Genomic DNA, 57,671 nt, shown 5'->3' with positions numbered 1-57,671 from the left:
GCGCAGCTTAAGGCTGCCTTAAGCTGCGTCGTCAGGATCGGCTGTCCAGGGAATCACTGAGAGGCCAGCCCATGCCGATACGCAAGATCGCCAAGGCGGGAGCAACGCTGCTCCTCGCATATGGAAGCCTCGCCCTCGCTTTCCAAGCCTGCGCCGCACCTCCGCGGGCCGCGGACCAGGTGTTCTCGCTGAAGGCCGAACGGGCGGATCCGCATATCCTCGGATTGACCTGGGACATCGCGCCTGGAAATTACCTTTATCGCGACGCGCTGAAGGCCACGCTCGATGGACAGCCTGTCGCGATGGAAACGCCCGCAGGGCACGAAAAGGACGATCCGAATTTCGGCACCGTCCAGATCTATCGTGGCCGCGTCGCCGCGACGGTGACCGGGGTGCCGGCGGAAGGCAGGCTGCAAGTCGTTTTCCAGGGCTGCGCCGACGAGGGGATCTGTTACCCGCCGGTGGTCGAGAACGTCGACCTCCGGACCTTGGATATAATCGAGGCGAAGTCCGGCCTGCCGGTCCGCAGCGCGGAGCCGGCGTCCTTTCCCGCGGATGGCGGTATGACGGCACAACCGGCCTCTTCCGGCGGTCTCGACGCCGCCACGGTGCTGCAGGGCAATGGTCTGGCCATGCTCGCCGCCTTCATGGGCTTCGGCTTCCTGTTGTCGCTGACGCCCTGCGTGCTGCCGATGATACCCGTGCTGGCGGCCATGCTCGCGGGCTCGGGCGCAAGACTGTCCGCCCGACGCGGCTTCGTCCTGTCGGGAACCTATGTGCTGGCCATGGCTGCCGCCTATGGATTGGTGGGGCTGGTTGCCGGCTGGACCGGCGCCAACCTGCAGGCCGCCCTCCAGACCCCCTGGGCGCTGGGCGCTGCTGCGATATTGTTCCTCGCCCTGGCACTGTCGATGCTCGGCGTTTTCGACATGGCCCTGCCGAGCGGCTTGGCCCGGAGGCTCTCGGCCAAGGGCCGGGCCGGTTCCGTACCCGGAGCGATGCTGCTGGGCTTCGGCTCCGCCCTGATCGTAGGTCCGTGCGTGACGCCTCCCCTTGCAGCCGCCATGTTGTATGCCGTGCAGACGGGCGAGGCGGCAAAGGGAGGAGCCGCCCTCTTCGCTCTCGGCCTCGGCATGGGACTGCCGCTCTTGGCAGCCGGGACGTTCGGTTCGAGAATCCTGCCGAAGGCCGGCCCTTGGCTGGAGCATGTGAAACCCGCGTTCGCCGTCGTGTTTCTGGCGGTTGCCGTCATGCTGGTGACGCGCATGGTGCCACCTGCCGCCGGTCTGGCGATCTGGGGTGCCTTTGCCATCGCCATGGGGGTGTTCGTCGGCGGCTTCGATCGCCTGGACCCGTCGAGCGGCTGGAATGCGCGGCTTTGCAAGGCCGCCGGCCTGACGGTTTGCATCTATGGCGCATCCCTACTGGTGGGCGCGGCCGCGGGCACCACGGACATGTGGCGTCCCCTGGCATTTCTGTCGGGGTCGTCCGCCGAAGCAAACGCACGGGAAGCCGAGGCACGCGTCAGCTCCCCCGTCGCTTTCGATCGGGCTCTCAGCCGATCCGAAGCGTGGGGAAAGCCGATACTGGTCTCCTTCACCGCGGACTGGTGCACCGTCTGCAGGTCCAATGAAGCCATCATGAACGAGCCGGCGCTGAGGCGCCGCCTCGAAGCCCTGCCCCGCATCGTCGCGGATGCGACGAGCTATGACGATGCCGTCCGGGACCTGCTGGCGCGCTTCGGCGTGGTCGGTCCGCCGACGCTCCTGCTGCTCGACGCCAACGGCCGCGAGATTGCCGGCACGCGCCTGGTCGGCCCCGTCACGGCCCAGGATATCGAACGGCGCCTGGCACAGGCCGGCGCCTGACTTCACACGAGGAAACGGACGATGAAACGAAGAGACCTGCTCACCCTGGCTGCTGCGACCGCCTTGATACCGGCCATGGCCATTCGCCTGTCGGGCCCGGCCTTTGCCCTGGACGTCGATGTCGAGGCCATCCTCCACGATCCCGAAGATCCGACGGGCGGTAATCCCAAAGGGGATGTCACCATCGTCGCCTTCACCGACTACAACTGCCCCTTCTGCAAGAAGTCGGCGCCCGACCTCGACCGCATCGTCAAGGACGATGGCAAGACCCGGCTCGTCTACAAGGACTGGCCCATCCTCACCAAAGCGTCCGTCTACGGTGCCCGGCTCGCTTTGGCCGCCAACTATCAGGGGGCATATCAGCTCGTCCATCGGGCGTTGATGCAGATTCCCGGGCGACAGATCCCCGAGGACAGGATGCTCCAGGCCGTCCAGGCCTCCGGCGTCGACATGGCACGCTTGCAGGCCGATCTGCAGGCCAGGGCGACGAGCATCATGGGGGTGCTCAAGCGCAATCTGGCGGAGGCCGATGCGCTGGGCCTGCAGGGCACGCCGACCTATCTCATCGGTCCTTTCCGGACATCGACGCTGGACTATCGCGGGTTCGTGGAGGCGCTTGCCGAAGCCCGCCGCCGGCAGGCAGCGGCCAAGTGAGGATCCGGCGCATGCATGTTCATCCGCGTCCGGCGCCAGCGGCCCGGTTCCTTGCCGCCCTGCTTCTCCCGGTGGGCCTTGCCGCCTGTGTTTCGACCGCCGGGACGGCGATGCAGCCCGCCGCCACGGACGCGGCCGCCCTGCCCGGAATCGACGCCCGGCATTACGGTCCCGTCACCGGCGAGCCCTTCGCGGTTCCGGCGGTGGCGCCCGGGGACCTGAAGCCGCGCTATATGCGTCAACTCGTCGACGACCCGACAGGCCGGGCTCCCGGCACCATCGTCGTCGATCCTCAAAACCGCTTCCTCTATCTGGTGCAGCAAGGAGGCAAGGCGCTGCGCTACGGCGTCGGCGTCGGCCGCCAGGGCATGGCCTGGTCGGGAACCGCCGAGGTTTCCTACAAGCGGGCTTGGCCCCGCTGGACACCGACCCGCGACATGGTCGCCCGCGAACCGGACAAATACCGCCGATGGGCCGACGGCATGGACGGAGGGGAAAGGAACCCGTTGGGCGCCCGGGCGCTCTACCTCTTCGAGGGCGGCAAGGATACGCTCTACCGCATCCATGGCACCAACGAGCCCTGGTCGATCGGGCATGCCATGTCGTCCGGCTGCATCCGGATGATGAATCAGGACGTGATCGATCTCTACCGGCGCGTCCCGGATGGCGCGAAGGTCGTGGTTCTGCCGGCGGGACAAGGATACGGCGCGTGACGCCCGGCGACGCGGGCACGCGACATCGGGTCGTCTGTCACGACAATGGCGTATCCTTTGCAGAGGACCCGCCTTGTTGCAGGCCGTTGCTGACCTGCCGGCGCAATCACGTGGCCGCCGGAGCTGGGAAGACCGCGATCGCCCGCCTCCGACTCACGGGCTTTGCCTATACCCCCCTGTAAGTCCGTCCGTTTCAGGCCGTCAGGCCGGCCATGCTCATGACGAGGCGGAATATCATGGCGACGAGCGCCAAGGCGGCCACGCTTGCCGTCCAGATGAGCACCAGCCAGCCGAGGCGGCGCAGCCAGATCCGCCGGGACGGGGACGTGTCCGCCGCCATCAATGATACCCCTCCCCCGGGCGGACCTTGCCGCGAAAGACGTAATAGGACCAGGCCGTATAGGCGAGTATGAAGGGGATGATGAACAGGGCGCCGACCAGCGCGAAGCCCATGCTCTGAACCGGGGCCGCCGCGTCCCAGATCGAGATCGCCGGCGGCACGATGTTCGGCCACAGGCTGATGGCCAGGCCGCTATAGCCGAGGAACAGCACGAAAAGCGCCAGGATGAAGGGCGGGGCATGGCTCTCGCGCCCGAGGGTACGCAAGAGCGCCCAGCCCGCCAGAAGCACGAGGACGGGCACCGGTGCGAAGAACAGCAGATTGGGCAAGGCGAACCAGCGGACAGCGACCGCCGGATGGGCATAGGGCGTCCAGAGGCTGACGACGGCGATCGCCGCCAGCAGCGCGACCGTGACCTGCCGTCCGAGCGCACGCATCCGGCCCTGAAGCCTTCCCTCCGTCTTCATGATCAGCCAGGTCGCGCCCAGCAGGCCGTAGGCCGCGAGGAGGCCGATGCCCGTGAACAGGCTGAAGGGTGTGAGCCAGTCGAGCAATCCGCCCGCATAGGCCCCGTCCGCCACCGTGAAACCGTTGATGAAGGCGCCGAGCGCCACGCCCTGGGAGAAGGTCGCGACATAGGAACCCCAGGCGAACGCTTTGTCCCAGAAAGGCTTGTGCGCTTCGTCGGCCTTGAAGCGGAACTCGAAGGCCACCCCGCGCCAGATCAGCCCCGCGAGCATCGCGACGATCGGCAGATAGAGCGCCGTGAGAATGATCGAATAGGCCAGGGGAAAGGCCGCAAGCAAGGCGGCGCCGCCGAGCACGAGCCAGGTCTCGTTGCCGTCCCAGACCGGCGCCACCGTATTCACCATCGTGTCCCGGTCCGAACGGTCGCGGACGAAGGGGAACAGCAGGCCGATGCCCAGATCGAAGCCGTCCATGATCACATACATCATCAGGCCGAAACCGATGACGACGGCCCATAACAGCGGAAGATCGATGCCCATGCGCGTTCCTCCCTCAGCCGACGGCCGGATCGATGTCGTCGGGCGCGGCCGACAGCGGGCGGGCCGGACGGGCCGCCTGGCCCGGACCGGCGGCCGAGCCGCCATCCGGCCCCTCCTCGGGCCCCTTGGCGACGAGCTTGAGCATATAGCTGATCCCCGTCCCGAAGACGGCGCAATACATCACGACGAAAAGGGTCAATGTCGACGACAGCGCGAGTGCGGAATGGTTGGAGACCGCATGCTCGGTCCGCATCAGGCCATAAACGACCCAGGGCTGGCGTCCGATCTCGGTCGTGAGCCAGCCGGCCAGGATGGCGATCAGGCCTGCCGGCCCCATCAGCGTGGCGAAGCGCAGGAACAGCGGCGAGCCGTAGAGGTTGCCCCGCCATCGCAGCCACCCGCCCCACAATCCCAGCAGCAGCATCAGGAAGCCGAGGCCGACCATGATGCGGAAGGTCCAGAACAGGACGGTCGAGTTGGGACGGTCCGCGGGCGGAAAATCGGAGAGCCCGGCAAACTGGCCCTCGAGGCTGTGGGTCAGGATGAGACTGCCGAGGCGCGGGATCTCGATCGCGTAGCGGGTGGTCTGCGCGGCCATGTCGGGCCAGCCGAACAGGATCAGGGGCACGCCCTCTCCCGGCTCGTTGCGCCAATGCCCCTCCATCGCCGCGATCTTGGCGGGCTGATATTCGAGCGTGTTGAGGCCATGGGCGTCGCCGACCGCGATCTGGATCGGCGCGACGATGAGCACCATCCAGAGCGCCATGGAGAACATGGTGCGTATCGGCGGCGTCGCGCGACCCCGCAGGAGCTGCCAGGCTCCCGACGCCCCCACGAACAGCGCCGTGGCCAGGTAGGCTGCGATCGTCATGTGGACGAGCCGGTAGGGGAAGGAGGGATTGAAGATGACCTTCAGCCAATCGACCGGCACCACCCGCCCGTTGACGACCTCGAAGCCTTGCGGCGTCTGCATCCAGCTGTTCGAGGCGAGAATCCAAGTGGCGGAGATCAGGGTCCCGATCGCCACCATCACCGTCGCGAAGAAGTGGAGCCCCGGGCCGACCTTGTTCCAGCCGAACAGCATGACGCCCAGGAAACCTGCCTCCAGGAAGAAGGCCGTCAGGACCTCATAGGCGAGCAGAGGACCGGTGATGCTTCCCGCGAATGCCGAGAAATAGCTCCAGTTCGTGCCGAACTGATAGGCCATCACCAATCCGGACACCACGCCCATCGCAAAGTTCACCGCGAAGACCTTCGACCAGAAATGATAGAGCTGGCGATAGGCGGCGTCCCGCTGCCAAAGCCAGAGGGCTTCGAGCACGGCGAGATAGCTGGCGAGCCCGATGGTGATCGCCGGGAAGATGATGTGAAACGAGACCGTGAAGCCGAATTGGATGCGCGCCAGTTCAAGCGCCGTCAGGCCGAACATGTTGCCTCCTGTATGGCCCGCCCGGACCATGGCCCGGGACGGCCCGAGGCCATGGTGCGAGCAACCACGCGGCTGAGCCGGGTGCCGTCAGGCGTCGCCCGATCCCGGATCGGCGCGATGCCCGAGCCGGGCAGGCGCGGAAAAGATCGCCATCGGCCGTATCGCCTCATCCGCCCAGTCTTCATCAACCCGACATTCCCTTGCGAACGCCATCCTTCCGAGACGACTAGGCGAGGAAGAGGGCGCTTTGACCTGGGCATTTTGCCCTGGGATATTTCGTCCGAGGACGGAATGTCCTGAACCTACGCGCTTGATCGGACGAATGCGAGTGACGAAAGCTTCTTGCGCGAAGCCGTGGCATGCGAGGGGCAGAACGCAAGTCGCGCACTCATGGCGTTTCTGTCCGCAGATCCTGGCTTCAACGCGCTTCATCAGCCGAGGAGTCGATGGGCTTGCGCGGAGAACGATCCAATATTCCGAGAATGGCGCGTGCGCGCGCTCTTACCGGCGCGTCGACCATCGCTCCGTCAACGACAGAAGCCCCGTCGGCATTGTCGAGCATCTTTCTCGCCCATTCGATTTCCGCGGCCGTGGGCGAAAAGCCGCTGAAGACGCCGGCGATCTGGACGGGATGGATGCAGAGCTTGCCTCCGAAGCCGAGTTCCCGGGCGTGACGAGCGTCGTCCTCCACCAGGGCGATATCGGTCAGGCTGGTCGTGACCCCGTCGAGCGGCGCCGGAAGACCGGCAAGGCGCGATGCCAGCACGATCTCGCTGCGCGCTGCGAGCAGAGCCTGCCTCGTATGCTGGCAGCCGACATCGGCGCAGAAGTCGATCGAACCGAAAGCGAGGCGCACGACGCCGGGCGTCGCGGCAATCTCCCTGGCCGTCGCCAGACCGCGCGCCGTCTCGATGAGGGCGATCACCGCCTGGCGACCGGCGACGCGCCGGAGAGCGGGCCCCGCCTCCGCCTTGGGCAGGACGAGGCCGGCCAGGGGAAGAGCGGCGATGGCCTCGATATCGGCGTCGTGCCAGACGGTGCCGTCGGCATTGACGCGGACATATACCGGCATGTCGGTGAAGCCGGCCTCCAGCCCCTCCCGGGCGGCGGTCTTGTCTCCCGCCGGCACCGCATCCTCCAGATCGATGAAGACGGCATCGGCTCCGGAGGCCGCCGCCTTGACGAAGCGCTCGCGGCGATTTGCCGGCACGAACAAGGGCGCGACGAAAGCGTGCCCCTCGGAGGCTCTGGTCATCCTGTGACTCTATCCTTGTCGAACGAACCGAACGGCTCGGCAGCCGGTTCCAACAGGAACTCCTGCCGGATCGACCTGCTATGCTCCCCGATCGCCGGTACGGCGCGCCGGCGCTCCCTTTGAGGCACCTTCCGAACCGGCGGTGCGGCTATCGAGGCCGGGCCGTTCGGCGTCTCCACGTCAATACGCCGCAGCGCCGGGTGAACCGCAAGGTCCGCGATGCCGTTGACATAGCCATAGGCGGTGCCGCCGGCCCGAAGCTTCGCGGCAGCCTCATCCCGGGAGAACTTCTTGAAGGCCTGCGCGACCAATCCGTCCACCACGCCGCGATTGGCGACCCGTTCGGTGTTGGAGCGGAATCCCTCACGGAGCGGCAGATCGGGCTGTTCCAGGAAATCGGTGCAGAAGGCAACCCACTCCCTCTCGTTCTGGATCGAGATCAGGATCAGGCAGTCGTCCAGCGTGCTAAAGGCGCCGTAGGGGCTTATCGAGGGATGATTGAGACCGACGCGCTCCGGCGCCTTGCCCGTGCCCTCGTAATGCAGGAGCGGCACGTTCATCCAATCGGCCATGCCGTCGAACAGGCTGACGGCCAGCCCCTTGCCCTTCCCGGTCCTGAACCGCTCGTAGAGGGCTTCCAGAATCCCCGCATGCGCCGCCATCCCGCAGGCGATGTCGCAGACCGACACGCCCACCCGGCCCGGCCCGGCCGGATGACCGGTGATCATGGCCAAGCCGCTCTCGGCCTGGACCAGCAGGTCATAGGCCTTCATGTTGATGTATTCGGGCGTATCGCCATATCCGGAAATATCGACGGTGATCAGGCGCGGATAGCGCTCCCGCAATTGGGCGGATCCGAAGCCGGCCCGCTCGGCCGCACCCGGCGCGAGGTTCTGGATGAAGACGTCGGCACGCTCCAGAATGGCGTGAAGCAGCGCCCGATCCTCCGCGTTCTTGATATCGGCGACAAGACTCTCCTTGCCGTGGTTGAGCCAAACGAAATAGCTCGATTGGCCGTTCACCACGCCATCATAGCCGCGGGCGAAATCCCCCTCCTCGCGTTCAATCTTGATGACACGAGCGCCTCCTTCAGCCAAGCGACAACTACAATAGGGAGCAGCAACCGCCTGTTCCAAAGAAAGAACGACTATGCCGTCAAGGGCGCCTTCCATATAGGCCTCCGACCTCAAAACTCTCAGGATTCTTCGAGAAACCAAACCGTATAAACGATGGCATCTCCACGTTATATTTCACATTTATACATACTGTGATCCTCAACAACACTTGCCGATTCGGCAAATCTATATTCTTGCAAAAACACAAGACACGATCGACACGGAATCTATTCGGCAGCATGGGGAATCTGCGATCGCCCCCTGATCATGTCGGACGCCTTCTCGGCAATCATCATGGTGGAGGCGTAGGTGTTGGCGGAGGGCATGCTGGGCATGATCGAGGCGTCGACCACCCGGATCCCCTGCAGGCCGCGAATGCGCAATTGCTCGTCGACGACGGAGGTCGGATCCGATTCCGGCCCCATGCGCGCGGTGCCGATCAGATGCCAGACGCTCGCCCCGAACTGGCGGGCCCAGGCCAGGATGTCGTCATAGGATTCGACGTCCTTGCCGGGCAGCGTCTCCCGGTCGACATAGCGCGCGAGTTCCGGCGTCTCCAGGAGCCGCCGCGCCAGCCGGATGCCGTTGACCATCGCCCGCTGGTCGACGGGATGCTTGAGGTAGTTGGGCTGGATCACCGGATCGACGAACGGATCGGCCGATGTCGCACGCACATAGCCGGTGCTTTCCGGCCGGTGCTGCCACACCCCGCAACTCATGCCTGGGAAATCGTCGAGCAGGCTGACGAAGCCCGCCTTGTAGCTCGCGGGGGTGAAGACGACCTGGAGGTCGGCGCCGCTCATCTCCGGTTCCGATTTCCAGAAGCAATGCACGAGGGAAGGGCTGAGGGCGAGCACGCTCGGCCGCCCCAGGGCCCAGCGGGCGACCTGGCCGAGCAAGGCCGGGCCACGCGTCAACTCGTTCATCGTCTTGCTGTTCTTGGCGCGGGCGACGACGCGCACCGAACAATGATCGCGGAAATTCTCGCCGACGCCGGGCAAATCGTGCAGGACGGGAACGCCGAGATCCCGAAGCAGGGCCCCCGGCCCGACGCCCGAGATCTGCAGCAGGCGCGGTGTGTTGAGGGTGCCGCCCGAGACGATCACTTCCCGCCGGGCCTTCACGACATGGCTTACCGAACGGTTCCTGTCATCGACGTAGCGCACGCCGACCGCGCGCCTGCCCTCGAAGAGGATGGCGGAGGCGCGGGCATTGGTGCGCAGATCGATACGGCCGGTCCGCTTCCTGGCCGGCAGCAGATACATGCGCGCGGCGCTGCGGCGCAGGCCCTTGTGGATGGCGCGCTGGAAATAGCCGACCCCGACCTGCTCGGCGCCGTTGTAGTCGGGATTGCGCGGGATGCCCATGCCGACGGCGCCGTCGATGAAGGCCTCGCAGATGGGATGGATCCAGTCGAGATCGGAGACGGGAATCGCCCCCTCCCGGCCGCGATAGGCATCGTTCCCGCCGGCAAGGCGGCGTTCGAAGCGCTTGAAGTAGGGCAGCACGTCGGCATAGCCCCAGCCGTGATTGCCGCGCTGCGCCCATGAGTCGAAATCGGCCGCCTGGCCGCGATTGATCACCATGCCGTTGATCGAGCTCGACCCGCCGACGGTGCGGCCGATCGGCATGGCGACCGAGCGGCCGTTCACCGTGTCGCTCGGCTCGGTCTTGAACTGCCATGTATAGGCCGGATTGAACATGATCTTGATGAAGCCGGCCGGCAGATGGATGTAGGGGTGGTGGTCCGGCGGTCCCGCTTCGAGCGCACAGACCGTCACGCCGGGATCTTCGGCCAGGCGGGCCGCGACGATGGAGCCGGCGGCTCCGGTTCCGATGACGACATAGTCGAACTCGTCGACGGTTTCGGCGGAGGGTCCGCGAGACATGGTCAATTCCTTTCGAGCGGAGACGCTGCGATCAACGGCTCCGGGCCGATGGTGGTGGCAGGAACTCGGGTATGGCGGTCAGGCGGCGCTGCGGGCGTCGACGGCGCTCTGTTGGCCATGGCCGAGGGTGATCTCGATCACGCGCAGGCCCTTGTCGCTCAACCGCGAGGGAAAGGTGTCCTTGAGGCGTTCCTCGTGCACGGGGATGACGCGGCGCGTTTCCCCGCCCACCCGGCCGATCATTTCATGCGTGGTCAAAAGCAGGTTGGTCTGGCTGCCATAGGCGAGGCCCACCGGCACATAGTGCGGATTCTGCGGATCCGGCCCCGACAGATTGTCGAACTGGTAGACGAGGTCGCCGGCCAGGATCCAGCCATCGCCGGTCTCCGGCTTGCCGTCGTTGCGCACCAGCACATATTGGCTGCCGGCCGTATGGGTGTCGTAGGCCGGGAACAGATCGATGCCGGGGATGACATTCTCGCGGACGCCGTCGATGGATACCAGCCGGCCCTGGCGGGCGAGGTCGACGGCGCGGATGATGTCGCCGGGATCGGTGGCGCCCATCAGCCACTGGAAGCGGCTGTCCAGCGACATGATCCAGACCCACTTGGCCAGTTCCTTCTCCTGCAGGTAGAACCTGGCGTTGGGAAACAGATCCGTGCCGCCCATATGGTCGAAATGGGCATGGGTGATGAAGACGTCCGTGACCTCTTCCGGCGTCACGCCGCATTCCCCGAGAACGTCGCGCGCCGTGTGCCAGTTCTCGACGCCGAAGCGGTCGTTGAGCTCCTTGGCATAGTCGATGTTGTTGTAGCCCACATCCACCATGGCCACCCTGCCCTTGCCCTTGATGAGCACATAGCAATAGGAGAGCTTGATATTTCCCTGGTTGTGGGCGCCGTAGACCACACCGCTCTTGGGGAAGTTGGAAGAATAGGCGTATTCGAGCACCCAGATGGAATAGTCGGCCATGGGAATTCCTCTCCTTGAATCGTAGCGCTTCAGCTTTTGATCTTGAGATCTATTTTTTCGGTGCGTGAACGGCGCAGCAGGCCTGGTCGAAATCCACGATCTCGAAGCCGGGCAGCGTGGCGGACGTCCACTGCAGTTCCTGCCAGGCGTCCTTCAACAGCGCCAGCGGCAGGCTGATATCCTCACGCCCGCTTCGGCCGGCATCGCGGGTAGCCGCGACGGCCTGGGTGACCTGCCGGACGGCACGCAGCAGGTGGCGATGATGGTGGCGCGCACGCGGCGGCGGCTGGCAGGAACGCACCTGGTCGCTCGCCTCCTCGACGGCGAGCGCCGCCAGTTCCAGCATCGGATGGCCGGGATCGGCCCCGCGGCCGCCTGCCGCCGCCAGCACCAGCATCGGATGGCCGGGATCGGCCCCGCGGCCGCCTGCCGCCGCCAGCACCAGCACGCCGGCCAGTTGCGCCGCAGCGCGGCGGACCGCACCGAAGGCCGGCCGTGTTTCGAGCACATAGCGTGTCGTACGGTCATCGAGCGTATCGGCGACAACGGCGATGTCGAAGCGCTCCTCGGGCGGAGCGTCGGCGACGAACTCGGCCCGGGGCGGCTCCCGGATAAGGGTGTTCAGCAGCATCGCGTTCCTCCCGCGCATGATGAGACGGAAGCGGTGGGGTCCGCTCCAGCCCCTTTTTTACGTTGCTCCATCCCGTTCCCACGACTGAAGCGGGATCAGCCGTGGTCGATGACGATCGTCTTGGTCGTGCAGAACTCGTGCACGGCGGCGAAGCCCTTCTCGCGCCCGTGGCCGCTCTTCTTCACGCCGCCGAACGGCAGTTCGACGCCGCCGCCCGCGCCGTAATTGTTGATGAAGACCTGGCCGCACTGCATGGCGCGCGCCACGCGCATCTGGCGGCCGCCGTCGCGCGTCCACACGCTGGCGATGAGGCCGAAATCCGTGCCGTTGGCGAGGCGGATGGCGTCGGCCTCGTCGTCAAAGGGAATGACGGACAGAACGGGGCCGAACACCTCGTCCCGAGCCAGGGAATTGGTGCGCGGCACCGGGCCGTAGAGGCGGGGAACGACGTAGTAGCCGTCCTTGGGCAGGTTCGGCGCGAGGCTGCCCTGCGCCAGGCAGGGCACGCCTTCGGCTTGCGCCCGGGCGATGAAGCCCTCGACCCTTGCGCGCTGGCCGGCGCTGATCAGGGCGCCGCAATCCAGGTCCATCTCGTGGCTGCCGACGCGGATCTTCGAGAAGGCTTCGGCGAGGTCCGAGGCGAACCTGTCGTAGACCGAGCTCTCGATCAGCACGCGGCTTCCCGCCGAGCAGGTCTGGCCGCCATTCTGGACGATCGCCTTGACGATGGTGGGCATCGCCTTGGCGAAATCGGCGTCGGAGAACAGGATCTGCGGCGATTTTCCGCCGAGTTCGAGCACGCAGCCGATATGGTTTTCGGCTGCGGCCTTCTGCACCAGCGTGCCGACCTCGGGCGAACCGGTGAAGGACAGGAAATTGATGCCGGGATGGGCCGCCAGCGCCGCGCCGGCCTCTTCGCCCCGGCCCGGCACGACATTGATCGCGCCGTCGGGAATGCCGACCTCCGCCGCGAGTTCGGTCAGGCGCAGGATGCTGAGGCAGGCTTCTTCCGCCGGCTTGAGCACGACGGTGTTGCCCGCCGCCAGCGAAGGCGCCAAGGAGCGGCCGAACATCTGCGCCGGATAATTCCAGGGCAGGATGTGGCCGGTGACGCCGTAGGGCTCCTTCACCACGGTGACGAAATAAGACGGGCTGTAGGGGATGACCTCGCCATGGACCTTGTCGGCCGCCGCGCCGTAGAACTCGAAATAGCGCGCCACGGCGGCGATATCGGCCCGAGCCTGGCTCATCGGCTTGCCGGTGTCCATGGCCTCGATGAGGGTGAGCTCGTCGGAAGCCTCCTCGATGCGCCGCCCCAGTCTCTGCAGCAGCCGGCCGCGATCGGCAGGCGCCATCCGTCCCCAGGCGCCCTCGAACGCCGCACGGGCGGCCTTCACCGCGCGGTCGATATCACCGGCGGTGCCGCAGGCGATCCGGGCGAAGGCCTCGCCGGTGCTCGGGGCGAAGACCGGCATGGTCTCGCCCGTCTCGCCCTTGGTGGGGCGCCCCCCGATGAAGAGCTCCGGAAAGGAATAGGTCATCATGATTTCTCCAGGAACAAACGGATTTCAAAAGCCGAGATAGGCGCGCTGGACGTGGCCGTTCATGGCGATGTCGCGGGAGGCCCCCTCCAGCACGATGCGTCCCTGCTCCATGACATAGGCCCGATCGGAGATCTGGAGTGCGGTCTTGGCGTTCTGCTCCACCATCAGCACCGTCAGGCCATTGTCGACGAGATGGCGGATGGTGGCGAAGACCTGCTGGACGATCTTCGGGGCGAGGCCGGAGGACGGCTCGTCGAACAGGCAGATCCTGGGCTTGGTCAGCAGCGCCTGCGCCATCGACAGCATCTGGCGCTCGCCGCCGCTGAGACGCCCTGCGCTCTGGCCGCGCTTGGCGGCGAGATTGGGGAAGAGCTCGAAGATCTCCGCGCCCGGCAGGCCCCCGCCGACGGCGAGGTTCTCGTCGACCGTCATGGTCTCGAAGATCGGATGGTTCTGCGGCGCCAGAGCCACGCCGGCCCTGACCGCGCGGTGGGGCGGCAAAGCGGTGATATCCCGCCCCTCCAGCAGCACCTTGCCCGACACCGGCGCGAACAATCCCGAGATGATGCCCAGAAGCGTGGTCTTGCCGGCGCCGTTGGCGCCGAGGATCGACACGAACTCGCCCTGCCTCACCTCGAGGGAGACTCCCGACAGCTTCAGGCCGCCGCCGAAACGGCTCGACACGTTCTGAACGGAAAGGATGGTGCTCATGATCCGAGATACGCCTGTATGACTTCAGGATTCCTGGAAACCGTCTCCGGGTCGCCTTCGGCGATGACCTGGCCGTGATCCAGCACGACGAGATGGGTGCAGAGCTCCATGACCACGCTCAATTTGTGCTCGATCAGCAGCAGCGTGCAGCCGAGCTGGCGGTGGATCTCGCGGATCTGTTCCTTCACCACCTGAGTCTCCGTGTCGTCGAGGCCGGCAAGGGGCTCGTCGAGCAGCAGGATCTGCGGACGGCTGGCGATGGCCATAGCGATGGTGAGCCGGCGCCGCTCGAAATGCGACAGGACCGAGGCCCGGACATGCAGCAGGTCGCGCAGCTGCGTGATGGCGAGCACCCAGTCGACATAAGCGGGGTCGGCCTTGCGGCCGCTCAGTTCGGCGGCCAGATGCACGCTCTCCTCCACGCTGCGGGACGACAGGACACGCGGAAGCTGGAACGTGCGGGCGATGCCGAGCCGGGCCATCCGGGCCGGTCTCGGCGTCACCGCCTGGCCGCTCACCTCGATCCGCCCCGACGTCAGCGGGGCGTTGCCGGTGATGACGTTGAACAGCGTCGTCTTGCCGGCGCCGTTCGGCCCGATCAGGCCGAGCAACTCGCCGCCGCGCACCGAAAAACCGACGCCGTGGAGGACCTGATTATCGCCGAAAGCACATTTGACGCCGTCGAGGGACAGGGTGCCGGCCCTGCCGTTGGCTGCGACCCGGGCCGGGAGCGCAACCGCGCCCTGGCGCGCCTCCGCCGCCGCCCCCTCAGCGAGGGCCGCACGCCCGGCCGGCAGGAACGCCCCCACCAGCATGCTCGCCGCCCGGCCCACCAGCGGCAGCAGACCCTGGCGGAACAGGAAGACATAGCCGAGCAGGAACAGGCCGTAGAGCACCATCGACCATTGCGCGCTCGCCCGGAGAAGTTCGGGGATCAGCGTCAGGATGACGGCGCCCAGCGTGGGGCCCAGCAAGGTCTGCGAGCCGCCCGCCATCACCATCACGAGCACGAAGACCGAAACGGAAGGCGCGATGTCGGAGGGCGAGATGCCGCCGATGAAATGGGCGTTCAGGCTGCCGGCGATGCCGGCGACGAAGCTCGATATCGCGAAGGCGGCCAGGCGATAGAGGGTGGCGGGAATGCCGAGCGAGCCGGCCACCACCTCGTCCTCCCCCAGCACGCTGAGGCCTCGGCCGAAGCGGGAGCCGATCGTGCACAGGTAATAGATCCCCAGCGCCAGGGCGAGAAAGACCAGCGCCGCATAATAGTAGAGCTGCGGATCGGAGAAATCATAGTCGCCGATGGTCGGCGTCGGCAGCCCGAACATCCCCGACAGGCCGCCGGTCACCCCGCGCCAGGCCGCCAGCACCACGATGGCGATCTGGCTGAAGGTGAAGGTGGCGATGGCGAAGTAGAAGCCCTGGAGGCGAAGGCTGGTGAGACCGAGCAGGACGCCGAAGCCCGCGGCGACGATGCCGGCGGCGCCGAGCGCCGGCCAATAGGCCCAGTCGTGCTGCATCATCAGGATGCCGGAGACATAGCCGCCTATGCCGCCGAAGGTAGCCTGGGCCAGAGGCAGGCGGCCCGAGCGCACGACGATGGCCAGGCCCGTCGCCAGGATCGCATTGATCGCCATCGTCACGAGGACGTTGAGATCGTAGATCGAGGAAAGCACCTGCGGCGCGCCCACGGCGCAGGCCAGCACGAGGACATAGCCGATCCAGCGCAGGACCCGCAGCGCGGCCCGGTTTTCCGGCGCCGGCATGGTCCTCGCCCGAGAAGCGGCTTCGGGAGAGGACGGGACGCCGCCGATCGCGGACGTCATGCTCAGATTGGATGACGGCATGTTCACGCCAGGCGCCCCTTCTTGCCGAACAGGCCCTGGGGCCGGAAGATCAATGTCAGGATCAGCACGAGCAGCGGGAAGATCGGCGCGATCGTGCTCACGGTGTAGCCGAAGGCCAGGGTGGTCACGACGCCGAGAATGGTTCCGGCCACCAGGCAGCCGCCGATGCTGCCGAGGCCGCCGAGGATGACCACGGCGAAGGCGGTGTAGAGGGCGCTGTCGTCGACGGCGGGGGAGAGGCTGAAGACCGGCACCAGGAAGACGCAGGCGACCGCCGATATGCCCGTGCCCAGGCCGAACACCACCCAGTAATAGGAGCGCGTGTTGATGCCGAGCAGGGCCGCCCGGCGCGCATTGTCCGACACCGCCCGCGCCGCCCTGCCCCACGCCGTCCGGGAGACCAGGAGATAGACGAGGCCGATGAGGACGAGGCTGGCGATGCCGGCCCACAGCCGCGCGGCGGGAATGATGAAGGACGCGATTTCGATGGAAGGCTGCACGTTGTCGCCGATGAAGCGCGTCTGCGAGCCCCAGGCCAGGACGGCGCCGCCGCGGATGACCAAGGCGAGGCCGAGGCCGAAGATGAGGGTGGCGTCCTCATTGTGGCGCAGGCGCTGGAAGCCGACGATCTCGACGAGCACGCCCGCTCCGAACATCACGACGAAGGCGATGGCGATCACGGCGACGAGCGGCGCATGGAGGAGCACCGAGGCCCAATAGGCCACGTAGCCACCGAGCATATACAGGGCGCCATAGGCAAAATTGGCGGTTTTCATGATGCCGAACACCATGCTGAGCCCGATCGACATCAGGGCGAACATGGCGCCGAGCAGCGCACCGTTTATCAATTGCTGGACGAGCAGATGCATCGCACACTCTCGCAATGATGGGGAGCCGACCGCCCGCCAGGCAAGGAGCCCGGGAGCGGCCGGTCGGGGATCCGGCGCCCGCCGACGCCTCGGCGGCGACAGGCGCCTGGTTCGGGAGAGGGGGTGGCCGCCGGCCTCAGAGCTCGACCGGCGTAACGGATTCCCCTGCTTCCTTGCGCATCTGGTTGACCTCATCCAGGGTCGGATTCCAGTTGACGCTGTCGTCCTTGGGATCGGCGGTGTAGCCGGCCCAGTTCTGCGGCATCCAGCCTGGATGGCCCCGATACATCGCCCCTTCGACCGGCACGAGGTTGCTTTCCTTCATCGGGTCGGCCTTGGCGTTGAAGCGCGACAGCCACAGCGGGATCTTGAGGAAGACGCCCTTGTCCTTGGTCATGATGGCGCCCTGCGGGCGGATCATCAGCTCGCTCGCCCGCTTGGTGGCGACCGTCGGAATGGCCTTCATCACCTCGCGGGGATCGAGCGAATTGGCTTCCTCCATCGCCCAGCACACGATCTTGGTGGGATCGTAGCCGTGCCAGAACCAGTTGTTCAGCCAGAGGCCGGTATCGGCGTGCAGCTTGTTGACGAGCTGGGTGTGCTTGTCGTCCCACATCACATAGGGGCGCGAGCCCTGATAGACGGTGCCGTCGACGTTCTGGGCGCCGCCGGCTTCCTGGAAGGTCTCGGGTCCCCAGGCTCCCTCGGCCATCAGGGGGATGCTCGGCAGGCCGCCATTGCGCGCCTGCAGCGCCACGGCCGAGGCCGGACCGTCGCCCATGATGATGTAGAGAAGCTCGGTCTGCGAGGCGACCATCTGGGAGATCTGCGCCGAGAAGTCGGTCTGCGAGGCCTCCAGATAGGCGCGGTGGACGATCTGTCCGCCCATCTGCTGGAAGGTCTTGGCGAAGGACAGATGGAAGTCCGTGCCCCAGGTGTTGGTGAGCTCGATGCTGGCGACCTTGCGGACCTTGAGCACGTCATAGGCGTAGTGGGCGAGATAGGGCGCCGTGGCCTGGGCGAGGGCGAATTCGAAGAAGCGCAGGGCGTTCCGGGTCAGGCACATGTCCTTGCCGGTGATGCCTTCGATCATCATGGCGTTGTTCCGGACATTGATGCCCTGCACCGCGGCCGGCGCCTCCACCGAGACATAGCCGGCGGTATAATGCACGCCGTCCGCCGCCATCTTCTTGAAGGCGGAGAGACCGCCGGCGGCCGAATACATCTCGTCGCCGACGACGTTGGTCACCTCATAGCTGGTGCCGCCGACCTTCACGCCGCCGGCGGCGTTGATCTCGTCGATGGCATATTGAATGGAATGGATCCAGGGCTGGCTGACCACCGTGAAGCCGCCCGACAGCGGCAGGATGGTGCCGATGGAGATCTTGCCGTCCTTGGCGAAGTTGCTGGTGTCGACGGCCGCGTGCGCCATCCGTCCTCCCAGCGCCGTGGACAGCAGCATGGTGCCCGCGGCTCCCGAAGCGCGGAACATCTCGCGCCTCGTCATTTGCTTGAAATTGATCGTCACGGTCGTTTCTCCTCCCAATAACGCCTTGCGAAGGCGGCTTTTTATGAACTTCAGTCCCGCCGGGCGGCGCGCCCGCCCAGCGGCGTCGCTGCGCGGGCTCTCAGGGCCGCCCGACGGGCGGCGACAGTCCCGGCGGCGCACCGGCTGCCAGGCATCGTGCGGCATCGAGCGCGGTGCGGACCCTGCCCCCGGCGCTGGCGCCGGTGATCCCAGCCGCATCGGATGCGATCGGCACGAACGCGGCCAGGTCGATTCCCGTCGCCACCTGCATGCGCTCGAACATCCAGACGAGGTCTTCGGTCGCCGTATTCCCCGTGGCGCCCGGCGCGAAGGGACATCCGCCCAGCCCGCCGAACGCGCCATCCACCACACGCACCCCGGCGACATAGGCCGCATAGCTGTTGGCGCAGCCCAGGCCATAGGTGTCGTGCCCATGGAAGGCCCAGCGGCTCACATCCGGGAAGCGGGTGGCGACCTCGGTGAACAGCTCCCGGACGCGGGCGGGATCGGCCCTCCCCGTGGTATCGCAGAGGCAGACCTCGACATCCTGCCGAACCGCCACGAGGGCCTGCAGCGTGCCGAGAACGGCGTCCCGCGCCACCTGCCCGGTGAAGGGACAGTCGAAAGCCGTGGCCAGATTGACGCGCAGGCCGATACCCCGATCGAGCCCGCTCGCGAAGGCGCTGTAGTCGTCGATCGATTCGGCCACGGTGCGGCGGACATTGCTGAGATTATGGGCCTGGGAAACCGACAGCACATAGGCGATCGCCGTCGCGCCGGCGGCGACCGCCTGCCGGCCGCGGCGAGCCGTGGGGACCAGCACCTGCGCGGTCAGGCCATCGATCTTCAAGGCCGCGGCCAGGACCTCGCCCGCATCGCGCAGCTGCGGTATCGCCGCTTCGCTCGCAAAAGAGGTGATCTCGATGCGACGCACCCCCGCGGCCGCAACGCGCTGCACGAAATCGATCTTGCGCTCCGTCGGGATCCACGGGCCGATCGGCTGAAAACCGTCGCGGGGCCCGACCTCGACGATCTCGACACCGCTGTCCGGAAGCCGGGGAGCGAAAGCTGCATGCGGGCCATCCATCAGAAAGCGCCCTCCCCGCGGAGTTGTGCGATATCGGCGGGCGCCATGCCCAGGAGTTCCGTCAGGACCTCGTCGGTGTGGTGTCCGACATCCGGGCCGGCCCAACGGATGGCCTGTTCCCGGCCCATGACGCGGGGCACGATGCCCGGATGCAGGACCGGCCCGATCAGCGGGTCGTCGATGTCGCGCACCATGCCGCGAAACAGGAACTGCTCGTCCCGCGCGCAATCCTCGATGGTGTAGGCCCGCGTCGCGGGAATGTCGGCCGCCGCCAGCAGCGTTTCGAGATCGGAAGCTTCGAGCGTCGCCGTCCACGCGGAAATGATGGCATCGAGTTCCACGACATGGGCGACCCGCGCCGGGTTGTCCGCGAACCGGGCGTCCTGCGGCAGTTCGCGCCGTCCCATCACGCCGCAAAGCTTCCTGAAGAGCGCATCGGAATTGGCGGCCACGATCATCCAGGATCCGTCGGCGGCCTGATAGGCATTGGTCGGCGCCGCGGTAGGGATGCGCCCGCCGCTCGGCTGGCGCACGATGCCGAGGGCGCCATATTCCGGCAGCGCCCCCTCCAGCATGCTGAAAACCGAATCGGCCAGGGCGATATCGAGGGAAGCCGGCCTGGCCCGGGGCGCCGCCGCCCGCTTCAGAAGGCCGGACACCACGCCGAAGGCGGCATAGAGGCCGGCGATGGAATCGCCGATGCTGACGCCGACCCGGACGGGAGGCTGGTCGGTCTCGCCGGCGGGATGGTTGGTGAGATAGCGCAGCCCCCCGACGGCCTCGCCGATCACGCCGAAAGCGGCCCTGTCCCTCTGCGGGCCGTCCTGGCCGTAGCCGGAAATATGCGCGATGACGAGATCGGGCCGGACGGAGCGCAGGGTCTCGTCGTCGAGGCCGAGACGCGCCAGATGGCCCGGACGAAAATTCTCGACGAGGGCATCGCACTCCCGCACGAGGTCGAGCACGATCTGCCGTGCCGCCGGATGCTTCAGGTTCAGGCCGATGCAGCGCTTGTTGCGGCCGTGGACGGACCACCACACCGAATGGCCGTCCTTGCCGGCTCCCCATTGGCGAACCGGATCCCCCTTGATCGGCGGCTCGATCTTGATGACATCGGCGCCGAGATCGGCAAGCAATCTGGAACAGAAAGGCGCGGCAACGAAATGGCCGATCTCGAGCACGCGTATTCCGGCCAGAAGATCCGCATCGCTATCCACGATGCCAGGCCGGCTATACATGTCCTGATCGATCTGCCCGGCAGCATCCGCTGACATTCTACGTTTCCCAACCACAAGCGCCGTGTTCTGCACCACGGCTTGCGGTCACGTTAGAACGAGAGTTTCGTTTGCCGCCAAACCTCATTTGGCAAGGCAGGTTTCACGATCTGGACGAAACCTCCTTTCGCAAGAGATGCGAGACCAGCAGCCGCCCGGCGCTCGAAAGCGTCTGCATGTCCCGGATGCAGATCGACAGCGGCCGGTCCGCCCAGGGTTCGGCCAGGGGCTTTGCGACCAGGCCGGCGGTGTCGCTGTAGGGCGTCACGCCGCCTTCCGGCAGGATGCCGACGCCGAAGCCCGCCTGGATCATGCGGCGCACGCCATCGAAACTCGCGACATTGACGCGCTCCTTCAGCGTCATGCCCAGCATGGCCGCCTCGCGCCTGAAGATGTTCTGCAGGGCCATGCTGGTGGACAGGCCGACGAAGGAATCCTCGACGAGATCGCGGAAGCGCAGGCTCCCCTCCTTCTTGACCAGCCGGTGGTCGCAGGGCAGCACCGCGACGAGATGGTCCGTGCGCCAATGCAGCAATTGCAGGTTGGGCGCATGCATGGTGGCGGAGACGAGGCCGATCTCCGCCGTTCCGATCTGGACGGAGTGGATGATGTCGGCGCTGATGCGTTCCTCGATATAGAGGTCGATGTCGGGATGGCTCTTCTGGAAGCTCGCCAGTTCCTCGGGGAAGGAGCCGGCCAGCACCGACAGATTGGCCTGCAGACGGATCTGGCCGCGATGGCCGGCGGCAAACGCCTCCATGTCGACGATCGTATGCTCGAGCACCTCGAAAAGCGTATCGAGATGCCTCATCAGCGCCTCACCCGCCGCGGTGGGCTCGACCCCGCGATCGTGACGGCGCAGCAGGGCCGTGCCGATGCGCGCCTCCATTTCCGAGATCCTGCGGCTGATGGCCGACAGCGCCAGGCGCTCCCTTTCGGCGGCCCTGACGAGGCTGCGCTCTTCCACCGCCGCCTTGAAAACGCGCAAGGTCACGAGATCGAGGCCGAAGCTCGACCATGGCATATGCCGCAGTCCCTGATGTGGCGGCATTATCTTCCCCTTGAACGCATGGTGATGCAGCCTCCCACGTGCCCTGCCCGGTGAGGAAGCCTGCCGAAGCCCCACCGCGCGCCATCGGTCGGAGGCCGCGACATGTTCTGAGGGGACTGTGTGCGACGCCTGACCGGCTTTGTCCAGACATCGAGGCCCGATGCCCCCGCCCGTCCGGCTACACCGAAGCGGCTCTGCGCCTCCGCCGCCCGCCGGTTCGGAGGCGGCGTCGCGTCCAGCCCGGATCGCGCGATCGGGCGGCGACCTGTTCGCCGGCCATCACCGGGCTCGGCAACAAGCCACCGCGCGCACCATCCTCGATCCCTGGCGGGCGCCCGGCGAGATCCGCCATCGCCTCTCAGCCGATGAAGGAGGGAACGATATCTCCGATACGGGTTATGCCCCCGGCCAAGAAACGCGTCCAATCGACCGCCGATGCTCCGCGCCACCACGCGGCGTATCCGAATCCAACTTGTGGGCAGAGAGACATCCATGGGACGCGACGCCCTCGCGGGCCGCGCGAAAAGATCTTCGTCGCGGAATTCCCGCAAGAATCCGAAGGCGCGACAATTCCGCCACACCGAAATACGGCGAAATAGTGTTCGGCGGGCGGATAGAACACGAGCCGCGATGATGTTGCCGGACGGTCTTTGTCAACAAGAGGAGGAATGTCCACGGCCGAGCGACGATCCGAAATCGCTCGTGTTATTGCCTTCCACGAAAATGATCATCCTTTCACTCTACCCAAGGTTGTATAAATAGAAAGGAGCAATTTTATTGTACCACAACATTCGAAATAAAATCCCGTCGTCTCGCCAAAAAATACCGATCTATAACTCCGAAAGAAGTCCCACATCGGAAGCAACCACGTTCTCCGCCACATTTTTGGCGCATTCCAGCCCGTTATTCGGCGTTACTAGCACTGCAGGAAGATCACAAATTGAGGCATGCATTCGGAATGCTTGAACTCTGACCCATCTATCCGATAACCATTTTGAAACGCCGCCCCCTCTAGGAGTGACAACGTGGAGTTGACGCCTTGGTTTTCCCGATAAATCGTAAATGTGCCGGACTTCTATCTTCCTTGATCGCTTCCTCACTATTTTTTACGCTAAACGCTTCTGCACAAAATGACTTTAGTTTTCCAGTACATATCGGCGATAGCGTTGACAAGGTTAAGGCAGAACTTAATACTGATGTTAATCCAGAGCCATACCATAATCCGGTTAAATTGCCCGCCTACATTCCGGATCCCATGAGCGGGAAAACAGTAATAGATCTCAGAACAAAGGGAATTTCTATATTTTTTAGCAGCTACGGAACCGTAGAGGCGATTCGATTCGACGTACCATTTTCCGCCCCGATCCTCGGCGTTTACCTGGGAGAGAATTTAGACCAAGTCGTATCGAAGCTCGGGCCTCCTTTAAGACAAATTGGAATTAGTAAACACTACATCTCCTATATGTATGTTTTGAACGACCAATCATATATCCACTTCAATATGGTTGAACAGGCTGTCCAGAGCGTCGTATTGACAAAATAGTAAAATAAATATCTTGAGCAGGAGGGTCTCAAATTGGCTAATATTAGCAGCAGCAGGTTGACAAGCTCAAGCGGTAGCCAAGTAGCCGCCCCTCCGGACAACGACACTGACGCGAGAATAAGTACTAGCGGACCAAATATAGCACTCAACAATGGAAGCTCTGGCCTTGGAAAAGGAAGCTGGAGTTTTAACCTTCTCACCGGCGTTACGACTTTTTCAAATTTCTTTACGTCTGGGTCTTTTTCGTACGATTCCCGCACAATTACTGTAGGCAATACTACTCAGATCACTGACGCGGAGGGATTTACGACGACGATATCTCCTTCCGCAAGTGTGCCAAATGAGACCGTCACTACAATAGCTGATCCGAATGGCGCACCAATTGAAACAATCGTAAATGACCCCGATGTTGGTCAAATCAGCAGAACATATTATCCGGGATTTTTTACAGTAACGACCTTCAGCAATGGCGAGGTTTTTACGGTTGATCCTCCCTCTGACACGAGTACGGATATCGTTCCCGACTATCAAAATGGAACGGCTACCATCGTTATATCAAAAGATTTTGTGGAGATAAGTAGGAAGGTCGTACCCTTATCTGAAGCCGGCCTTCCCGCCGCCGGTCAGTGCTTTGCCGGTGGTACATTAATTCTACTTTCGGACGAAAGCCTTGTAGAGGTACAAGACATAGCTGTTGGTATGCGAGTGCTAAGTTTCTCAGATGAGGGATTTGGTCGTAGAAAACTAATCCCCAAAGCGGTATCTCGTATCTTTAGGGGGATCACACAGGAATGGCTGGTATTGTCGAATGGCACGGTGGTTACACCCAGTCATAATTTTCTAAATGAATTTGGAAAATTTGAGCAAATTGACAGTATTGTAGACCGGAGAGGTTTCGTAGTTACTGATTCCGGCCATCTGGAAGCGGTAACAGCGGTAAAGATTATATACTCTGAAGATACTCGCCGGCTTTTTGAGGAAGCCGAAGAATGCATTTACCCTACCACTGGAAGCTCTGCACTGGCGCCTCGCATCAAAAGAGGTTGGCGATCATATAATTTCGAGGTTAGTGAGTTTCATACGTATGTTGCTGGGGGCTTCAGGGTTCATAACGACTCCGTGTCCGACGCTCTCGGATACGAGTCTCAGTTGGGAAATGATCGATCTTTAGCGTCGGCGTACTCGGCTATGATGGCGGACACGAACGAGGAGGGACCGTCCGCCGCAAAAGTGGCGGCCTGGACGGCTGCCAATGCCGTTGATCCCGATAAGGATAGCGACCTGGCCGGCATTCCCGACAAGGCCGTCAGAGATATATTTGCCGCACAACAAGCTAATATCGCGGCTGGTCTCCCCGCGAATTATGGACTTGGTGTTTCCTCCAGTTTCGGCGGCACCATAGGCGCTATAACTGGCACATTCGTCGGGGGAATCGTCGGCGTAGCGGTCGGTGCAGTGGTGGGTGTCGCTGCCCTCGGGGTGACTGCTGTCGAGACCGCAGTTTCTGATATTGGCGAGGCTGCGGAGGGCGTGGGCGATGCCATCGGAGGCGCGGTATCCGCGATCGGTGGTGACATTGGTGGCGCCTTGGGAGCGATAGGCGGTGATATCGGCGGCGCAATTGGAGGCTTGGCAGCGGCGCTTGGCTTCGGATCCGATAACGGTAGCGGAGATTACGGCGGCGGCGACCCCGGCGATGGCAGCGACCCCGGCGACCCCGGCGATGGCAGCGACCCCGGCGACCCGGGCGGTGACGGACCGGTAATTTTGGACCTGGGTGGCAAAGGTCTGAAAATTAATCCCATCTCGTCATCAACAAAATTTGTCACCCTTAATGGTAATCCCTATCAATACAGGACCGCTTGGGCGGGCATCGGCAATGGCGTGCTCGTACTCGATTTCGATAACACCGGAACTATAGAACGGAAAAATCAGTATATTTTCACCGAATGGGATCCAAGCGCGACAAGCGATCTTCAGGCGCTCAAGGATGTCTTCGATACCAATCACGACGGCAAACTAGACGCCGGTGATGCCGACTGGGCCGACTTCAAGATCATGGTCAACGGTCAGCTCGAGAGTTTGTCTTCTCTTGGTATCCAGTCGATCGATCTTACTCCCACCGGCAGCGGCGAGACCTTCGTGGACGGCTCGGCCATTACAGGGACGACGACCTATACAAAGACCGATGGCACTACCGGGGCCGTCGGCGACGCCACCTTCGCGACGGATTCGAACGGGTATATCATTCATCAGACGGTGACCGACAATGCTGACGGTTCGGTGACCACTGAGATCCTCGGATACAATGCCGATGGCTCCGAGGCGTTCGAGAACCTTGTCACCGTCAGTGCAGATGGTCTTGATACAACCACAAAGTATGACGACAACGGCGATGGCGTGTTCGATCGCTCGCAAACGGACGATATCGTTGACAATGCTGACGGGTCGGTTACGGAAACTGTATCGGATTTCAATGTAGATGGCTCGCTAAAATACAAAACCGTCACGACAACGAGCGCCGATACAAAAACCGTAACGACGCTGTTGGATCAGAATGGTGACGGCGTCTACGACCAATCCGAGATCTTCGTTACGAGTTCCGATGGTTCCACAAGTACGACGACCAAATATCTAGCTCCCAATGGTTCGACCGAACGTGAGGCGCTGGTAACGACATCGGCGGACGGGCTCACGAAGACAACTCAGACCGATGATAGCGGGTCGGGCATTTTCGATCGTATAAACGTCGATACGATTGTCGTGAATGGGGACGGCAGCAGAACGGAGACGGTGACGGAGAAGAGCGCGGATGGAACTTTGTTATCGGAAAAGATAACATCGACGAGTGCCGATGCCCGCTCCAAGACGGTTCAGATCGATAATTCGGGCTCCGGCGTTTTCAATCTTGTCGAGGTGACTTCCATCGTCGTGAATGCCGACGGCTCGGTTTCCACAACGGTTCAAGACGAAAGCGCAAACGGCACGTTGGAGGATACCACCACAACCACCATCAGCGCGGATGGTTTGTGGAAATCGGTCGCATATTATCTCGACGGCAGCAGCACCGCCCGGGACACCAATTGGGACGTCTCGGCTGTCGGAGCGGATGGCTCGCGCACGGAGACGATCACGGATTACAGCGGCAACGGCACGCTTCTGGACAAGAGCGTGACGGTGACGAGCGCGGACGGCAAGACGATCACGACGACGACGGACGCGAACGGAGACGGTGCGACGGACGAGACCAAGACGATCGTCGTGAACGCCGCCGGTTCGACGACGACCGTCTCCGACTTCAGCGCCAATGGCACGCTGACCAGCCGTACATTGAGCACGACCTCCGCCGACGGGTTGTCGATGACGGTGAAGAAGGATGTCGACGGCGACGGCACATACGATGCGATCGAGACAAGCGTCACGCTCGTCAATGCCGATGGCTCGAGCACCAAGACCCTCACCGACACCAGCGCCAACGGATCGCTGATCGACAAGAGCGTGACGACGACGAGCGCCAACGGACTGACGCAAACCGCCCAGCAGGACGTCACCGGCGACGGCGCGTTCGACCGGGTGACAACGGATGCGGTGGTCCTGAACACGAACGGCAGTCGGACCGAGACGGTCTCCGTCAAGAGCGGCAACGGCACCCTGCTGTCTCAGACGGTGACCACGCTCAGCGCGGATCACAAGACGACCACGGAGACGATCGACAGCAACGGCGACGGCCATGTCGACGAGACGGACATATCGGTCCTAAACGCCGATGGCTCGACGACGCTGACGGCAACCGACACGAATGCCGATGGCTCCTTGAAATCGAAGACCGTTACCACGACCAGCGCCAACGGTCTCAGCAAGACGATTGGGACCGATGTGACAGGTGACGGAACCTACGATGGTTCTACCACGGACGTCACGGTGTTGAACGCGGACGGATCGAAAACGGAGACGATATCGGCATATAGCGGCAATGGCTCGCTTTTGTCGAAAGCCGTCACGATCACCAGCGGCAACGGCCTCTGGTCGATGACGCAGACGGACCAGAATGGTGACGGCGTTTTCGACAGCGAGACGACAGACGTTACAGCGCTCAATGCCGACGGATCGAAAACCCAAACGGTTTCGACCTACAACGGTGACGGTACCTCGCTTATCGACCAGACCGTGACGACGACAGGCGCCGATGGCTTGTGGAAATCGGTGGCGTCCTATGTCGGTAGCGGCGGCACGGCGGAGGATACCAAATGGGACGTGGTCTCCATAGGAGCCGACGGAACACGCGCGGAGACGATCACGGACTATGCCGCGAACGGCACTCTCTTGGACAAGAGAGCCACGGTGACGAGCGCTGATCGCAAAACGGTCACGACGACGATCGACAACAATGGCGACGGGTCGACGGATGAGACCAAGACGACCGTCGTTAATGCGGATGGTTCGACGACGACGACCACTTCAACGTTCGACACCGGCGGAAATCCGACTTCGAAGTCCATCAGAACCGTGAGCGCCACCGGCTTGTCGACGACGGTTCAGACCGATCTCGACGGCAATGGCACCGTTGATCAATCATCGAGCGATGTCACCGCCCTCAACGCCGACGGTTCGAAGACGGAGACGATCTCGGATTTTCGAGCCGACGGCACACTGCAAGACATGATGGTCGTCATCACAAGCGCGAATGGACTATCTAAAACGATCCAGGCAGACGCGAATGGTGACGGCACTTTCGATCGGACCGAGACCGATGTAAAGACGCTGAATGCCGACGGCTCGACCGTCGAGGTCGTCTCGGACCTCAATGCGAACGGCAGCTTGCACGACAAGACGACGACCACGACCAGCGCAAACCAGCTGACCCAGACCGTTCAAAAGGACATCAACGGGGATGGCGTTGTCGATCAGACCATCGTCACCAGGACCAACGCAGACGGTTCCGTGACGACCGTCAGCATGGACGGGACGGTGCACTCGATTACGGGGCGCAGCTGGGGCTCGATCGATACCACGGCCGAAACCGTGAGCGCGAACGGTCTTTCCAAGACAATTCAGATCGACACCAGCGGCGACGGCCTGGCAGATGAGCAGAGGACGGACGTCACCGTGCTCGATGCCGATGGTTCAAAGGTCGAGACCATCACCGATTCGACCTTGACCGGTGGCAGCACGACCTCCGCCAACCCGGCATATACGGCGACGGCCAAGGATCAGGAGGTCATTACCACCAGCGCGGACGGATTGACCACGACGACGCAATGGGATCTCGCCGGTGCCGGAACATTCGGAGAGAGCAAGACCGACCAGACGGTGCTGAACACGGATGGATCGAAAACAGAGACTGTCAGCAACTATTCGGGCGGGACGCTCAGCAGCCGATACCAAACCACAACCAGTGCCGACGGCCTGATTCAGAGCGGTAAACTCGATGCCGGTGGGACGGGCACCTACACTCAGCTGTCGAGCAATATCACTGTCGTCAACGCTGACGGCTCCAAGACGCAGACGATCACGGATACGAATGCCGATGGCTCGCTCATTGCCAAGGCCGTGATTGTCACCAGCGCCAACGGCCTCTCCACAACCGTAGAGAAGGATCCGAACGGCACAGGGAACTTTACCGAGTCGACCGATAACAGCAGCGTCGCCCTGGCTGATGGCTCCACCGCCGCCACCACCAGCCATTTCAATGCCGATGGATCGCTCAGGGATAAGACGGTTACCCTAACGAGTGCCAATCAGAGTGTCGTTGAAATCAGCCGCGACGCCAATGGAGACGGACAGGTCGACCAGACCGAAGCGACGATCAAAGCGGCGGACGGGAGTACGACCCGGATCACGACAGACTTCGGCGCCAGTGGCGTCGAGCAGGACCAGGAAGTCGTCGAAGTCAGCGCCGACGGCCTCGTGACGACAACCCTGTGGGATACCGACGGCGACGGCATTGTCGATCGCATGCGTACGGAAACCGTGACGCTGAATGCGGACGGCTCGTCCAGCGACTCTATTACCGACACGGCGGTGAGTACCAAGTCCGCCAGCGGGGTGACGACATCCTACGTGAACGCCGATCAGCAGCAGTTCAGATCGGATCTGGCCGCAGCGATCGGCCAACTCGGGGGAACGAACGCTCCCTTCCCGACAGCGGCTTCCGGCGGGGGCACATCTCCTCCCAGCGAGGCCTATAGTTACCAGACGGTGGCAAGCGCCACGGGCAATGCCGCTCCGACGGGGGGCGGTACGACGACGATGTCACCGATCAACTTGGAGACCGTTACGACGACTGTCAGCGCGGATGGGCGGACACAGACAACGACGCAGCCATTTGTCGTGGTGACAAATGTTCCGCAATCTGAATCAACGAACCCTCATACCGGTGAGACAACCATAATCCCCGGGTACTCTTACAATAGCACGGCATACAAAACGACGACGGTGACAAAAAATCCCGACGGATCAACAACGACGACTGTTTCCAATCCGAATACCTATATCGATTCGAGGTCTGGACGTACGGTCTCTACCAATATCGCCTTGGAGCTTTCTTCCAGTCCGGGGTTGGTCACTTGGACTTCTGCTTTGAGAAGCAGCGATCCGACGAACGCTGCCCTTGCGTTTCAGGTCGATTCCATGAAGCAATCGCTTACCAATGCTTCGGGGGCTTCTGGCGTAACCACGATCAATCCGACTATCGCTGTGGAGACAATCACCACAGTCAGCGCCGACGGATTCACCCGGACGGTGCAGTCCGATTATGACGGCAACGGGACGTTTGAACATACCGAGACCTGGCATACGCAAATTGATGGCTCCCAGGTCGGTCTCATTCAAGACGTCAATGCGAGCGGCGTGGTCATCGCAAAAGGTACCGAAACCATCAGTGCCGATGGCCTGACCACGACGCTTAAGGAGGATTCCGAAAATTCCGGCGTCATCAATCACATCGATACGTCGGTAGAGGCGATCGACGGCAGCCGCACGGAGACGATCACCGATCTCAACCAAGACGGCTCGTTGAAGCAGACCGTTGTCATAAATGTCAGCGCCAACGGTCGGTCATCCTCAATGGTCACCACGCAAGCTCCGTCCACCTCGGGCGGGATAGCTTCGTCGGCGACCACCATTTTCGGCGACGGTGTCCGGGCGAATGTCGCAAATTCGAACGGAACAGCCACGATCACGGGGAACGGCAACGTCCTCAGTTTGGCCAACGCCAGTGAGACAGCCTCGATCACAGGCACGGGCAACATCTTCGATCTCGACAGCAATGCCGTCCTGAGCATAGCAGGAGGAACCGGAAGCATCATCGATGTCGAAGGTGTCGGCGACACCTTGACCGCAAGTTCATCTGTGATCAATATTGATGCAGGCGGCGGTGTCGCTGTCTCCGGGACGCATAATACGATCAATATAACGGGTGACGGCATCCTCGCCGCAAGTGGCAATAGCAATACGGTCGTTGTCTCAGGATCGGGCGCTACCGTTTCGATGACCGGGAGTGGCGAGACTGCGACGATCACAGGCGGCTCACTCAGCCTTGGCGGTTCCACGACAATTACGGTCACCGGCAGCTGGAATGCTGTCCAGGAGAGCACGAACGACGCACTGACAACCACCAGCACCGGCTACACACTCGACGTCACGGGCACGGGCGATGCGGCGACGCTCTCCAACTCGGCCGTGACGGTCGAGACGGGCGGCGTGCTCACGCTGACGGGCACCAACGATACGGTGAAGGTGAACGGCGCGGGCAAGGTGACGGTGTCGAGCGCGACCGACACCATCGACATGACGGGCGCCGGCGAGACGGTGACGATCACCCCCGGCTCGGGCTCGGTGACGGTGGAGGCCGGTGCCGGCGGCACGGTGACGGGCAACAGCGACAGCGTAACGGTCCAGGGCGGCGCGACGCTGACACTCTCGGGCACCGGCGACACGGTAACGGTGAACGGCACCGGCGATGCGCTGACGGTCGGCTCGGCGACGATCAATGTCGGGGCGAGCGGCGGCGCGACGGTGACGGGCGCCAACAACACCATCAACGTCGCCGGCGGCGGCTCGGTGTCGGTGGCCGGCAACTCGAACCATGTCACGGCGACGGGTCCGGGCGCCACCGTGACGATCGCCAGCGGCGCCAGCGACACGGTCACCGTGTCGAACGGCACGGTCGGCCTGGGCGGCTCGGTGTCGCTGACGGTGTCGGGATCGAACGACGCGCTGATCGAAGGCACCAGCGACACGCTGTCGGTGACCGGCACGGGTTACACGCTTGACGTCACCGGCACGGGCGACACGGCGACGCTCTCCAACTCGGCCGTGACGGTCGAGACGGGCGGCGTGCTCACGCTGACGGGCACCAACGATACGGTGCGGGTAAACGGCGCAGGCAAGGTGACGGTGTCGAGCGCAACCGACACCATCGACATGACCGGAGCCGGCGAGACGGTGACGATCACCCCCGGCTCGGGCACGGTGACGGTGGAGACCGGTGCCGGCGGCACGGTGACGGGCAACAGCGACAGCGTAACGGTCCAGGGCGGGGCGACGCTGACGCTGTCGGGCACCGGCGACACGGTGACCGTGAACGGCACCGGCGATGCGCTGACGGTCGGCTCGGCGACGATCAATGTCGGGGCGAGCGGCGGCGCGACGGTGACGGGCGCCAGCAACACCATCAACGTCGCCGGCGGCGGCACGGTCTCGGTGGCCGGCAACTCGAACCATGTCACGGCCACGGGCTCAGGCGCCACGGTGACGATCGCCAGCGGCGCCAGCAACACGGCGAACGTGTCGAACGGTACAGTGAAGCTGGGCGCGTCCATCGTCGCGGCGCTCTCCGGGTCCAATGACGCCATTACAGTGAGCGGCAGCGATACGCTGAGTGGGACGGCAAGTGGCGGCACACTCGATGTTACGGGCGTCGGGAACGTCGTGAGCCTTTCGAACGCGGCGGTGACCGTCGAAAACGGTGCCGTTCTGACCCTTACCGGCACCAACGACACCGTCACGGTGAAGGGGACCGGCACGGTGACGGTGTCGAGTGCGACCGACACCATCGACATCACCGGATCGGGAGAGACGGTGTCGGTGACAGGCGGCGCCGGATCGGTGACGGTCGAAAGCGGTGCCGGCGGCACGATCGCGGGCAACAATGACGCAATCACGTTGCAAGGAAACAATACGATCAACGCTACGGGTACAGGCGATGTCATCGACGTCAGCGGCACGGGCAATCAGATCACGACGAGCTCAGCAGCCATCACGGTGGAGGCGGGAAGCAGCGTCACCTTGATCAAAGCGGCCGGGACCACGAGCCCCTCGCCGGTGGCTGGCGTTACGCTCTGGAACTCGGCCGTGCCGGCCAAGAGCATCATCACCGTGAGTGCCGATGGTCTCACCAAGACGGTGCAATCCGATTATGATGGCAACGGAACGTATGAGCATACCGAAGTGTGGCAAAAGCAGATCGATGGCTCGCAGATTGCGACCATACAGGATGTAAACGCGAGCGGGGCGGTAATCGCTACGGGGACAGAGACGGTTAGCGCCGATGGGCTCACAACAAGTCTCCGGGAAGACAGCACCAACGCGGGCTATGTCAGTCACATTGATACCTGGGTAACAAACGCCGACGGCACACATACGGAGACGATCACCGATCTTAACGCAAGTGGCGGAGTGGTCGACAAGACAATCAATACAACGACAGCACAGGGCGTTTGGACCAAGCAGGACATTACCTCTTCCGATGGAACGCGCCAGATATTCCTCTACAACATTCCGGGCTATCCCAACGCAACACGGGAGATAGAAACCTACAACTCTGCCGGCTCCATCGTTCAGGAACAGGCCAATTTCAGTAACGGGGGCCAGGTTAATCTGGGTTACGGGGTTAAAGGCGAGATGATGACGTTCTTTTATCCCGGCGGCGGCTCCAACTGGGCTCCTTACGGAGGTGCCCTGACACCGGATGCCGTGCTGTCCCATGGTTCGACCGTGGGCTCATCGCCCACGCCCGTCATCCTCGACCTTGCAGGCGACGGCCTGTCGATCACGCCCCTGTCTTCATCCACTCAGTTCGTCGATAACAGCGGTGATGGCTCGCAGCAGCGGACGGCCTGGGCGGGTGCCGGAAATGGCGTTCTGGTTGTCGACCTCAATGGGGACGGCCAGATCACGCAAAGCGACGAATACGTCTTTACCGACTGGGACCCGACCGCCACAAGCGATCTGCAGGCGCTCAAGGATGTGTTCGATACCAACAATGACGGTGAGCTCGACGATGGCGACGCAGACTGGACAAAATTCAAGGTCATGGTCAACGGCAAGCTCGTCTCGCTGGACTCGCTCGGCATCACGTCGATCAATCTCAGTTCCACCGGAAGCGGAGAGATCTTCAACGACGGCTCCGCCATCAATGCGACCAGTACCTATACCAAAGCAGACGGTACGACCGGGCAGGTCGGCGACGCCACCCTGGTACAGGATAGCAGCGGCTATCTGGTGCATCAGAGCGTTGTCAGCAACGCCGACGGCTCCACGACCACGGATATCGTCGGCGACAACACGGACGGTAGTGAAGCATTCGAGAACATCGTCACGGTGAGCGCCGACGGGTTGGATCGGACCATCGAATATGACGATGCCGGCGACGGCACCTTCAATCGGTCGCAAACCGACGACAAGGTAGTCAATGCCGACGGCTCGACGACGGAAACCGTATCCGACTTCGAGGCCGACGGCTCTCTCATGGACAGGACGGTGAATACGGTGAGCGCCGATGGCCATACCGAGACGGTCGATATCGACCGCGACGGCAATGGCATCGACGACTATTCAGCGACCGAAGTTGTCAATGCAGACGGTTCAAGCACGACTGTGACTACCAATTTTGCGAGGGACGGTTCCACCATCAACCAGATTGTCGTGAGCGCCAGCGCCGACGGCCTGAGCAAGACCACCACGACCACCTATAATGGAGCCAGCGAACTCGATAGCGTTGAGACCGATGGTGTGATCGTCAACGCCGATGGCAGCCGAACAGAGACGGTGATCGATACCGGCTATGAGGGGAAACTTCTTGATGAGACGGTGACGACGACGAGTGCGGACGGTCGAAACAAGACCATTCAGACCGACAGCACCGGCAGCGGCGTCTTCGACAGCATTGAGACCTCCGCTATGGTCGTGAACGCGGATAACTCAGTCACAACGACTGTACAGGACAGGAATGCCGACGGCTCGCTGCGAAACGAAACGGTTTCGACCATCACGGCCGATGGTCTGTCGAAGACAACGTCGGTCGATAGTGACGGGGATGGCGCGTTCGACAAGGTAACGTCAGATGTGACGACCGTGGCGGCCGATGGCTTGCGCGTTCACACCGTTACCGACCTGGATGGCGCAGGCACACAACTCGACAAAGCTGTAAGCTTGGCAAATACAGGGTCGAGTGTGACGACAGCAAGTTTGGACACCTCGAACACCTCGATCAATCTCAGCACCGATATTGGCTTGACGGTTAACGGCGATGCCAACACGATCACGATCGGTCATGACTCGTCCGTTTCCCTGTCTGGAGGGAACGATACCTTCGTGTTCGCGCCGAGTTTCGGCCACGACACCGTTACCGGCTATACGCCATCCGGAACGGCGGCCGACCAGATTGATATCAATCATACCGTATTTGCCGATTGGGCTCACCTTCTGGCCGCTTCGACACAATCCGGCAGTGATGTGATCATAACCGCCGATGCCAATGACAGCATTACGTTGAAGAACACGACGGTGGCCAGTCTGCAGCAAAGCAATTTCCACTTCACCTGAGATTTCCGCCAAGCAAACGTCAGATGGCGCTCGCGGTGTCATCTGCCGCCATTCAGGCCGCGGGAAGCCATTTGGACAGCTTAATTTCCGGCACTATTTCTGCCTCAGGTTGTGATCGGGTTTCCAATGTCGAATCAATCCTTACCGCAAAGCCTTCTCGCCTTGCTCGACGTCAACCACGCGCCCATCGGCCATGACGTGGATCAAACATCCCAGCAAGGGTCGACCGATGATCTTGGCTTGGCTCATGCGCTGGGTGCCGCCGCCGGGTGGGCGGATCGCTTCGTCTATTCACCTGCCGCAACTCAACCGATTGCCGCCATCGAGACGGATGTAGCGTCCTTTGCCTCCAACCTCCAAGACTCCATCCAGCCTTCCCTCCACCATTTTTTTGACGATTGGATCAACCTCCTGGCGCCATGGACGCAGGCAGGCGCGGCGACCTTTGAGGCATCGGTTCTCGACAAGATCCATGACATTGGCTTCGGCACAGCCAGCGATCTTCATCTCCCGAAGAACGGCCATCCTCAATGATGCGGATGAAGACACGGCACCGGTATCGCGGCCAAGCTCTCACGAAGCTGCTTGTCCAATTGCCGGAGAGATTCACCGTCACGCGCCATGTCGTCGAAGCGACGAACACGATCACTGTCTTTTCTTCGGATAACGGATGTCGGTAGACAGCTCCGGCACGATCGATGCCCCGCCCGAGCAGCCCGACTCAGGCCTGCGGGCGCTTTGCGGCATTGCCGCCTTTTTCAGAATTGCGGCCGACCCGAAACATCTCGCCAAGGAGTTGGCGCTGACCGGCCGTCTCGCCGGCGAACGCGATCTCGTCCGGGCTGCCGGCCTCGTCGGCCTCAAGGCCCGCATTGTCGGCAAGCTCACGGCCAAGCGGCTCGAAACGATTCCTGTTCCCGCCATTGTTCGGATCAGGGATGGTTCGTTCCACGTCTTCGGCGGCAAGAATCCGAGCGGCAGGTTTCGGCTGGTTGATCCGGTCACCCGCACCGACAAGGAACTGACCGTCGAGGCATTGCTCGAGGAGATCGGTTCCCAGGTCATCCTGGTTGGTCGCCGCCTCCGCGGTGCGGGATCCGATCCCCGCACCTTCGGCCTTGCCTGGTTCCTGCCGTCGATCTGGCGCTACCGCGAACCGCTGGCGCATGTGCTGCTGGCTTCCCTGTTCGTGCAGATCTTCGCCCTGGTCACGCCCTTGTTCTTTCAGGTCGTCGTCGACAAGGTCTTGACCCACAAGGGCTATTCGACGCTGTTCGTTCTCGTCGCCGGCATCGCCATCATCGGCTTGTTCGATGTCGCGCTGCAATATCTGCGCAGCTATGCCCTGTCCCACACCACCAATCGTATCGACGTCGAGCTCGGACAGAAACTGTTCCAGCACTTGCTGCGGCTGCCGCTCGGCTATTTCGAGACGCGTTCGGCCGGGCAGACGGTCGCCCGCGTCAGGGAACTCGAGACGATCCGCAATTTTCTGACCGGGCAAGGGCTGTTCTCGGCCATCGATCTCGTATTCACCGTCGTTTTCATTGCCGTGCTCTACGCCTATTCCTGGAAATTGACGCTGATCGTGGTGGGATCGATCCCCCTCTATATCCTCATCGGCTTCCTGGTTCGGCCCTCCCTGCGCGAGATGATCAAGGAGAAATTCAACCGCGGCGCTGTCAGCCAGCAATTCCTGGTGGAGGCGATCGTCGGTATCCACACCGTCAAGGCCGGCGCGGTCGAGCCTGTGATGCAGGCTCAATGGGCAGAACGGCTCGCGGCCTATGTTCGAACGGCCTTCGATGCCACCATGCTCAGCGCCGGCGGCCAGAACGCCATTCAATATCTCAGCAAGCTCTCGACCGCGCTCCTGCTCCTGTTCGGCGCCAAGGCGGTGATCGACGGCGAATTGTCGGTCGGCGCGCTCGTCGCCTTCAACATGATCGCCGGGCAAACCGTCCAGCCCGTTCTGCGCCTCTCCCAGATCTGGCAGGATTTTCAACAGGTGCAGATCTCGATCGATCGGCTCGGCGACATTCTGAACACGCCGACCGAACGCGCGCCGCAGACGAGTCTCGTGCTCCCCACGCCAAAGGGAGCGGTCGAACTGCGCAATATCACCTTCCGCTACCGTCCGGGGGCGCAGGAAGTCCTCAAATCGGTGTCGCTGTCGATCCGGCCCGGTGAGGTGATCGGCATCGTCGGGGCCTCGGGTTCGGGCAAGTCGACCCTCACCAAGCTGATCCAGCGGCTCTACATGCCGGAGGAAGGACAGATTCTGCTCGACGGCATGGACCTGTCTCAGGTCGACCCCGCCTGGCTGCGCAGCCAGATCGGCGTCGTCCTGCAGGAAAATCTCCTGTTCAACCGGACGATCCACGAGAACATCGCCTTCGCCAATCCGGCGCTTCCGCGCGCCAATGTCATCGCCATCGCCCGTCTTGCCGGCGCCGACGAGTTCATCGCCAAGCTCGCCCAGGGCTATGACACCGTGATCGAGGAGCGCGGCGCCAATCTCTCGGGCGGACAACGCCAGCGTATCGCCATCGCCCGTGCGCTCGCCACCAATCCGCCCATCCTCATCTTCGACGAGGCGACGTCGGCGCTCGACTATGAAAGCGAACGCGTCATCCAGACCAACATGCGCCAGATCGTCCAGAACCGGACGGTGATCATCATCGCACACCGCCTGGCGGCGGTCAGGCCCTGCAACCGCATCGTCGGCATGGCTGACGGCCGCATCGTCGAAATCGGCAGCCATGCCGAGCTCCTGGGCAAGCCAGGCGGCCTCTATGCCCGCTTGTGGTCCCTGCAGAACGATCAGGCGAGTGCCTGAATGAATGCGATCACACCGCCCCCGACTTCAGGCCAGCCCATACCGCCCTCCAGGCCCCCGCGCGCCCGACGGTCCGACCAGGAGTTTCTCGCGCCCGCCCTGGAGATCCTGGAAACGCCGCCGTCGCCGGTGCGGCTGGCGCTGATCGTGATCATCTGCACGTTCGTTGCCACGTCTCTGACCTGGGCCTATCTCGGCCGGATCGATATCATCGCCTCGGCCCAGGGCAAGCTGCAGCCGACCGGGAGGGTCAAGGTCATTCAGCCACTCGAGACCGGCAAAGTTGGGGTCATGCCGCCATCGGATGGCACCCATGTCGAGCGCGGCGACCTCCTCCTTCAGCTCGATTCGACCGAAGAGGTCGCAGACGAACAAGCTCTTACCAAGGACGTCGCCTCTTTCACCGCCGAGGCAACACGTCGGCGAGTGGCGATCGATGCTGCACGCTCCAAAAGACTGGAGCCGGTTCCGGCAATCGGGTGGACCGATGACGTCGATTCCCAACTGCGCAGGCGCGAGCAGAACATCCTCACGGGGGACCTCAATCAGCTGGCCTCGGCCATCGCGTCGCTGACGGCACAGCGCGAGGAGAAGCTCATCGAGCGGGACAGGTTCGCTGCGACCATCGAAACGCAGAAATCCCTGATCGCGACTCTGCAGGATCGCGTCACGATGCGTACCACGGCGGAATCCATGCAGGCCGATACCAAATCGAGCGTCATCGACGCCACCGAGACACTCAAATACCAGATCACCCAGCTCGCCATCCAGGAGGGGCAGATGGCGGATGCGGAAGCCGGCGCTGCGGTCCTGGAGCGGGAAACGGACAAGACGCGCGAGGCGTTCATCAGCGACAACAGCGAGAAGCTCGGCGATGCCGAGCGCCAGATCGATGACCTGACCGAGAAGCTGATCAAGGCGCGTGCGGAGAGGGAGCGCAAGACCATGCTCAGCCCGATTTCCGGCACGGTCCAGGCTTCCGTCGTGACCACGGTGGGTCAGGTGGTGACCGTAGGGCAAGAGGTCATGCGTATCGTTCCCGACGATTCCAAGCTTGAACTCGAAGTCTATGTGCTCAATACGGACATCGGCTTCGTCAAGAAGGGCCAGGAAGCCGTCGTCAAGCTCCAATCCTTCCCATTCACCCGGTACGGCACGATCACCGCTCATGTCACCAATGTCGCGACCGACGCCATTCCCGAGCCGGACGCGACGCAGCTCGAGGGCAATCCCGTGGCATCGCTCAGCAGTGCGACCTTCGCGGGCGCAGAGCGTACGCAGAACCTGGTGTTTCCGGTGACCCTGGCGCCCGACAAATCCGTTATGACGGCCGACGGCCATACTGTGCCGCTTACGCCCGGCATGGCGGCCACCGTCGAGATCAAGACCGACAGCCGTCGCATCCTCGAATACGTCTTCTCGCCGATCGTCGAGGTAACCTCGGAGGCTTTCAAGGAGCGATAGCACTTGAAAATCTACGCAAGACGCCTGGAGATCCATTAGCCCCTTTCGGGAACAAAGCTCGTTTTAGGGATCGTGTCCAAGTGATTGGCGAAGCTCGAAAGCAGATCCTCGTGCGAGCCTATGGCTTCACCTCGCCGCCGATCCTGGATGCGATCAAGGCAGCCGCAGAGCGCGGTGTTGAAGTGCTGGTGATCCTGGGGGCGTTGCGTTCATTGGACCCAAAAAGCCCTCGTCCGGGTTCATACGGACGAGGGCTTTGTTGGAATGTCTGGTTGCGGGGGGGCTCGCAACACCCGATTCTTGCGATTGGTCGAGAGGGCCATTCCCCGTCTGGTTGCGTAGGTAGATTGACCGTTGCCCACCGAAGGTGGAAGGCCACACGTTCGAAGCGTGTCCGGGCGCACCACCTCTCAGAAGACTTTGGCGTCAACCTGTGGCCCGTAGTCGGGCTCGGCGTGTAGCTACGCATCGCAAGCGACCGGCCATTATTCCTGAGCAGGCCGTCTGCCGCCCTCTCGCCGCCGGCGCGAGACAAGTTCGCCTTCGATACGCCGTAACGTCGAGGTGAGATGATTGATCTTGGCAGGGTCGTCCTCGATTCCTCCCAATAGCCGGTCCCATTCCTCGCCGAGCCGCCGCCGGCTCTCGCGTGCAAGGGCCGTCGGATAGAGGTTTACCCGCCGCGCATCCTTCGCGTCAGGCTCGCGACTTACCAGCCCCTTCTCCTCAAGGCCGCGCAGGATCCTGCTGAAATTGCTGGACGTCAGGAGCGTGGCTTCAGACGCCGCGCGCGGGGAGGTGCCCGGATTGCGGCTGATAAACCGCATGACACTGCTCTCGATGGGCGTGCATGCCCCAATCGCCTGATCCCCTGGCTGGATCAGTCGCCCGACCGCGAGGATCAGCTCTGCGAGATCGGAAAGGCTAGCGGTGTCGTCGTGCACGGGAGCGCCGTTCCTTATCAAATAATAGCTATTGTATGATAACTATCTTCTGATAGCATACAATCGATTATACCAGATAGGGAACCATCTCGATGGATATCAACAACGCTGTGGTGCTCGTCACCGGCGCATCGTCAGGCATCGGGGCGGCCACGGCGCGATCCGCATCGCGCGCCGGCGCGAAGGTCGTGCTGCTCGCGCGCCGCGAGGACCGTATCCGCCAACTCGCGGAGGAGCTGGGCGAGGCTCTTCCGGTCCGCTGCGACGTCACCGATGCAGCGCAGATCGCGTCTGCTGTGCAAGCGGCCATGGACCGGTTCGGGCGTATCGACGTGCTGGTGAACAATGCCGGCCAAGGCGCCGGGAGCACAATCGGCGAGATCGACCCCGAGGGTTTCCGCGCCCTCCTGAATCTCAACGTCGTGGCGCCGCTGCTCATGATGCAGGCCGTGCTTCCCTTCATGCGCCAACAGGGGGGTGGCAGCATCGTCAACGTCAGCTCCGGCATCATTTTCGGCGCGCAGCCCGGGTCCGGTGCGTACGGCTCCTCCAAAGCTGCGCTGGCGAAGCTTTCCGCCGTGGCGCGGACCGAACTGGCGAGCGTCGGCATCGTCGTCTCCACGATGTATCCGTTCATCACCGCGACCGAGTTTCTGAAGTCGCTGCAGACAGGTCATGAAATGGCGTCGCAGCTGGAAACCAGCCACGCGCCGCAGCCTGACAAGCCGGAACGGGTGGCGGAGGCGATTCTCGACCTGATCCGGACCGGCGCCGAACAGGCCGACCGGGTCCCTGAGAAGTTCGGGGGCACCCTCAAGGACTGAACGCCCAAGATGTGAACATCCGGGCCTGGGGAAGACCGCTTTCCAGGTTCGCCAAACGGCGGCCATACAGGAGATCTGGATATGCGTTTCGACCACAAGATCGCAGTCATTACCGGAGCAAGCAAAGGCATTGGCAAGGCTGTCGCCACTCGGCTCGCAAATGAGGGCGCGGCGGTTGTCATCAACTACGCTCATAGCCCATTGGCTGCCGACGCGCTCGTCTCAGAACTGAGCGAGCAGGGACTCAACGCTACCGCGTTTCGGGCGGACGTCAGCAAAGCGGCGGAGCGACGAGCGCTTGTTGATCACGTCATCCAGACGTTCGGTCGCATCGACATCCTGGTGAGCAACGCAGGAATCGATCACTTCGGAAAATTGGACCAAATCACCGAAGAGGACTTTTCGCGCGTATTCTCACTGAATGTCGCTGGGCAACTCTTCGTCACCCAGGCCGCAGTCCCTCACATGACGGCAGGCGGCCGCGTGGTGCTGACCTCCTCGATCAGTGCTCGCCATTCGATCTTCCATCATACGCTCTATGCCGCGAGCAAAGCCGCGGTTTCCGCGATGGTTCTCAACCTCGCGCCGGAACTGGGCTTGCGCGGGATCAACATCAACGCTGTGGCGCCGGGCGGCACGGAGACGGACATGGCGAAAGAGACGGGTAAGCTCTACGTCCGTCCAGCCCTGGAAGGGGTGCCGATCGACGTCCTGATGAAGGCCGGCTCCGCTCTGCAGCGAATGGGCCGCCCGGAAGAGATCGCTGGCGCTGTCGCATTCCTTGTTTCTGACGACGCATCGTTCGTCACGGGCAGCACCCTCGCCGTCGACGGGGGGGAGTATTGAGACCTCCGCTCCTGAACTGACCCGCGGCCTGGAACTGACGCGTTAGCGAGCTGCGGTGCCGCGGCTCTCTCCAAAAAGAGGAAAGCAATATGAATGTTCTGATCATTGGATCGGCCGGCAAGACGGGGGCGATCGTCGTCGAGCGGGCCGTGGCGGCCGGGCATGTCGTGACCGCGTTCGTTCGCGATGCAACGACGTATCGCGCACCCGCGAACGTCCGCGTCGTCGCGGGGGATGCGACCGATCAGACGAGCGTGGACAAAGCGATGGCCGGACAGGATGCCGTGATCGATACGATCGGCGGGAAGACGCCCTACCGCAAGACGACGCTCGAGCGCAGCGTCGCCGGCGCGGTCGTCGCAGCGATGAAGGCAAACGGTGTGAAGCGCGTCATCGTCATCAGCTCGTTCGGGGTCGGCGACTCGGCCGACCAGGTGGGTTGGTTCGTGGAGCACGTGATTGTGCCGACGTGGCTGCGCGGCTCGACCGAAGACAAGGCTGCGATGGAAGCGGTCGTCCGGGCGAGCGGCATTGCCTTCGTCATCGTCCGCCCCGCGATGCTCACCGACGACGTCGCCACCGGAAACGTAAAGGTGTTTCAGGGACACGACACCGCCCACAAGATCTCCCGGGCCGACGTGGCGCAATTCTGCGTCGATCAGTTGACGAGCGACGAACATGTCGGCCGCGCGGTGACAATCGCCAACTCGTGAAGGGGCGTCACCAATGAGAACTCCGGGAATTTGAAAGGGAAGTCCACTATGGAAAACAAGGCAGAGGAGCACGTCATCATTGACAGGTTCATGGTTCCCAAAGCGGCGCATCGGCCGCGAGCGAGTGCCGCTTCACATTCGGCACCCGGCGAAACGGGCAAACATACTGGGCGACATTTGAAACCAGCGCCGGACAGCTCGACTGAGCGCCGCCTGCGGACATCGTCCAAGATCGTTGCGAAGGTTGACCCAGCTTCGGTGAGACGACGCTGAAGCGTGCGCGCCGACAGGCCAAATGAACGGGCCACCCCATCGATCGTCGGGGCCCCACCGACGAGAGCATTTCGCAGCTCGGCGGCGACGACCGCCCTTATATCGTTCGCTGGAGGAAGTTCGCCAAGTTCCCGCTCCGCAAGGGCGCCCAGGTAGGTCAAGATGCGTGGCTCCGAGGGCGCCGGACCTTCTCCAACTCAGCGCGATTATAGACCAGCATCGACTCGTCCATGTCGAAAGACACCGTCCGGCCGAATACCTCATTAACGGCGGCCATGGACGCGGGCGCGCTGCAACGAAGCGCGGCGGAGACGGGCCTGATTGCGGCGCCGAACCAATGCATCGGGACAAGCGCCAGATTGCCCATTGACCACAACTCTCCAGCTGCCAAAGCGGCCGTTGGTTGCTTGGAACAGTCTCTCGCTTGCTGATATCGCAAAATGAGCTCGCTCCCTGACAATTCAACCGTGATCGAAAGTCCTTGGTGGACCAAGCGTGAATAGCGTTCGAGATGGGTATATGCGTCCAGCGGTTCCGACGTCCGGCGGAGCACTTCTCCGATGACACTCCACGTCGTCTCGTTCGCATGCAGGGCCAGCAGCGCGCCCACGCCATGGTCGCCACGACCCAGGTCGACGATCGCCGCCCACAAGGAAATGAGCGCACGGTCCGAGTAGCGTGAGGAGTGCTTCTCCCTTGCGCCTGCCGCAGACCTGACCCGCGTCCGGAGTGCCTCGGCGGCTTTCAAGTCAGCGACCCCCGCCGCGGCGGCCGCCACTAGGGCCGTGCTCGTCTCCTGATTGGCGCGGATCCCACCTTAGCGCCGTTTGGCGACGCGCCCGGCCCCTGCCCAAACCGCCGGCAGAGGTGCCAGGCGACCGTCTCGAACTGGTGGTGCCGATCGAGTTCTTCCTACATGGGCAGAACTGAGGCAGCCAACTCATCCGGTTGGCAACGGCGGATCATCAGGTGCACGTCGGCTGCCGGCTGCTTCGCCCCGCAGCCGTCACACCTGAGCCATGCCACCGTCGACGTATAGCTCGGCACCGGTTATGAAGCTTGCTTCGTCGCTGAGCAGGAACCACGCGGCCGCCGCAACTTCTTCCACGCGGCCCATGCGGGCCAGCGGTATCTGGCTGACGACCCCGTCGCGCATTTCGTCTGGGATCGACGCCATCATGGCGGTGTCCGTAGGGCCGGGGCTCAGGATGTTCACGCGCACGCCGCGCGGCGCGAGTTCGCCAGTCCAACTGCGCACATAGGAGCGCAGAGCCGCCTTGGTTGCGGCATATGTTCCATAGGGCGTTGCCCCTTTCACGTCGGCGACCGACCCCAGGAACAGCGCCGCGCCCCCGGCCGTCATGCGTGGCGCGGCTGCCCGCATGGTGAGAAGGGCGCCGCGCACGTTCACCGCAAAGTGGCGGTCGAAATGCTCCGGCGTGGTCTCTTTCAGATCCGCGGGTTCCATGATGCCGGCGTTGTAGACCAGCGCATCGATTTGCCTGCCCTGCTCCCCGACTGTCGCGACGACCCTTTCAATATCCGCCGGGTCGCTCGCGTCGGCCACCAAGCCGCGCGCGGCGGGGCCGATTTGGGCGGCCGCCGCTTCGACATCGACAGCGCGACGGCCCGTCAAGAAGACCAAGGTGCCTTCCTTCGCCAGCCGCTCGGCGATGGCCAGACCGATGCCACTTGCTCCGCCCATCACAAGAGCCACTCTGTTCGTCATCGCCGGCATTGGTTCAATCCCCGCTGGTATTCGCTGTGCAAACGAGCTGCGGTCGGGGAGTCGAACAAGTTATCGAGACGAGCGCGAGCGGCCATCTGGCGAAACGTACCGTTTTGCGTTGGATCGCCCGCGTCATGCATCGTATCGGTCATCCAGGCACTGAACTCCTGGTACTTCCAAATGTGCGGCAAGACCGTGCTTGAATAGGCGTCCAGCGCCGCTCTGTCGTGATCGCGCACCGCATGCACCAGCGCCCGGGCGAGCACATCCACGTCGTAGAGAGCGAGATTCATTCCCTTGGCGCCCGTGGGCGGCAGGAGGTGGGCGGCATCGCCAACGAGGAAAAGATTCCGATATTGCATCGGCGCATAGACCACCGATCGCATGGGCACGAAGTCCTTGTCATGGACCACCGCATTCTCGATTGTGTTGTCGCCGAGACGCAGCCGGACTTCATCCCAGATCCGCGTATCGGGCCAGTCTGCCGGACCATCGCTGAGCGCGCATTGCAGGTAATACCGGCTTCGTTGGGGGCCACGAGGAAGCTGCGCGACAAAGCCGTGGTCGCTGACGCCCATGATCGGATGGCCGGTGACAGGCGCCTCGACGAGCGCGGCCAGCCACGCATAACCGAAGTCATGGCTGTACCTCGTCAAGACACCATCCGGGATCGATGCCCGGCTGACACCGTGCTCGGCGTCGCACCCAACAATGTAGTCGCAGACGAGTTCGTGAGAGCCCGCGGCATCTGAATAGCTGACCCGTGGACGCCGGTCCTCGTCATTTTGGATCGACACGTCGGTGACGCTGAAGCGGACATCACCGGCCATGACATCAATCAGTTCGCGCACCAGGTTATTGACGAGCATTTGCTGGGTGCAGAACCGCCCCGGGCTGCCGTCGTCTTCGATGGTCTCGAAAATGCGACCAACGCCGTTGACACGATAATCGATCGTCTGGGCGAGCGGACCGGCAAGGAGCTTGTCCGCTAGTCCCCATTGTTCGAACATGCGCACCGCGCGTGCATCAACGACGCCGGCGCGCTGCCGTACTTCGACGTGAGCCCGATCGATCCGCTCCAGGACAACACAGGCCACGCCGGAGGTCCGCAGGAAGGTCGCCAACGTCAGACCGGACACACCGGCTCCAACAATGACAACGGCGGTCTCTTCGGAAGTTGAAGTCATGTTTTATCTTTCAGCTAAGCTTTATTTGTTTAGTCTAGGCACGATCACGGGCAGCCGTTTGCGATCGCGAAGCTTTCTATCCCGTCCGCATCGAGAGCTCGACGTCGTCGGCGAACGGGACCGAGAGGTAGCCGTTGGCTGGTTCTCGAACGCAAGCTTCGTAATCCGGGCAATAATTCGTATTGTCCGCGACGATGAGCGAGCCTCGGACGAGCCTGCTTTCAAGCAGGCTAAGGACTTCCAGATAGATGCCTTTGGCGCCGTCGAGCAGAACCAGGTTTTCTCTGGCAGGTCAGTTTTTAAGGTTTGAAGAGCGTCGCCCTCGCGAATTTCAATGAGATCGATGAGGGAAGCCTCCCTCAGGTTTTGGCGCGCGCGCGATTTTCGACGGCTCAAACTCGGTACTGATCAAGCGGCCGCCGCCACTGTCGCGCAAAGCTGATGCAAGATAGATGGTGGAGACGCCGAACGACGTTCCAAATTCTACGATGGTTTCCGCACGAGACGATCGGGCGAGCATATAGAGGAGGAGCCCGGTTTCGCGCGAAACCGCGAGCGGCATATCCTTCATCTGCCGATAAAACTCTAAGTATCGCTTCTTGCTCCGTACTGGATCGGCCGCGTCGTACTGCGATTGACTTCGGCGCCGCAAAGGACGGGTCGATTGAGATGAGGCATTGGGCAATCCCAGGAGGCCACTCAAGACATCGGCGACCGGTTTCGAGTTAAGAATTGTCATTCATGGTTCCTCCTAAATACCGAGCTGGACGCGGAATGTTTGAAGTTCCAGTTTTCGCCGAGCGAACGCTGCATAGCGATTGCCAGCGGGATGGGAGAAACAGCCCGGTGCGAGCGGCCTAACGGCGTTCATTACTGCGTTGCCTGTCGGCCAGATGGCTTCCGGCCTGCGGAGCAGCCAAGCCGCGAGCGTTATCGCACGGTCCGACTGGCGTGGCCGGAGCCTTTCGGCCCGTTCATCTCAGGGTCCCTTCAGCATCCATCGCGCCACGCCTGAGACATAGCCTGCCGACAAGGTTGACGGGAATGCCGTACTTGGCCAATATATATTGAGTTTTTGCCATTCTGCGGGAGCGCGACCCTTTGCCGATCCTGCGTCAATGGAATGACCTGGCTGAACTCATGCCCACGGTCGAATCTGCGCTCCGGGACGTGGTCACGATCGGTGTCGATATGGTCACTGAAGGTTTGGAGCTGGACGATCACTCCCACCGAAAGGCGGAACTCCTCTTTGGGCTCTCCGGCGTCTTTCGTTGTGAAGTCGAGGGCGGCATCTGGATCGTGCCTCCGCAGAGCGCGCTTTGGGTTCCTGGCGGAATGGTGCATCGGATCACCGCCTCCGGGAACATCGATAGCTATGCGACCTTCGTCCAACCGGCGGCAGACGCGAACCTGCCGACGACGTGCTGCACTATCGCAGTCAGTCCGCTGTTGCGCGAACTGATTGTCCGAAGCGCGCAGTTCCCGGCGGATCATGAGGTGGACGGAATAGAATCGGGTGTCGCGGCCTTGCTGCTTCATGAGGTTTCGACAGCGCCGCTCGGCAACCTTCACCTGCCAATGCCGACCGATCCCCGGCTTCGTTCGATCTTCCAGGACATGATGATGGATCCAGCCGATCGCGGAACTCTCGAGTCGTGGGCAAAACGTGCTGGTCTCAGTGTTCGCTCGCTCGAGCGCGTAATCGCCGCTGAGACTGGCATGAGCTTCGGCCGTTGGCGACAACAGTTGAGCATCATTCTCGCGGTGCAATGGCTGGCGAGTGGCGCGTCCGTGAAGCAAGTTGCTGGCGACCTCGGGTACGAGAACGTCAGCAGCTTTGTCACAATGTTTCGAAAGGCGCTCGGCGTCTCGCCAGCCCGTTATATGGCGGAACGCTCAAGCAGACATTGAGCACTCACCTGTCGTCGGAGAACCATCGTCGCGGATTATAAAATTGCGGCTCGGTGTGAAGGCCGCGCGGCATTCGTCAAGGGTGTCCACATCCAGTGAGCCCGCTACGCGGAGCTTTTCTTTTGTAGTTCGCTAAGTTGCTCTACGCTCCGACGAGCCCTAGCCAAGCCGCGGTCAGTCGCCATGAATCGCTCGATCATCGGTACAATCAGCTTGGCTGGGTCCGGCGCTGCTTGACCCGTCCCCCGGCCAAGTATCTCGGCATAAGCAACGAGGTCACGATGAACAGCAACCAGCAGAAGAAGCCGATGCCGACGATGACAAGCAATGGTCCAAAGATGATCATGGCGGTGTACTCCATGAGATAAAGGTCTGACGGTCGCGCCTTCCACCACCACCACAGCGCGACCGTGAGTATAGCCGCAAACCGGCGCCAGCGGGAGCTGGAAATCCCGCTGGCGCTGTGCGGTCCAGCTTGCGTGGGGATGCGCCCCTTCATCGCTGGAAGGGGTCGAATTCATGGACGATCGCGGCGGGAATCGCCGTCATATTCGGTGGATGGCATGACGCCATAACGGCCGGCCGACGTCGAAAATGACGACGCAGACCATCAGCGTGGCGGCGAGGCTCCAGGCGTTGGAGAAGGCGAGAGATTTGGACATCGATGCGGCTCCTGTGCTGGAGCGGGGACCGTCCCTGCCCGACAGGCGCCCGACGTGTCGGGCCCAGGGCCGCAATCACCGCGCCGGCGAAGCCCAGCGGCGGCACGCTTCGCGTAGCCGACCCTCGCGGGTTGATGGCGTCAGGCCCTTGGCCGGACCAAGGATCGGCGCCGCAGACGAGCGGGACGGACCTCCGCGTGCGCCGGAGCAGGTGGCGCGATCGCACGGCATTCGCTTCGATCGACCTCGCGCACGTTCGATGTGCGATTTCGAGCGGTTGGATAGCGCAAATTTGTCCAGCCGAGTCGGCGCTGTGCCCGCGTGAAACATGCCGAGACGTACCGCTCCACGCTGGGGATCGAACGGTAGTCGGCGAAGACGAGGCCAGCGGGGCAAGGCGTTGCGGGCTAAACGCTATCGACGTGCAGTATCGACCGGCGCACCCAAATCGCCATGCAAAGACCGATCGTGGCGGCGAGTCCGCCGATCAGGAACACGGGCGAATAGCCTGCGGAATCAGCCAGCATACCGACGAGGGGCCCCGTCAAGCCGTAGGCAAGATCCTGGAAGGCAACGAACGCGCCCATTGCCGTGCCGCGCAGATGCGCGGGGACCTGCTTGACGACCTCAGAGCCCATGGACGGGTACACCATCGAGCAACCAAGCCCGGTCAGGAAGGCGCCCAATAACGCCGGTAAAGGCCCGGGAGCCAGCCATAGCAAATATTGGCCGCACGCCTCCACGAACAGGGAAGCGATGGCCACCGGGGTTCCGCCGATCCGGTCCGGCAGATGGCCGCAGAGCAGCCGCACCAGAACGAAACCGACGCCAAAGAACGTCAGGCCGAGACCGGCATATGGCCAGCCGTGACTCAGAAAATAGAGAGCAAAGAAGGCGCCCAAAACAGCGAAGCCAACCCCGCCCAGCCCCACAACGCCACCCATCCGCCAAATCCGACCGATGATTTGCCAGATGGACTCGCGCTGCCCCACGAGGGGAGCCACTGCTGGAAACCGATGAATGGCGATTAGTCCGAGCAGCGGCAACACCGTGCACACGCCCATCAGTCCGGCGAAGCCGAACCGATGCAGGAGCAGCAGGCCCAACGGTCCGCCAGCGGCAAATGCGCCGTACATGCCCATTCCCACCAGCGACATGACCTTGCCGGACCGGGCAGGCCCCATCAGACCGAGGCCCCAGCTGATCATCCCCACCATCGTCAGGCTCTCGCCGAGCCCCAAAAGCAGTCGCCCTACGATCAGCAGGGCATAGTCGCCCGACGCCGACAAGTGAGACCAACTCGACAGAAGACAAATCAGTCCTGCGGCCGCGTATATGATCAGGCCCCGCTGCATGGAGTTCTTGCCGCCTAGCCGGTCGGCGCGCGCGCCGGCGAGAGGGCGCGTCAGGATCGTCGATAGAAAAGCGATCCCGACCGCCAGTCCGCCCAAGGCATTATCGAGACGCAGGTCCTGGACGACGTACACCGGCACTCCCGGGAGCGACATGGCGACCGCGAGATAGGAGAGGAACAGCGTCCCCGTGAGTGCGACGACGCGGCGATAGGCCAAATCAGGCTGAGCGTTGTTGCTCATGTCTAAACGGAGTCCGCCGTTCGGTAGCGTGCTTCGACCCCAGCATGGCGGCACCAATATTCCCAGGCACGGTCGTAGCCTTCGTTGGGTTTGGCGTTGGCGAGGCGTTCGCAGACGATTTGAATCTCGCCCTCGGTGAGATATTTGACGGGCGGAAAACGGCTCGCCTGGAACTGCAACTTGGCATTCACCTCCAGGTACACCGCTGTATAGACTGCCTCGCGAACCGATCGGCCAATGACGGTGCAGCCATGGCCGCGCATAAGGGCGGCGTTGTTCGGTCCAAGGACTTTCGCGAAGTCCCGCCCCATTGGCATGTCGGAGATCAGCATGTTGGTGTCGCCGAACAATGTCTGCGCATCCCACACCGGGACCTCACCGCCGATAGGCGCACAGCTATGCACGATGGGGCGGAGCTTCTCGCCGGTGACGCTATAGGGAATGACGCTATGGCTATGACTGTGAACAACCGATTTGACCTCGGGTCGCGCCTCGTAGATCGCGCCGTGGATGTATCTCTCCAGATAGGGCTTGCGCGTATCGCCATTCACGACCTCGCCACCGAGGGTGAGTTCCATGATGTCTTCCGCGTTGATGATTTCCGGCGGCAGCGCACGGGCGATGAGGTAATGGTCGGGATTTTCGGGATGGCGGGCGCTGACATGACCAAAAGCATCGACGACCATTTCGGCGGCGAGAATGCGGTTGGCGGCGACGATGTCCTCGATGAGATCCTTGATTCTGGTGGCGGCATCCATGTGTCTTTTCTCCACGCGGTACTAAATACAAATGATAGGGACCAAACCGTCGGCGGGATCAGGCCGCTCTCGCCTCAAGGAGACCGATGATTTCGTGCGTTGTCCCGGTCTCGCCGAGTCTCGGGAAAACATAAGTGACGCTGTTGGCGTGGGATTCGGCGTTTCGGTCGGTCATCGCATCGACCGCGAGTGTCACATTGAATCCCAGTTCGTAGGCGTGGCGCGCAGTGGACTCGACTCCGATGCTGGTGGCGATGCCGGCGATGACCAGCTGGGTCACACCCTGACGCTTCAGATAGTCTTCAAGGTCGGTGTTCCTGAACGCACCCCAGGTTCGCTTCGTCACGCCATGATCAGTCGGTTGGCGGTTCAATTCAGGCACGAGCTCGGCCCAGTCAGCGGGGCGCGCCCCTTGGCTGAGCGCCTGTTCGGTGCGGCCGGGCGCGACACCGGCCACATTGACGAGCACGACCGGCAGATTGCGCGCGCGAAAGGCGTCGGCGAGCGCCGCAGCGTTCCGCACAATCTCGGCGACGGGATGGGCGCCGGGATGGGCGGTGATGCCCTTTTGCAGATCTATGATGATCAGTGCAATTTTGGGGTCGAGCGTGGTGATGGTCATTGAGATTTCCTTTTTGGGTTTGGCGTTTTGATGTTGACGACCCCGTCAGCTTGTGACCGGGGCAGCTAGGAGGCGCTCGGTCGTCCGTCTGGTCGGTTGGGCTTGGGTCGTTATGTGCAGGCTGAGGCTCGCGCGCGGGGCCATGCGTCGATCGAGGACTATCCTTGGGCCTCAGGTTTTTCGTGGGCCCCAGCCTCTCCGCGCACCCAATATCCGGAACTCTTCGTCCACGCCTTGGGGTGGCCCCAGGTCTCAGACACGAGGCTTCGCAGCGACCGGGAGACACTGGCCTCCGCGGCGATCCAGATATAGCCGTCGCCGCGCGGCGGCCGATGATCGGCGAGAGCCAGACGCAGAAGTGCATCGTCGCTTGCCGACTGGCCCTCACGCGTAATCCAGCGAGGCGTCCAGTCCGCTGAAGTCGCAAATGTCTGGCGTTCTGCGAGCGTTTCGACGGCAACCACGGTGTCGACCCGACCCCCCGGACGCAGTTCTTCGACCCGCCGGCCAATCGCGGGTAGAGCGGTTTCGTCGCCGATCAGCAGATACCAGTCGAAATCATCGGTGACGACATTGGATTTACGGGGACCGCCAATTTCAAGCGTGTCGCCGCGATTGGCCTGCAAAGCCCACGCGGTTGCAGGACCGGCTTCATGCAAAGCGAAATCGATGGTCAACGTCAGCGTTGCGCGGTCAAACTTGCGCGGCGTGTAATCACGCATGCAGACGCCATCGATGCCCCTGTCATCGGGCGTCGATGCAGGGATGAATAGCTTGATATGATCGTCGGGCGAGGCGCTTTCGAAGTCACCGAGGTCCGGTGATTGGAAGACAATGCGCTGCATCCGCGGCGTGATGCGTTCGACGCAGGTCACCGACAGAAAGCGGCGACGCGTGTCGCGACGCAGGCGTGTTATTTGATGGGGGGCGTTAAAAAGCGTTTCCATGTAGTCAACCCAGCGCATAGGGATCACCGACGTCCAACTTGACGTCGTTGACACGATTGCGCGTTGGTTGACGTAAACGCTTACGGTCACATCCTCTGTGACCCAAAAATATTAGCGCGGCTCCTTTTACCGTTCAAGTGGGAACGAAACGCCCTGTCGGTAGCGCAGGAGATTCTGTTTGCGCCGCCTAATGATAAACAAACCTCAACAAGCCACTCAAACGAAACGCGACACCCTATTGACTGACCAATCACTCATTAATTAGATGAGCACGCACGGGGTTTATGGATGGCTAGGCCGAAAAGCGAGAATAAGCGGGACGCAATCGTAGCGGCGGCGATCGAGGTGATTGCCGCCCAGGGGCTGAGTGCGCCCACGGCGACGATCGCCAACGAAGCCGGCATCGCCAATGGCTCGCTCTTCATCTACTTCCCAACGAAGACCGATCTATTGAACGCGGTCTATGTCGCCTTGAAAGTCGAGATGTCTGCGGCGGCGCTGGACGGACTCAATGTGGAGCAGGACGTTCGCCAACAACTCTTCCTGACATGGTCAAATTGGCTGAGGTGGGCCGCAACCTTCCCCAAGAAACGTCGAGCGCTGGCTCTCCTCGGCGTGTCTCACGAGATCTCGCCACAGAGCCGTGCCGCGGGATATCAGGCAATGGCGGGTGCTATGGAAGTCTTGGAGCGATGCCGGTCCGACGGGCCCATGCGCGACTCGGAAATTGGCTTCGTCGCATCACTCGTGAATGCCCTGGCGGAGGCGACAATCGACTTCCTGGTTATCGACCCAAAGAACGCGGACCAACACCGCATCGCTGGCTTCGAGGCGATGTGGCGAATGCTCGCCTAAAATTTTCCAACGCTATGACTGACTACTCAGACATTGGAGTCATGCATGCCTCTCCCGCTTAATATCGAAACCTACGTGGTGACGGGCCCAACCTCCGGAATCGGTCTGTGTGCGGCGCGCGCCCTCTCCAAGCAGGGAAGAGTGGTCCTCGTGGGTCGCAACCACGCCAAACTGGAAGGCGTGCGGACGGCGATTGAGCGCCAGGGCGGCCAAGCGCTCAACGTCATCTGCGACCTGGCGGATCTGGAAAGCGTCCGACGGGCCGCCGCGGAGATCATCGCACTCGACCTGCCGATCGCCGGACTGCTCAACAATGCCGGCATCATGCCTCTGCGGGAAGCCAAGACGCCCGCAGGCTTGGACCTAACTTTCGTGACGAATTACCTCGGCCCCATCGCCCTCACAGAAGCACTGATTCCGCATCTTCCTGACGGAGCGAACATTGCCTTTGTTGTCTCTGCGATCGAGGATCCCGAGCGCAAGCCGGCCAAAGTCATGGGCATGCGCGGCGGCCGCTTCATCTCAGTCGAGGCCAGCGCTAGGGGAAAGTGGCTGCCAGGCGGCGCCAGGATGGCGGGCGTGGACGCCTACGCGACCTCAAAGCAATGTGCTCTTGCGGCCGCGTTCGCTCTCTCTAGGGAGAATCAGCGACTGCAGATCAACGCCGTAGAACCTGGCATCAATCCCACGACTGGACTCGGCGGGGCGAATGCGATTGCGCAGTTTTTGTTCGGCCAGATCATCACGCGGCTGCCGCCATTCAGCCAGTACCGGAGCACACCCGAGCGCGCGGGGAACATCATGACGGCGGTGTTGACGGATCGGTCCAACAAGACTGGCGTTTACTACGATGAGAAGGGTGTTCCGATGACTGGCTCCGCGCTGGCGCACGATCGGCAGTTCCAGGATCGCGTCTTGGCGGAAACGCGCGCCTTTCTTGCCGAGACAGCGGCTTAGCCTGTCCCCGAACACCCGGTTCAAGGATCGTTACGAGATCGATTTCCTGCGCCTGGGGCGTTGCGTTGATTGGAACGCAAAGCCCTCGTCCGGGTTCATACGGGCGAGGGCTTTGTTGGAATCGTTGGTTGCGGGGGCAGGATTTGAACCTGCGGCCTTCAGGTTATGAGCCTGACGAGCTACCGGGCTGCTCCACCCCGCGTTGATTTGGGAGATGTTGGATGCATGGTGATTGGATAAGCTTGTCTTTTGCAGGCCTGGCGACGACCTACTCTCCCAGGTCTTGAGACATAGTACCATCGGCGCTGAGGAGTTTAACGGCCGAGTTCGGGATGGGATCGGGTTCAGGCTCCTCGCTAGGGCCACCAGGCCGGCGAAAGACAAGTGAAGCCCTGGGCAATCGGTACGATTGCGGAGGATGCGCGCCGTGCAATCAGCGCAGCTGATCGTCACGTGAAGCGCATAAGATGGTGTTTCCGGTTTTCCACCGGAACGAACTGGTTGCCATTTTGCTTTGCAAAAGGCTGACCAGTCGGTCCGAGGTTCCACGCAATCGCCTTGCGATTGCGTTGTGAGTATCGACAAATGAGAGCGATCAAGCCGATCAAGCGATTAGTACCGGTAAGCTGCATGGATCGCTCCACTTCCACACCCGGCCTATCAACGTGGTGGTCTACCACGGCTTTCGAGGGAGAACTCATCTTGAGGTGGGTTTCCCGCTTAGATGCCTTCAGCGGTTATCCCGACCGTACATAGCTACCCTGCACTGCGGCTGGCGCCACAACAGGTCCACCAGAGGTACGTCCATCCCGGTCCTCTCGTACTAAGGACAGATCCTCTCAATTCTCCTACGCCCACGCCAGATAGGGACCAAACTGTCTCACGACGTTTTGAACCCAACTCACGTACCACTTTAATCGGCGAACAGCCGAACCCTTGGGACCTTCTCCAGCCCCAGGATGTGATGAGTCGACATCGAGGTGCCAAACGATTCCGTCGATATGGACTCTTGGGAATCATCAGCCTGTTATCCCCGGCGTACCTTTTATTCGTTGAGCGATGGCCGTTCCACAACGGACCACCGGATCACTATGGCCGACTTTCGTCTCTGCTCGACTTGTCAGTCTCGCAGTCAGGCGGGCTTATGCCATTGCACTCGACGACCGATTTCCGACCGGTCTGAGCCCACCTTCGCACGCCTCCGTTACTCTTTGGGAGGCGACCGCCCCAGTCAAACTACCCACCATACACTGTCCCGGGCCCGGATGACGGGTCGCGGTTAGACATCCATGTTCATAAGGGTGGTATTTCAAGGGTGGCTCCACAAGGGCTAGCGCCCTCGCTTCGTAGCCTACCACCTATCCTACACATGCAAACACGAATGCCAGTGTAAAGTTATAGTAAAGGTGCACGGGGTCTTTCCGTCTAAGCGCAGGTACCCCGCATCTTCACGGGGAATTCAATTTCACTGAGTCTATGCTGGAGACAGCGGGGAGATCGTTACGCCATTCGTGCAGGTCGGAACTTACCCGACAAGGAATTTCGCTACCTTAGGACCGTTATAGTTACGGCCGCCGTTTACCGGGGCTTCGATTCAAAGCTTGCACCTCTCCTCTTAACCTTCCGGCACCGGGCAGGCGTCAGACCCTATACGTCGCCTTGCGGCTTAGCAGAGCCCTGTGTTTTTGTTAAACAGTCGCCACCCCCTAGTTTGTGCCCCTCACAAACGGTTGCCCGCTCATGAGGCCTCCTTATCCCGAAGTTACGGAGGCAAATTGCCGAGTTCCTTCAGCATAGTTCTCTCAAGCGCCTTGGTATACTCTACCAGTCCACCTGTGTCGGTTTCGGGTACGGTCCATCGTGGGAGCTATTTCCTGGAACCTCGTGATGGCATGCACAATCCAATAAGCACACACCACGGAAGAGATCCGTCACTACCCACTGGTTGCGGAATATTCACCGCATTCCCATCGACTACGCTTTTCAGCCTCGCCTTAGGGGCCGACTAACCCTGCGCAGATTAACTTTACGCAGGAACCCTTGGACTTTCGGCGACAGTGTCTCTCACACTGTTTGTCGTTACTCATGCCAGCATTCGCACTTCCAATACCTCCAGCGCCCCTCACGGGTACACCTTCACAGGCCTATGGAACGCTCCGCTACCGCTCTTGCGAGCCCACAGCTTCGGCTCATGGCTTGAGCCCCGTTACATTTTCGGCGCAAAGACCCTTGTTTAGACCAGTGAGCTGTTACGCTTTCTTTAAAGGATGGCTGCTTCTAAGCCAACCTCCTGGTTGTTATGGGATCCTCACATCCTTTACCACTTAGCCATGAATTAGGGGCCTTAGCTGGTGGTCAGGGTTTTTTCCCTCTCGACGACGGACGTTAGCACCCGCCGTCTGTCTGCCGCACATTGCTTCCGGGTATTCGGAGTTTGGTTAGGTTTGGTAGAACGGTAAGTTCCCCTAGCCCATCCAGTGCTCTACCCCCCGGAGCATTCATGCGACGCACTACCTAAATAGTTTTCGCGGAGAACCAGCTATTTCCGAGTTTGATTGGCCTTTCACCCCTAGCCACAAGTCATCCGAGGCTTTTTCAACAGACACCGGTTCGGTCCTCCAGTGGGTGTTACCCCACCTTCAACCTGCTCATGGCTAGATCACATCGGTTTCGGGTCTAATAAGACGGACTGAACGCCCTGTTCAGACTCGCTTTCGCTACGCCTACACCTACCGGCTTAAGCTTGCCCGTCTCACTAAGTCGCTGGCCCATTATACAAAAGGTACGGTGTCAGCCTTGCGGCCTTCACCTGTTTGTAGGCACCCGGTTTCAGGATCTGTTTCACTCCCCTCGTCGGGGATCTTTTCACCTTTCCCTCACGGTACTGGTTCGCTATCGGTCACTGAGGAGTACTTAGGCTTGGAGGGTGGTCCCCCCACGTTCAGACAGGGTTTCACGTGCCCCGCCCTACTCTGGTCTCTTCCATCAATCGTTCCATACGGGGCTATCACCCGATATCGCGCAGCTTTCCATCTGCTTCTGGTAATCTCAGGAAGAGCACTGGCCTGGTCCGCGTTCGCTCGCCACTACTAACGGAGTCTCGGTTGATGTCCTTTCCTCCGGGTACTTAGATGTTTCAGTTCCCCGGGTTCGCTTTCAATCCCCTATGTATTCAGGGAAAGAATACCTCCTTGTGACAATTGTTAGTCCAAAGCCGCAACACACCCAATCCCTCGCAATGTCTCCATTGCCGGTCTCGGATGCGCAACGTCCTCAAAATAACAATTGTCGGAAGTGGGTTTCCCCATTCGGATATCTCTGGATCAATGCCTGTTCGCGGCTCCCCAAAGCTTTTCGCAGCGTACCACGTCCTTCATCGCCTCTCAGTGCCA

At 62.3% G+C, this 57,671-nt stretch carries 40 protein-coding genes, 1 tRNA gene, 2 rRNA genes and 1 pseudogene (1 of these 44 only partly in view); 15 read left to right on the top strand and 29 right to left on the bottom strand.

The annotated features are described in order from the left end of the window. Positions 1–71 precede the first annotated feature (71 nt). From dsbD to J3R73_RS05480, 3 genes are read left to right on the top strand one after another with little or no spacing between them, the layout of a single operon-like run. Entirely contained in the window at positions 72–1,868 is a 1,797-nt protein-coding gene (dsbD, locus tag J3R73_RS05490; RefSeq protein ID WP_307423430.1) for a protein-disulfide reductase DsbD, read from the top strand. Positions 1,869–1,889: 21 nt separating this feature from the next. Next, the gene (locus J3R73_RS05485; RefSeq protein ID WP_307423428.1) at positions 1,890–2,522 is read left to right on the top strand and encodes a DsbA family protein; all 633 of its coding nucleotides are present in this window, start codon (positions 1,890–1,892) and stop codon (positions 2,520–2,522) included. An 11-nt stretch (positions 2,523–2,533) separates the two neighbouring features. Next, positions 2,534–3,235, top strand: a complete 702-nt coding sequence (locus J3R73_RS05480) for a L,D-transpeptidase (protein WP_307423425.1) — start codon at positions 2,534–2,536, stop codon at positions 3,233–3,235. A gap of 193 nt (positions 3,236–3,428) precedes the next feature. Here J3R73_RS05480 and J3R73_RS05475 read toward each other — a convergent pair whose 3' ends face one another. From J3R73_RS05475 to J3R73_RS05400, 16 genes are all read right to left on the bottom strand, one after another. Further along, a complete protein-coding gene (locus J3R73_RS05475; protein ID WP_307423422.1) occupies positions 3,429–3,575 on the bottom strand; it encodes a DUF2474 family protein in 147 nt (48 codons plus the stop codon). Further along, on the bottom strand, positions 3,575–4,582 hold the full coding sequence (cydB, locus tag J3R73_RS05470; RefSeq protein WP_307423419.1) for a cytochrome d ubiquinol oxidase subunit II: 1,008 nt from the start codon (positions 4,580–4,582) through the stop codon (positions 3,575–3,577). Before cydB ends, J3R73_RS05475 begins: the two co-directional genes overlap by 1 nt. Before the next feature lie 13 nt (positions 4,583–4,595). Then, the gene (locus tag J3R73_RS05465) at positions 4,596–6,011 is read right to left on the bottom strand and encodes a cytochrome ubiquinol oxidase subunit I (RefSeq protein ID WP_307423415.1); all 1,416 of its coding nucleotides are present in this window, start codon (positions 6,009–6,011) and stop codon (positions 4,596–4,598) included. Between the two features lie 418 nt (positions 6,012–6,429). After that, positions 6,430–7,266 (bottom strand): HpcH/HpaI aldolase/citrate lyase family protein, encoded by an 837-nt coding sequence (locus J3R73_RS05460; RefSeq protein ID WP_307423411.1) that lies wholly within the window; start codon positions 7,264–7,266, stop codon positions 6,430–6,432. Continuing rightward, a complete protein-coding gene (locus J3R73_RS05455; protein ID WP_307423408.1) occupies positions 7,263–8,438 on the bottom strand; it encodes a CaiB/BaiF CoA transferase family protein in 1,176 nt (391 codons plus the stop codon). The genes J3R73_RS05460 and J3R73_RS05455 overlap by 4 nt, the downstream gene beginning before the upstream one ends. 170 nt (positions 8,439–8,608) lie before the next feature. Then, positions 8,609–10,270, bottom strand: a complete 1,662-nt coding sequence (locus J3R73_RS05450) for a GMC family oxidoreductase (protein ID WP_307423405.1) — start codon at positions 10,268–10,270, stop codon at positions 8,609–8,611. A gap of 78 nt (positions 10,271–10,348) precedes the next feature. Continuing rightward, on the bottom strand, positions 10,349–11,242 hold the full coding sequence (locus J3R73_RS05445; RefSeq protein ID WP_307423402.1) for an N-acyl homoserine lactonase family protein: 894 nt from the start codon (positions 11,240–11,242) through the stop codon (positions 10,349–10,351). Between the two features lie 49 nt (positions 11,243–11,291). After that, entirely contained in the window at positions 11,292–11,873 is a 582-nt protein-coding gene (locus J3R73_RS05440) for a hypothetical protein (protein ID WP_307423399.1), read from the bottom strand. Between the two features lie 95 nt (positions 11,874–11,968). Further along, entirely contained in the window at positions 11,969–13,417 is a 1,449-nt protein-coding gene (locus J3R73_RS05435) for an aldehyde dehydrogenase family protein (RefSeq protein WP_307423396.1), read from the bottom strand. A 24-nt stretch (positions 13,418–13,441) separates the two neighbouring features. Beyond that, on the bottom strand, positions 13,442–14,128 hold the full coding sequence (locus J3R73_RS05430; RefSeq protein WP_307423394.1) for an ABC transporter ATP-binding protein: 687 nt from the start codon (positions 14,126–14,128) through the stop codon (positions 13,442–13,444). Next, positions 14,125–15,894, bottom strand: a complete 1,770-nt coding sequence (locus J3R73_RS05425; protein WP_307423391.1) for a branched-chain amino acid ABC transporter ATP-binding protein/permease — start codon at positions 15,892–15,894, stop codon at positions 14,125–14,127. Before J3R73_RS05425 ends, J3R73_RS05430 begins: the two co-directional genes overlap by 4 nt. An 83-nt stretch (positions 15,895–15,977) precedes the next feature. Further along, entirely contained in the window at positions 15,978–16,844 is an 867-nt protein-coding gene (locus J3R73_RS05420) for a branched-chain amino acid ABC transporter permease (protein WP_307423389.1), read from the bottom strand. A gap of 136 nt (positions 16,845–16,980) precedes the next feature. After that, positions 16,981–18,372, bottom strand: coding sequence for an ABC transporter substrate-binding protein (locus J3R73_RS05415; RefSeq protein WP_307423386.1), 1,392 nt, complete (start codon positions 18,370–18,372; stop codon positions 16,981–16,983). 100 nt (positions 18,373–18,472) lie between these two features. Beyond that, positions 18,473–19,459, bottom strand: coding sequence for a hydroxymethylglutaryl-CoA lyase (locus J3R73_RS05410; protein ID WP_307423383.1), 987 nt, complete (start codon positions 19,457–19,459; stop codon positions 18,473–18,475). Continuing rightward, entirely contained in the window at positions 19,459–20,733 is a 1,275-nt protein-coding gene (locus J3R73_RS05405) for a CaiB/BaiF CoA transferase family protein (RefSeq protein ID WP_307423380.1), read from the bottom strand. The genes J3R73_RS05410 and J3R73_RS05405 overlap by 1 nt, the downstream gene beginning before the upstream one ends. Positions 20,734–20,836: 103 nt before the next feature. Beyond that, positions 20,837–21,757, bottom strand: a complete 921-nt coding sequence (locus J3R73_RS05400; RefSeq protein WP_307423377.1) for a LysR family transcriptional regulator — start codon at positions 21,755–21,757, stop codon at positions 20,837–20,839. Positions 21,758–22,823: 1,066 nt separating this feature from the next. Between J3R73_RS05400 and J3R73_RS05395 the strand changes: the two genes are divergently transcribed. The 6 genes from J3R73_RS05395 to J3R73_RS31615 all read left to right on the top strand — a co-directional run bounded on the left by J3R73_RS05395 (position 22,824) and on the right by J3R73_RS31615 (position 39,917). Further along, positions 22,824–23,327: a hypothetical protein gene (locus J3R73_RS05395; RefSeq protein WP_307423374.1), complete on the top strand. Its 504-nt coding sequence runs from the start codon at positions 22,824–22,826 to the stop codon at positions 23,325–23,327. A gap of 1,188 nt (positions 23,328–24,515) precedes the next feature. Further along, positions 24,516–35,153 (top strand): SPM autocatalytic domain-containing protein, encoded by a 10,638-nt coding sequence (locus tag J3R73_RS05390; RefSeq protein ID WP_307423371.1) that lies wholly within the window; start codon positions 24,516–24,518, stop codon positions 35,151–35,153. A 126-nt stretch (positions 35,154–35,279) separates the two neighbouring features. Further along, complete coding sequence (locus tag J3R73_RS05385) at positions 35,280–35,687, top strand: hypothetical protein (RefSeq protein ID WP_307423368.1); 408 nt, start codon at positions 35,280–35,282, stop codon at positions 35,685–35,687. Between the two features lie 136 nt (positions 35,688–35,823). After that, on the top strand, positions 35,824–37,992 hold the full coding sequence (locus tag J3R73_RS05380) for a type I secretion system permease/ATPase (RefSeq protein WP_307423365.1): 2,169 nt from the start codon (positions 35,824–35,826) through the stop codon (positions 37,990–37,992). Next, a complete protein-coding gene (locus tag J3R73_RS05375; RefSeq protein WP_307423362.1) occupies positions 37,993–39,456 on the top strand; it encodes an HlyD family type I secretion periplasmic adaptor subunit in 1,464 nt (487 codons plus the stop codon). It abuts the gene before it with no gap. An 80-nt stretch (positions 39,457–39,536) separates the two neighbouring features. After that, positions 39,537–39,917 (top strand): phospholipase D-like domain-containing protein, encoded by a 381-nt coding sequence (locus tag J3R73_RS31615; RefSeq protein ID WP_503128786.1) that lies wholly within the window; start codon positions 39,537–39,539, stop codon positions 39,915–39,917. A gap of 24 nt (positions 39,918–39,941) precedes the next feature. On the opposite strand, the gene J3R73_RS05370 is transcribed toward J3R73_RS31615, so the two are convergent. Beyond that, the gene (locus J3R73_RS05370; protein WP_307423358.1) at positions 39,942–40,400 is read right to left on the bottom strand and encodes a MarR family winged helix-turn-helix transcriptional regulator; all 459 of its coding nucleotides are present in this window, start codon (positions 40,398–40,400) and stop codon (positions 39,942–39,944) included. A gap of 92 nt (positions 40,401–40,492) precedes the next feature. Between J3R73_RS05370 and J3R73_RS05365 the strand changes: the two genes are divergently transcribed. The 3 genes from J3R73_RS05365 (at position 40,493) to J3R73_RS05355 (ending at position 42,783) form a co-directional block, all read left to right on the top strand. Then, positions 40,493–41,224: an SDR family oxidoreductase gene (locus J3R73_RS05365; RefSeq protein WP_307423354.1), complete on the top strand. Its 732-nt coding sequence runs from the start codon at positions 40,493–40,495 to the stop codon at positions 41,222–41,224. An 81-nt stretch (positions 41,225–41,305) separates the two neighbouring features. Further along, the gene (locus tag J3R73_RS05360; protein ID WP_307423352.1) at positions 41,306–42,070 is read left to right on the top strand and encodes an SDR family NAD(P)-dependent oxidoreductase; all 765 of its coding nucleotides are present in this window, start codon (positions 41,306–41,308) and stop codon (positions 42,068–42,070) included. Positions 42,071–42,159: 89 nt separating this feature from the next. Next, positions 42,160–42,783: an NAD(P)-dependent oxidoreductase gene (locus J3R73_RS05355; protein ID WP_307423349.1), complete on the top strand. Its 624-nt coding sequence runs from the start codon at positions 42,160–42,162 to the stop codon at positions 42,781–42,783. Between the two features lie 430 nt (positions 42,784–43,213). On the opposite strand, the gene J3R73_RS05350 is transcribed toward J3R73_RS05355, so the two are convergent. The 4 genes and pseudogenes from J3R73_RS05350 to J3R73_RS05335 form a co-directional block, all read right to left on the bottom strand. Continuing rightward, positions 43,214–43,834 (bottom strand): AraC family transcriptional regulator ligand-binding domain-containing protein, encoded by a 621-nt coding sequence (locus tag J3R73_RS05350; RefSeq protein ID WP_307423346.1) that lies wholly within the window; start codon positions 43,832–43,834, stop codon positions 43,214–43,216. Positions 43,835–44,062: 228 nt separating this feature from the next. Further along, positions 44,063–44,794 carry an SDR family NAD(P)-dependent oxidoreductase gene (locus J3R73_RS05345; protein ID WP_307423343.1) on the bottom strand — a complete coding sequence of 244 codons (732 nt, stop codon included), beginning with the start codon at positions 44,792–44,794 and terminating at the stop codon, positions 44,063–44,065. Continuing rightward, on the bottom strand, positions 44,782–45,972 hold the full coding sequence (locus tag J3R73_RS05340; RefSeq protein WP_307423340.1) for a 4-hydroxybenzoate 3-monooxygenase: 1,191 nt from the start codon (positions 45,970–45,972) through the stop codon (positions 44,782–44,784). The genes J3R73_RS05345 and J3R73_RS05340 overlap by 13 nt, the downstream gene beginning before the upstream one ends. Positions 45,973–46,048: 76 nt before the next feature. After that, positions 46,049–46,711 (bottom strand): annotated as a pseudogene (locus tag J3R73_RS05335) (O-methyltransferase). Positions 46,712–47,073: 362 nt separating this feature from the next. On the opposite strand from J3R73_RS05335, the gene J3R73_RS05330 reads away from it, so the two are divergent. Then, positions 47,074–47,883: an AraC family transcriptional regulator gene (locus tag J3R73_RS05330; protein ID WP_307423336.1), complete on the top strand. Its 810-nt coding sequence runs from the start codon at positions 47,074–47,076 to the stop codon at positions 47,881–47,883. A gap of 104 nt (positions 47,884–47,987) precedes the next feature. Here J3R73_RS05330 and J3R73_RS05325 read toward each other — a convergent pair whose 3' ends face one another. The 5 genes from J3R73_RS05325 to J3R73_RS05305 all read right to left on the bottom strand — a co-directional run bounded on the left by J3R73_RS05325 (position 47,988) and on the right by J3R73_RS05305 (position 52,485). Next, positions 47,988–48,212: a DUF2274 domain-containing protein gene (locus J3R73_RS05325; protein WP_307437112.1), complete on the bottom strand. Its 225-nt coding sequence runs from the start codon at positions 48,210–48,212 to the stop codon at positions 47,988–47,990. Positions 48,213–48,952: 740 nt separating this feature from the next. Further along, on the bottom strand, positions 48,953–50,140 hold the full coding sequence (locus tag J3R73_RS05320; protein WP_307423333.1) for an arabinose transporter: 1,188 nt from the start codon (positions 50,138–50,140) through the stop codon (positions 48,953–48,955). Between the two features lie 2 nt (positions 50,141–50,142). Further along, positions 50,143–50,898, bottom strand: coding sequence for a class II aldolase/adducin family protein (locus J3R73_RS05315; RefSeq protein WP_307423330.1), 756 nt, complete (start codon positions 50,896–50,898; stop codon positions 50,143–50,145). 58 nt (positions 50,899–50,956) lie between these two features. Further along, entirely contained in the window at positions 50,957–51,520 is a 564-nt protein-coding gene (locus J3R73_RS05310; protein WP_307423327.1) for an isochorismatase family protein, read from the bottom strand. A 158-nt stretch (positions 51,521–51,678) separates the two neighbouring features. Beyond that, positions 51,679–52,485, bottom strand: a complete 807-nt coding sequence (locus J3R73_RS05305; protein WP_307423324.1) for a siderophore-interacting protein — start codon at positions 52,483–52,485, stop codon at positions 51,679–51,681. A 270-nt stretch (positions 52,486–52,755) separates the two neighbouring features. Between J3R73_RS05305 and J3R73_RS05300 the strand changes: the two genes are divergently transcribed. Together J3R73_RS05300 and J3R73_RS05295 are read left to right on the top strand one after the other, a co-directional pair. Then, on the top strand, positions 52,756–53,322 hold the full coding sequence (locus J3R73_RS05300; protein ID WP_307423320.1) for a TetR/AcrR family transcriptional regulator: 567 nt from the start codon (positions 52,756–52,758) through the stop codon (positions 53,320–53,322). Between the two features lie 45 nt (positions 53,323–53,367). Continuing rightward, positions 53,368–54,279 (top strand): SDR family NAD(P)-dependent oxidoreductase, encoded by a 912-nt coding sequence (locus J3R73_RS05295; RefSeq protein ID WP_307423316.1) that lies wholly within the window; start codon positions 53,368–53,370, stop codon positions 54,277–54,279. A 125-nt stretch (positions 54,280–54,404) separates the two neighbouring features. Here the strand turns inward: J3R73_RS05295 and J3R73_RS05290 are convergent. The 3 genes from J3R73_RS05290 to J3R73_RS05280 form a co-directional block, all read right to left on the bottom strand. Next, positions 54,405–54,481, bottom strand: a tRNA-Met gene (locus tag J3R73_RS05290). A gap of 53 nt (positions 54,482–54,534) precedes the next feature. Further along, positions 54,535–54,649 (bottom strand): 5S ribosomal RNA (rrf, locus tag J3R73_RS05285). A gap of 221 nt (positions 54,650–54,870) precedes the next feature. Further along, a 23S ribosomal RNA gene (locus tag J3R73_RS05280) occupies positions 54,871–57,671 on the bottom strand; it runs 34 nt beyond the window's last position.

The organism is Labrys monachus (assembly GCF_030814655.1).
GTDB classification, from domain to species: Bacteria; Pseudomonadota; Alphaproteobacteria; order Rhizobiales; family Labraceae; genus Labrys; species Labrys monacha.
The sequence above is the reverse complement of the archived record's forward strand: the minus strand, read 5'-3'. Positions and strand labels throughout refer to the sequence as shown.

Coding starts and splice junctions, on each gene's coding strand:
- J3R73_RS05420 (WP_307423389.1), bottom strand. CDS start 16,844: ATGCATCTGCTCGTCCAGCAATTGATAAACGGTGCGCTGCTCGGCGCC.
- J3R73_RS05425 (WP_307423391.1), bottom strand. CDS start 15,894: ATGCCGGCGCCGGAAAACCGGGCCGCGCTGCGGGTCCTGCGCTGGATC.
- J3R73_RS05480 (WP_307423425.1), top strand. CDS start 2,534: ATGCATGTTCATCCGCGTCCGGCGCCAGCGGCCCGGTTCCTTGCCGCC.
- J3R73_RS05375 (WP_307423362.1), top strand. CDS start 37,993: ATGAATGCGATCACACCGCCCCCGACTTCAGGCCAGCCCATACCGCCC.
- J3R73_RS05320 (WP_307423333.1), bottom strand. CDS start 50,140: ATGAGCAACAACGCTCAGCCTGATTTGGCCTATCGCCGCGTCGTCGCA.
- J3R73_RS05315 (WP_307423330.1), bottom strand. CDS start 50,898: ATGGATGCCGCCACCAGAATCAAGGATCTCATCGAGGACATCGTCGCC.
- J3R73_RS05310 (WP_307423327.1), bottom strand. CDS start 51,520: ATGACCATCACCACGCTCGACCCCAAAATTGCACTGATCATCATAGAT.
- J3R73_RS05365 (WP_307423354.1), top strand. CDS start 40,493: ATGGATATCAACAACGCTGTGGTGCTCGTCACCGGCGCATCGTCAGGC.
- J3R73_RS05430 (WP_307423394.1), bottom strand. CDS start 14,128: ATGAGCACCATCCTTTCCGTTCAGAACGTGTCGAGCCGTTTCGGCGGC.
- J3R73_RS05385 (WP_307423368.1), top strand. CDS start 35,280: ATGTCGAATCAATCCTTACCGCAAAGCCTTCTCGCCTTGCTCGACGTC.
- J3R73_RS05340 (WP_307423340.1), bottom strand. CDS start 45,972: ATGACTTCAACTTCCGAAGAGACCGCCGTTGTCATTGTTGGAGCCGGT.
- J3R73_RS05460 (WP_307423411.1), bottom strand. CDS start 7,266: ATGACCAGAGCCTCCGAGGGGCACGCTTTCGTCGCGCCCTTGTTCGTG.
- J3R73_RS05295 (WP_307423316.1), top strand. CDS start 53,368: ATGCCTCTCCCGCTTAATATCGAAACCTACGTGGTGACGGGCCCAACC.
- cydB (WP_307423419.1), bottom strand. CDS start 4,582: ATGGGCATCGATCTTCCGCTGTTATGGGCCGTCGTCATCGGTTTCGGC.
- J3R73_RS05450 (WP_307423405.1), bottom strand. CDS start 10,270: ATGTCTCGCGGACCCTCCGCCGAAACCGTCGACGAGTTCGACTATGTC.
- J3R73_RS05440 (WP_307423399.1), bottom strand. CDS start 11,873: ATGCTGCTGAACACCCTTATCCGGGAGCCGCCCCGGGCCGAGTTCGTC.
- J3R73_RS05405 (WP_307423380.1), bottom strand. CDS start 20,733: ATGTCAGCGGATGCTGCCGGGCAGATCGATCAGGACATGTATAGCCGG.
- J3R73_RS05305 (WP_307423324.1), bottom strand. CDS start 52,485: ATGCGCTGGGTTGACTACATGGAAACGCTTTTTAACGCCCCCCATCAA.
- J3R73_RS05410 (WP_307423383.1), bottom strand. CDS start 19,459: ATGGATGGCCCGCATGCAGCTTTCGCTCCCCGGCTTCCGGACAGCGGT.
- dsbD (WP_307423430.1), top strand. CDS start 72: ATGCCGATACGCAAGATCGCCAAGGCGGGAGCAACGCTGCTCCTCGCA.
- J3R73_RS05465 (WP_307423415.1), bottom strand. CDS start 6,011: ATGTTCGGCCTGACGGCGCTTGAACTGGCGCGCATCCAATTCGGCTTC.
- J3R73_RS05345 (WP_307423343.1), bottom strand. CDS start 44,794: ATGCCGGCGATGACGAACAGAGTGGCTCTTGTGATGGGCGGAGCAAGT.
- J3R73_RS05390 (WP_307423371.1), top strand. CDS start 24,516: ATGATGGCGGACACGAACGAGGAGGGACCGTCCGCCGCAAAAGTGGCG.
- J3R73_RS05445 (WP_307423402.1), bottom strand. CDS start 11,242: ATGGCCGACTATTCCATCTGGGTGCTCGAATACGCCTATTCTTCCAAC.
- J3R73_RS05400 (WP_307423377.1), bottom strand. CDS start 21,757: ATGCCATGGTCGAGCTTCGGCCTCGATCTCGTGACCTTGCGCGTTTTC.
- J3R73_RS05355 (WP_307423349.1), top strand. CDS start 42,160: ATGAATGTTCTGATCATTGGATCGGCCGGCAAGACGGGGGCGATCGTC.
- J3R73_RS05475 (WP_307423422.1), bottom strand. CDS start 3,575: ATGGCGGCGGACACGTCCCCGTCCCGGCGGATCTGGCTGCGCCGCCTC.
- J3R73_RS05360 (WP_307423352.1), top strand. CDS start 41,306: ATGCGTTTCGACCACAAGATCGCAGTCATTACCGGAGCAAGCAAAGGC.
- J3R73_RS05300 (WP_307423320.1), top strand. CDS start 52,756: ATGGCTAGGCCGAAAAGCGAGAATAAGCGGGACGCAATCGTAGCGGCG.
- J3R73_RS05435 (WP_307423396.1), bottom strand. CDS start 13,417: ATGATGACCTATTCCTTTCCGGAGCTCTTCATCGGGGGGCGCCCCACC.
- J3R73_RS05485 (WP_307423428.1), top strand. CDS start 1,890: ATGAAACGAAGAGACCTGCTCACCCTGGCTGCTGCGACCGCCTTGATA.
- J3R73_RS05380 (WP_307423365.1), top strand. CDS start 35,824: ATGTCGGTAGACAGCTCCGGCACGATCGATGCCCCGCCCGAGCAGCCC.
- J3R73_RS05455 (WP_307423408.1), bottom strand. CDS start 8,438: ATGGAAGGCGCCCTTGACGGCATAGTCGTTCTTTCTTTGGAACAGGCG.